Origin of the sequence: Azospirillum sp. A29, assembly GCF_042604625.1 — a bacterium.
In the GTDB taxonomy this organism is placed as follows: domain Bacteria; phylum Pseudomonadota; class Alphaproteobacteria; order Azospirillales; family Azospirillaceae; genus Azospirillum; species Azospirillum palustre.
The window spans coordinates 228,448-284,043 of sequence record NZ_CP170462.1; the positions used below are offsets into that span (position 1 = coordinate 228,448).

The following is a 55,596-nucleotide window of genomic DNA, read 5'->3' on the forward strand; positions in this document are numbered from 1 at the left end:
GCGCTTCTTCTTGGACGCTCTCCATTTTGCGAGTGGTTTAATCGTTTTCGCAAAACGGGCTGACGCTGATCAGCGTCCGGCCTATCGCTGGTGGATGCTTCATCCTTGTTCCGCGGCGCTGGGTGGTCGAACGATCCCTTGGGTGGTTCGGACGGTGGCGACAGTTCTCCATGGGTTACGAGGAACGCACCGGCGTCGCCAAGGTCATGGTCACACTCGCCCATATCGGGATCATGATGCACCGCCTCGTTCACCTTAACCGAAGGCGCCTGCGGTCACCTGACTTTTGCACGGGCTGTGAGTTGCGGCGCTCTTGCGTCCACCGGGTGGGTGCAAAGCTCCGCTGAGATGACACCCTCTAGCAGAAGACCATGAGTGGTTCCAGGATCCCAGAGGATGGCTTGATAGCGAGGTGATGAAAGACGCGGAAAACATGCGTCTTTCAGCGGCGCGCAGGAGGTTTGCGATAGGCGATAACTGGAGGCTGAAAACTCTGTGGCGTTTCGCCGCTTCCGCCTCGTTCTTCGTCCGCGTGAGACCCCCATGAAACTGCTACGCACGTCTTGGCTCGCCCAGCCGATCGCGGCCATAGTCGTATCCGCGCTGGTGACCGTGCAGACTGGCGCGATTGCCCTGGCCGCGGATCCTATAGCCACCGGTGCCGCCGCAGGCCGGGCAGTAGGTGGTTCCATCCCGAACGTGAATGACCTCTTTTCAGCCCAACCGGACGGTCAGGTCACCCTGTGGCCCAACTCCTCGAAGCCGCTCTCGCTCTCCTCGGGCGATATGTTTCCTGGTTCAAACGGCCAGAACGCCGACAGCACCCAAGCGCTCTACGGTAACGACAGCGCCATGATCAATGCTGGCACGGACGCTCACAAGCGCTTGAAGACTGAGGGCAGCCGCACTGGTGACGCCTACCGGACCTTGGTGGGATCGTCCAATGTGACGAGGCCGAACCTCGACAATGATCCACTCTGGGCTAAGTCCGATTTCACCTGGAATAACCTACCGGCTGATTTCGCCGACTGCTCTACAAACACGACCTTTAGCAAGGGGTCGTATTCAGTCCACGTGCCCGACTACAAGACCTGTGAGAGGGTCCAGGACCAGAGTCAGAAGTGCACCATCATCCACGAGTACCGTGCTGGTGTTCTTGAGCACACAGGCGGCCCGGCTAACCTATCCAGCTGTGGCCCTGGCTGTGTGGACATGTGGATCGGGACAATTGGTGACAACTACTGGACGGGAAGTTGTACGATTTACCAAGAGTCTATTGAGGTTGATGTATTTAATCCTGAGGCGGTGACTAGCGCCACGCTAGTACACGCTAAGTGGGACGACTATATGCAGGTCTACCTCAGGAATACTAAGGTGTGGCAAGGACCAGATTGGCGCTTCGCTCCGGAAACGGAAGGACCGTGCGAATTGGCCACAGAGTGGGAGGCCTCGCCCAATGTCGATGTAACATCGTTCTTCAAAGTCGCTGGAAAGTTAGAGCTTCGCACTCGCGTGTCCGTGGGCGTGAAAGGTGAGGGATATGCTAGAATTCGCATCCAGTATGATCCCACCAAAATTCTTGCGAAGAGCGAATACTATCCGCCTGAATGTAAGAAGTCGCTTCAGGGAGTGTCCGATGGCTTTTGTGTGGGCACGGTGACATGCACTGATATGCCTATGACTGATTCATCTGGGTGTGCGACAGTAAATGGGATACGCCTGTGCCCAAGCGATTTTACGAACTCCCCTATGCCCGCCGGCACCTCTCCGCTGTGCCGCCGTGCCTCGGTAGACGCTCAGTGCAACTTCTATAAAGGCCAGATGGACTGCTGGACCGATGCGCAGGGCCAGAAGCAGTGTCCAAAAACCAACGGAGAAAACCTAGCTTCTTGCGCGGCTTATGAGTCGAACCCGTCGTGTGGCTTCATTAAGTCCAGCTGTGTTGAAGGGGCGCTGGGTGCCTCTGGAACCTGCTATGTGCACGAGGAGCAATGGGATTGCGGCAACTCGGCGACAGTGCCCACAGTGACCCGCAATACGACGACGAGCTGCCCCGGCCCCATCCGGTGCATGGGCACGGATTGCGTAAACCCCCAAGCGGACTTGAGCAACGACTTTGCCCGTGCCGCGGCCACCCTATCGGCTGCGCGCTTTATGGCCATGGATGCCGAGTGCAAAGAGGACACCATTGAGGAGAATCGCACCTGTACGGTATTCAAAGGGAAAGCTCAAACGTGTAAGAAGGCTGTAGGTGGCATTGTTGACTGCTGCGCCTCAACATCGACAGTCTCGCTCGGCGATTACATTTCGTTGATCCTAGCGGTTGGCAAGCTGGACAGCGCGGTGTCCGCCCTGGACAAAAGCAACGCCCTACGTGGAGCCTACGAGACACTAACCGGGCCAATTGATAGCGCCTGGACTGAGATCAACAAGCCCTTCGTTCAGGGCTGGGAGAACATATGGGGCGGCACGGAAAGCGTCGCATCGGACGCTGCGTCGAAGACGCTCATCGGCTCCATCCAACAAACCTTGTTAAACAAGGTCGGCGACTGGACTGCTCAGGTGTTCGGCGACGCGGCAGCCAACAGCCTCTTTTCGGTGGCAGAAACTGGAGGGTCGGCGTTCGTTGGTGGCACTGCCCAGGGTCCTTTGCAGTTGGGCGGCGGCCAAGCGATTATCGGGTCGGTGCTCGGCTGGATCATGATTGCCTATACCGTCTACCAGATCGTGATGATCCTGATTCAGATTATCTGGGCATGCGAGAAGGAAGAGTTCGAGCTTAATGCGCAGAAGCAACTTAAGAACTGCCACCAGGTTGGCAGCTACTGCAACAGCAAGGTGCTGGGCGTCTGCATCGAGAAGAGGGAATCTTACTGCTGCTTCAACTCGCCGCTATCCAGGATCATTCAGGAGCAGGCGCGACCCCAGCTCGGCCTGTCCTGGGGCACTCCCAAGGAGCCGGACTGCCGTGGGATCACGACTGACGAAATTCAGCGCATTGACTGGTCGCAGATCAACCTTGACGAGTGGTTGGGGTTGCTGGCCCAAACCGGACATCTTCCCTCGGAATCGAGTGTGAACATTGACAACCTCACTGGTGCCGGTAGCAACTTCAATGTCGGCACTCGGATGAACACCACCAAGCGGGCACAGGAACGGGTTGGTGGCATCGACGTGGACAAGGCGCGCAAAGACGCAACGACCGAACTGAAAGCCAAGCCCTTGCCTGGAAACTAACCTGCTGGCGAGACCGCACAAATGTGTGATCCGCCACACTGCGGGGCGCAGGCTTAGCGACCCCGCCCGAAGGGGGCGGCCAGCGCCTTAGATCGGTAACGCTGCGCCTTGGTGACGTTGACCCCGCACAGCGCGTTGCCGTGGTAGCGCAAGATGATAGAGGCCGTTGGGGATGGTAAGCAATTCCCGACGGCGCGGCGGCTGACGGAGGGGTGCCCAGTAGCCCGGAAGCAAGGGCGCAAGCCTGCGCGCTTTGCTGCGCGGACATTCGTCGGGCGGTCCCTTTGCCTGCGCACGGCCGCAGGTGCTGGCCAAGCTAGCCAGCACCGTAGAAGGCTGCCTCAATGTGCGTTGTGGTGAACCGCGTCGTCTGAGCGACTACATGGCGCCCTCACGCGGCGCGGATACCTGTCAGGAAGCGCTCCACTTCGTTCTTCATCATGTCTGATTGGCGGGCCAGCTCACCTGCAGCCCCCAGAACCTGCGTGGCGGCCGAACCGGTCTGGGTTGCCCCGCGGCTGACCTCGGTGATGTTGACCGTGACGACCTCGGTGCCGCGCGCAGCCTCCTGGACATTCCGGGCGATCTCACCGGTTGCCGCACCCTGTTCCTCAATGGCTGAGGCGATCGAGGTGGCGATCTCATTGATACTGCCGATCGTGGTGCCGATGCCGGTGATCGCAGTGGCAGCCTCGTTGGTCGCCTGTTGCATCGACGCGATCTGGCTGGCGATCTCGTCGGTCGCCCTGGCCGTCTGGTTGGCGAGGTTCTTCACCTCACTCGCCACCACAGCGAAGCCCTTGCCCGCTTCGCCGGCGCGCGCGGCCTCGATGGTGGCGTTCAGGGCCAGCAGATTGGTCTGGCTGGCGATGTCGGTGATGAGCTTCACCACGTCGCCGATGCGCTGGGCGGCATCCACCAGGCCGCGGACGCGGTCGTTCGTTGCCTGTGCCTCGTCCACAGCATGGCCGGCGATGTCGGTGGAGCGACTGACTTGCGCGCTGATCTCACGGATCGAGGCCGACAGCTCGTCGGTGGCCGACGCCACGGTCTGAACGTTGACCGAGGCTTGCTCGGCAGCCGCAGCCGTGCTGGCGGCTTGGCGGTTGGTCATCTCGGCCGTGTGCGACATGCTCTGGGCCGTGGCGTCCAGCTCGCCAGCCGCGGCACTGACCGTGCGCAGGATGCCGGACATGCTGTTGTCGAAGCCTGCGATCAGCTGCTCTACCGCAGCGGCGCGCTGTTCCTTGGCCTTGCGCTCGGCTTCTTCGGCCGCAGCCATCCGCTCACGTTCGAGGGCGTTCTGCTTGAAGATCGCGACCGCTCGCGCCATCCCGCCGATTTCGTCTCCCCGCTCTGCACCGGCGACGTCGACGGTCAGGTCGCCGCGGGCCAGGCGGGACATCGTGTCCGTGATGGTGGCGATGGGATGGGCGATGCCCGCGCGCGAGATCACCACACTCGCGCCGACGGCAGCGCCAATGCCACCGATGCCCACGACAAGCATCAGCGTCAGCATGCGGGCGCTGTAGGCATCCAGTTCGTCGGTGTCGCGCTGGATAGTGGCCATATTCCGCTGCGAGCTTTGTTCGAGTTCCTCACCAAGAGCCTTCCGGTTGGCCCGTGAAGCGTCGCTGCCGCCGTATTTCTCCGCCTCGGCCGGGCCGACCTCCACCCCCAGACGCGCAGCCTCGTTGCGGGTCTGAATGAACTCGGTGATGTCCTTCTCCAGCCCCTGGAAGGTGGTGAAGCGGTCGGGTGGCACCAGGGTCTTCCAGTCCGCCGTCCGCTGCGCCATCAGCGCGGTGCTGTCCTTGACCGCCTTGGCGAACATGCGCGCTTCGTCCTTGGACTCCGCGGCATATATCCCACGACTGTCCATCACCACTTTGTAGACGAGACCATTCACCTGTTCGCTGATCAGAGCCCGCTTGGAGAGGTTTTGGATTTCGTCAACACGAGCATCGTAGGTCTTCATCCCGACGATGCCGAGCGTGCCGAGGATGGCGGCGGTTAGAGCCAGCACACCCACCACTGCGGCGATCTTGGTGCTGATGCGGAAGCGCGCGAGAAGGGAGCTCATCATGGAGTCCACCAAACGTTGATATATTTGCACGTTACATACGGCGATATGCGTCGGGTAGCTTTGATTTATCTCAAATACAGTCTAAGCTGCGTTGCTTAGTGTGCGAGTGGCAATATCATTACGTCTGCTGAAGTTTAATCTGCCAATTTGTTGGACGGATTAGTGGCAGATGAGGTCCTGCGCAGGCAGCTTGTTACCCGCTGGAGCGAGGTGCCCTGTTGCAGAAAACGCCGCTGCGGCGGACAGAGTTCGCGTGCCAGGCGGTAGGCGTCGCGGTGAGACGCCGACACCGAAGGCGGTCTCAATTCCGTAGAAGCTCCGAGCAAGACTTCTAACTGTCCAGACGACTGGCCGCCATACCGCAACGGTATGGACGATGGCCGAATGTCCGAGCGGCCCAGGGTGCCATACAGAGAATTTAGCAACAAACTTAGATCTTCGGTACCGCTCGTTCGTAACTGCCGAATGCGGGGCGGCAGACCAACGTTCTTGCCAAAATAACAGATATCTGTTATCGGTCGTTAAGAGATATCTATTAATGCCTTTTAGGATATCTCATCAACTGGATGAAAGAGATATCGCCTTGACGAAATCAGAGATATCCCCGAAAAGGCGGGGCATGGCCCGCCCCAAGAAGTACGTCGAGGACATGGTTGCCCGTTTCGCCGAAGGGACCTTCGAGCGGATCAAAAGCGTCCTCGCGAAAGATGAGGATCGCGCCGACTTCGTGCGGGATGCTGTCGAAAAGGAACTGCGGCGCCGCGAGCGAAAGGGCCCCACGCGCACACCCGGTGCGGCGGACGTTTAGCCGTCCACTGCCCTTTATCCTGCTGGTGGGACGAACGCCGGCTAGTGATTGAGCCTGCGCGAGCGGTGGGCGTCCTTGGTCCTTAGGAGACACCGCTCATCCCGCTATACCCGACCAGCCTGCTGGGGAGCCGCGCCCACAAACCAGAAAGGCGTGGCCCGAAGACCACGCCTTCCCAAGGTGCATCATAAAAAGTGTGTTCCCCAACACACTGCCCTACGAGAGGGCTCGGCCACCTTATTGTGGCTCTACTGTACGTGCAAGACCCAACTGCCTTAAAGAAGCACGTCTACTAGGTTTTTCCGCTTGCGATCCAAGCCGGACGCTGGGCCTGAACATGAGCTAGCGCTCTGTCTCCGTCGTGTCACGAAAAGAGGAAGCCAATCAGTTGGCCCCCTCTTTTCCGGTCGTCATACGGGCAGGAAGCGATCACTCGGCCGGAGCGGCCGCGATCTTTGCGCCTGAGACCACGCCGGCGCCAGTCGGGTCCGTCGCGGCCACCGCTGCCAAGGCGACGGCCACCGGAGCGGGTCCCGATGCCACATCGTCTTCGGGTTGAGGGGCAGGTGCTTGGCCCTTGGAGGCGCGCTTGGTCTTGTCGCCACCCGCGTCGTTATCCGACACCGTAGCCGTCTCCGTCTCGCCGACGACCTTGTTCACCTCCTCGCCCTTATTCTTGCGAACGGCCGCGGCGCGAGCGCGGCGTTCAAGAGCGATGACGTTATTGCCGAGGCGTACCAGGCGACGCTGCCACTCCCACGTTGCCGTGGCTTTCTGCTTGCCATCCATCAGGCCGGCGAACCATAGGCCGTCCACCACCCGGATGAGCTTGTCGTAGCCTTCGAGGAGCAGCACGAAGCGCATTGCCTGCGGCGAGCTGACCTCGAGGGGCTTGGAGATCGGCTTCGAGTACTCGGGCTCGAAATCGACCATATTCGATGACCGGACCTGTTCAAGCTGAGCGAGGGTAGCCCGGAGCGCTTCCTCCTCAACCTTCAGATGGTTGTTGATGATCTCGGAGACCGCTTCGGCTTCCTTGGAATCGCCGATGATGCGCAGCACGACCTCGGTGATGTACATCGAAGACATCGTGGTCGCGAGGATCCGGGATTCCACCTGCTGCGCCTGATGGGTCTTCAGCGCGAGCGTCTTGTGCAGGACCGGCGTCGAGTAATCGGCGTGTGTTCGGGGCGCGCGGGTGGACGAGCGGCCCTTCCCCGGCTGCCGGCTGGTACCGGCGGAACGCTGAGAGGCCTTAGCGTTTTGGGCGTCCTTCGAATTCCGGGCCGGGCGGGATTGGGGCGACGCAACCGACTGTGCCGGCTGCTGGTCGGCGTTTTCCATAGTGATGAATACTCCGGGGAGTGGTGGACCTGTGCTCCACAGCCTAATCAACCAGAGGGCTATTCCGCGCCTTTGAAAGACGCGCAAAATCGGCGTCTTTCTGCCCTATCGCCGCCGGTGTCGGCACGGTACATTGGCTCCACTTAGCGCCGCTTGCTTGATGCAGCGATGCCAAAGTGTCCGGCTTCAGCTGGGGACCTAGTTGGGGTCCTAAAACAACCAGCATGTAGCTCGCCGGTTTGCCGCCGAGCGTGTTCCCACCAAGAGGGAGGCTTCTCCCTCCCCGCGTGGGGTCGGGACGCGCCTCCTTTATCCTCATGGAATGAGGGCGCATCATGTCCCTGAACCTCTGTGCTTTTGAGGACGTCCAGTCCTCCGAGCTCAAACTAAGCTTGGCAGCCGACGTCTACGCCGGCTACCGCGCAGGTCGATATCCTTGGCGCACTGCCCACTCCGCTCTTCGGCGGCTGGCAGTCCCTTCCGATGCGATCAACACGGGGCTGCACACGGAGACCGTTCATCCGGTCCCAGCGGTGATCCGCCCTTATCTCGAAGCCTGACCTTCCCCAACCAGCACGGACAAGACTCCACCCTGGGCAGGGGAGGAGTTCCGTGCATCGCAACCTGAATAGGATGAGGTGCATCATGAACATCTGGCATTTCAATGGTCGTTTGGGCCGCGACGCCGAGCTGCGCACCACGCAGGGCGGCGAAAAAGTCCTCAGCTTTGCCGTCGCCAATGATATCGGCTACGGAGAGAACAAGACGACACAGTGGGTCGACTGCTCGATCTGGGGGACGCGCGCTGAAAAACTCGCCAGCCTCCTCAAGAAGGGCAGGGAAGTGTCCATTGCCGGCGAAGTCACGCTTCGTGAATTCGAGCGTCGCGACGGCAGCAAGGACAAGGCCCTCACAGTTCGCGTGAGCGAACTCGATCTGCACGGCGGTCAGAGCCAGGGTCGGGAATCCGACAACGGCGCTGGCAACGGTCGTAGCAACGGCTCAACCAATGGCGGGCGTCCCGCCGGCGAGCCCGGTCACCAGGGTGGTTCCGATCGCCAGGGTGCCGCCGGTCGTCCAGGTGGATCCGACCGCAAAAGTAGCCAGGATCGTTCTCGATCCCAGAGCTCGGCAAACCGCAGCCAAGGCAGTGCCGCTGGTGATGATGGATGGGATCAAATCCCGTTCTAATTTCGCTCGCGGTTCTGAGTTAAAGGGCGCGGCTTAGCGTCCCCAAGGGGAATGCCGTGTCCTCCGATTTGGAGGTCGTTATGCGGGTTCTCCCGAACATCGTCTTCGGCATCATCGTGGCCGCTATGGCTGGGGTGACTGTCCACCAAAGCCTGTATGCGATCATCAAGACCGTCGAACAGGCAGAGATGACGATGACCGTGCGGCTCAGCGACAACCGCTGATCTGCTTTACTCCTTCCCACTGGGGCGCACTTGCTCGTCCCAACGTGGGGCGTGGAGTGTGCCTCTGCAGCATTGCGCTAGGAGGCGCAAAACCATGACCGAGATCATCAAACCCGTCCTGAAGGCTTTCGTGCTCGCCATGATCGCGCTCTACGCGATCTACCTTGTCGCAGGCTTCCTGTTTGCGCTGGGGGAGGCGGACACACTCCGAAAGGCACAGGAAAACCTGCTGCTCAGGACCAAATGCGATGCCGAAGCGATGGGCGTCGGCTACGTGGCTCGCAAACCGGGGGAACCCGATCCGTGCGAGCCGTTTCGCCCGAAGCCGGCCGCTGAGGCTCCGTCTTCGTCCAACTAGGACAACGACGTCTCGCGCTGACCTGAACTGACCGTCACAACCCCATAGGGGGCGCTGCTCGCCCTCAGAGGGAAGTGGCGCCTTCTCATTCAATTGAGAGGGACAGATAGATGGGCGAAGTCATTTCGCTGCAACCCCGGATCGCGTACCCGGTGGAAGCAAAGAGCTACGGGGTCAATGAGCAGACCTGGCGGGTACTGGTGGAATCCACCTTCCCGTCCGCCAAGAGCGCTGAGGGCATCTTGCTCGCGGTGGCCTACTGCCAAGCCCGCAAGCTCGACATCATGAAGCGCCCCGTGTCAATCGTGCCCATGTGGAGCTCCGCACTGGGGAAGTCCGTGGAGACGGTTTGGCCGGGCATCAACGAGGTGCAGACCACGGCCGCCCGAACGGGCGAGTTCGCCGGTGTCGACGCCCCGATCTATGGGCCGGAGATCACGGAGACGTTCACCGGCCAGGTGAACGATGAGGACGGTCCACGTGGCTCGAAGAAGACCGAGACGGTCACCCTCAAGTTCCCCGAATGGTGCCAGGTCACCGTGTACCGCCTCGTCAGCGGTGTCCGGTGCCCGTTCACCGCGAAGATCTTCTGGTTGGAGACCTACTCTCGGAAACGCTCTCGAAGCGCTCTCCCCACAGATATGTGGGTGAAGCGGCCAAAGGGCCAACTCGCCAAATGCGCTAAAGCCGATGCGCTGCGCGCCGCCTTCCCTGAGGAATGCGGCGGCTACAGTGCGGAGGAGATGGATGGCAAGGTGATCGAGGCCGACGAGGCTGACATCCCACGCCGCTCCAAGCGTGGCGTGCCGCAGTCCGCGACCGTCATGGACATCGACCCGAAAACGGGGGAGGTCCTTAACGGTCCGCCGGCTCCGGACCCGAAGCCCGATCTGTTTCAGGTCGGCGCCGAGGTGAAGGAGCTGATCGGAAAGCTGGTGCGCCGTGCGCTTCCCAATGGTGCCTGGGAAACGGCCGTCGGGTATGCCGCAGAGCGGCTGCAGGACAACGACTTGGCTTACGCCAAATATGTCCTGCGGCATGCCGAGCGCTCCCAGTCCGTGTCAGACAAGGTGCGAGCTTCCACGATGGAGCTGATCCAGCGTGCCGGTGCCGCCGGCGCCTGGACGGGAGCGAAGGACTACCTGTCCAAGCTCCGCAACGACGGAAAGCTGAGCGACCTCGACTTCGAGTACGCTCAGACCGAAGTCGAGCTGGCCCAGGCGGAAGCGGCCGCTACTGCCGCCGCCATGAAGCAGGCCGGGTAGGCCTTGTCCACGTCCATTCCTGTTCCGGGGCGCGCGAGCACCCAGCGCGGGAAGCATGACACCCTGACCGGGGCCTACCCTGGAGGAGAGCAGCATGTTCAGCAATATCAGAAAGTCCGAGGCTATGAAGGACCGGGCGTTGGGGCATAAAGCCACGACGCATGTCTTCACCTTCGAGGACATCACCGCGATGGCCACCACGGCGTTGCGATCGGCCGGCGTGACCGCGATCCGTTCGCTGCTGGACGAGCATTTCGCTCGCTACTCGCCCCTGTCCCGAAACCGGGGCATGGGGACAGACTGGCAAGCGTAATTCACGACGAAAACCCCGCTGGGGCGCACGACGCTCCGACCGGGGAGACGTGCGCCTCCGCCCTTGCAGAGGTGCATCATGAAGATCGTCAACCTTCGCCAGGGCTCGGCCGAATGGCTGGCATGGCGCGATCAAGGCGTGTCGGCTTCCGACATCGCTGTGGTCCTCGGCAGTAGCCCCTACAAGACGCCTTGGCGCTTGTGGGCGGAGAAGGCAGGCAAGGTCCCTCCGGAGGACTTGAGCGGCAACATGTTCGTCGCTCATGGCAAGCGGTGCGAGCCCGTTGTTCGCGCGTGGTTCGAGGCGAAGCATGACACCATGCTTTTTCCCGCCTGCGCCGAAGCGGACCATCCTTTCATCCGCGCCAGCTTCGACGGCCTGACCGATGACGGAATCCCCGTCGAACTCAAGGCCCCGTCGGACTCGGTGTTCGATGAGGTGGTGGCGCTCCGCGAGGACGCGACTGCGTTTCGCCTCTATTCCTGCCAGGTGCAGGCTCAGATCTTCGTGTCCGGCATGGACCACGGCTATCTGGTGTTTGGTCGCGTGATCGAGAAGGAAGATGGCAGCCTCGTCGTTGACGAAGCTGTCGAATTCCGTGTCGACCGGGACGAGGCATTTATCGCCGACATGCTCCAGAAGGCCGAAGCCTTCATGGAAGCGGTGAAAAGCCGCAAGGAGCCGAAGAAGGACCCAGCCCGCGACAGCTACTCCCCAACGTCCGACGAGGAAAAGCAGGAGTGGGAAGCTGCTGCGGCGGAGTACCGCGATGCTGGTGCGAAGATCGATGCCCTCAAGGCCGAGATCGCGGCGCTGACCCTGAAGCAGGACACCGCTAAGGAGCGGCTGATCAAGCAGATGGGGCAGTTCGCCCAAGCTGAAGCATCGGGCATCCTCATCACCCGCTACATCTCTAAAGGACGGGTCGATTACACGGCCCTCCTGGAGCATCACAAGGTTGCCGTCAGCGACGCTGATCTGGACAAGTTCCGCGGCGCCTCCTCGGAGAGCGTCAAGGTAAGTGTCAAGAAGGTGAAGCCGGCGGAAACCCAAAGCGTGAGTCCGGTCGTAGCCGTGGCCGCGTAATTCGCAACTCAAGTTCATCCCCACCTGGGGCGCAGACATGCTCCCCTCCGGGGCATGGTGCGCCCCGACTTCCCCAAGAAAAGGTGCATCATGCTCAAGAACTTCAGTGTTCGCGACACGTTCGATCAGCCGATGGCTCCGCCGCAGTTTACGGTCGAGGGCTTTGCCGACGATACGAACCCTCTCATCCCGAAGCGTGACGATCTCTACGTGTTCGATCGCATCAAGCTGCGGGACATTCTTGCCTTTGCTGCCGATCCTATGGGAGATGCCATGTGGATCGGTGGCCCGTACGGAGCTGGCAAGACGTCCATCGTCACCCAGACGCTCTCGCGCCTGAACTGGCCGACCATGTGCTTTTCCTGGCATAAGCGTCGCGAGTTCGCCGATCTCGTTGGTCATCAGGCCATCGTCGGCGGGCAGACGAAATTTGTTCACGGGCCGCTACCCGTCTGCATGACCCACGGCTACGCTCTCGTCATCAACGAGGCGGACCGCGGCGATGCCGGCGAGCTGGTCGGTCTCAACGATATCTTGGAAGGATCGCCACTGGTGATCCCCGAGACCAACGAGGTGATCCATGCCCACCCAAAGTTCCGGCTGTTCGTCACGGCGAACAGCATGGGGTCGGGTGATGCCTCGGGCCTTTACGCCACCAGCATCCAGGTTCTCGATCCCGCCTTTCTGGATCGCTTCCGCTTCATCAGCGTGGGCTATCTGGAGCCGGACATCGAGGAATCGATCTTGGAGCGCGTGGCGCCGAAGGTGCCGCAGGCTATCCGGGAAAACATGATCAAGGTCGCCAACGACATCCGTCGCCTGTTCCTGGGCGGCGAGGACGGTGGCTCCGAGCTTTCCCTCACCATGTCCACTCGCTCTCTCGTGCGGTGGGCACGGCTGACGGTCGCCTTCAAGGGGGCTCCCAACGCGGTCGGCTTTGCTCTCGAGCGAGCCTTCAGCAACCGGGCGGAACCTGAGCAGCGGCAGGCGATCCACCAGATCGCAGCCGATGTCTTCGGTGATCTCTGGGAGGCTAATTGATGGCGGGCGAGCGCTGGCTGTTGGCGCGGTATAACCGCTCCGACGGCACCTCCAAGGATTGGGCTGTTGCCGTGATCGGCGGAGACTTGTTCGTGCGCTTCGGCAAGACCGGACAGGCCATGCAGAAAAAGCCCATCGCCAAGTCGTCCTGGAAATCCAGCGGCGCGGCGGCGGAGGGTCGTCGGCGACTGTGGGAGCAGACTGAACAGGGTTATGAGATCCTGGGCACTTGCACCTTCGGCGCCGACGGTAAGGCCACCGATCTGCAAAGCAACCCGGCTGCGGAAATCCCCGCGGCTGAGGAGGTTACGTCGAGGCCGGCCACCATGAAGGACGCCGACATCTTCTTCGAAATCACCGCTGTCTCCTGGCAGCGGCTTTTTGAGGTGATGGAGGTGGCCGTGGGCAGGCTCTCCGATCACTATGAATGCCGGTGGAGCACCCGTGAGGGTATCCCGACCGGGGTTCCGGTGATTGAGGGCTGGACGCCGGCATTCGACGGCCACACCGGCATCGGGAGGGTGCGGCACGCGGGCTCGCTGCGGCGGGCCAACGGCGTCGGCGCCCTCCTGTTTCTCCTGACCATGCGTTTGGTCGCGTCTGCGGACGTGACGGTCAACGTGGTCAAGGCGGACGGTGGCACCATCGACAAGGACCTGCGCAAGGAGGCGGCTCTGCTCGCCACCTTCGAATCCTCTGTCGACCTCATCACGCCGGCTGCCGAAGATGCCGGGCTGATCCCGAAACGGATCAAGCTCTCACAAATCGACACCGGCCAAGCCGACTATTGGTTCTGAGCGGGCTTACAGCCCGCTCTGCCACCCAGAACATCCTTCCCCAATGGGGCGCGGTTCACTTCGCCCCCAGGGGAGGAGTGGGTTCGCGCCTCGTTTCACAACGAGGCTGCATCATGAAGACCCTTGATAAAGTTGACATTCTCTCGCTGGGTGTGACGATCTGGACCGGACGCAAGAAGCTCCGGGCCGAAGATTTGAACCTCGGCGTGGGTGGTGAACTGCCTTCTGAAGACGTTGCCAGTCTGGGCTCCAAAAAAGTCATGGACCCTGATCGGCTCAACGTCTTCCACAAGCTGAAGAAGCAGATGGAACGCCTCTTGGAGAGCGTTGGCATCCGCTTCCTAAGCGGCTACGCGATCCCACGCGAGAAGACCGAAGCGGTCACCGAAGCTCTGGACAAGATCGTTCGGGAGTTTCTCGGCGAGAAGAGCACCTTCCTGGCCGAATACGACAAGGAGGTGGAAGAGTGGGTCGCCAAACATCCCAACTTCGAGGACGCGCTTCGCCGGGCCATAGAGCCCGCCTCGGCGGTCAGTCATCGACTTTGGGCCGATTACAGCACCTTCCGGATCTCGCCGGCCGACAAGAGCGGCTCGCTGGACCGCGAGGTTGCGCGCATGGGCAATCAGCTTTTGGCTGAGGTCGCACAGGAGGCCAACGAACTCTACGAGAAGTCGGTGGCTTCCCGGACGGAGAAGAGCCTGTCACGGCGTATCGCAGGGCCGCTCAAGCGGATGCGCGATAAGCTCGACGGACTTTCTTTTCTGGATGGCGCTGTGGCTCCAATGGTGGCTGGCATTGACGAGTTGATCGCCAGCTTTCCGGAGAAAGGCAACATCGAGAACGGTGTCTACCACGAGGTTGTCGCGAAGATCCTGATCCTGTCGGACCCCGACAAAATCCGGTCCTACGCGGCGAGCCGCCCGGCGACGGGTGGCTTCGGCGACCTCTTTGCATCTGTCGAGGATGGGGACATCGTCGATCCTGATGCCGCCTTCCCGGAAGAGGAAGATGCGGACGAGCCAGAGGCTGTCGTCCACGTCACGCCCGCGCAAGTCGAGGTAACGATGGCTGAAGGGCCGTCAGACCTCTCCATCTTCGACGGCTTGTTCGGTGATGGTGATGACGCCGCCTCTCCTGCCACGGATGGCGTGGTGGTCGAGGAGTCCAACTCCGACACTGCGACGCCAGCACAGGCAGAGGAGGCGGGGCAGGTTACACCCGTCGCCGCTGAGGCTGTCCCGACCGCACCGGTTGAGGCAGTCACGGAGACGGTTGAACTCGCGCAGGAAGCCGACCAGGAGCCGGTAGAGCAGGATGCCCGCCCGGGTGCCGAGCCGGCATCCCTGGGGGCAGAAGCTGCGCCGGCGGCTAGTGCAACTCCGGAGGAACCGGAGACCGCGCCCAAGGCGGAGCCGGCTGCTGTTGAGGCGGCGGTCGAAGCTGCGGTGGACGACACCGACGATCTGGACGAGGCGGATGATGACGGGGAACTCCCAGACATGATCCCGCCGAAGGCCGCGCCGGTCGAGGCCGTCGACTGCTTCTACTTCTAAGCAACCCAAGGCGGGGGAGTATTTCTCCCCCGCCAAGGGGGGCTCCTTCGCCCCCCAGGCGAAAGGCAAGGAAATGATGGTCAATCAGACCACGCAAGGGACAAGCCAAGCTGGCAAACCGGCCAGGACGTCCCGCAAGGCTCGTACGCTCTATGACTCGCTGCCCATTGTGGCAGCGGCGCTGGGCAAGAAATTCGGGGTACAGGTCATCGTCTCTGGCAACGAGATGATGACCGACGGGAACCGCGTCTACGTGCCGGCGTTCGACCCCGACGAGCCGGACCTGTGCGATCTCGCCTACGGCGTCATCGCGCATGAAGCCGGTGGGCACATCCAGTTCACGGATTGGAATGTCGTTCATCGCGCGTACTACCAGCCGCTCCGTCGGGAGCTGCTGAATATCATTGAGGATGTCCGGATCGAGGCGGCGCTCGCCGTCGACTATCCGGGGACCCGCAGGACTATTGCCAAGGTGATCGACTATATGATCCGCCGCGGCGAAATGAGGGCCGTCAACGAGAAGGAGCATCCGGCTGATATCCTGTCCGGCTACTGCCTGCTACGCCTGCGAAGTGATGTTCTTGGCCAGAAGGCCTTGGAGTCTTTCGCGGACGAAAGCGAGGCCGTAGCGGCACAGACCTTCCCGGCCGGTGCCATGGTCAGGCTTCACGCGTTGCTTTCTGAGGTAAAAAACCTCGAGAGCACTGCGGATGCTCTCGATCTCGTAGACCTCATCCTCACCATGCTCAAGCAAGAGGAGGATAAGGCTCGCCAGCCCCCTCCGCAGCCGCCGCAACAACAGCAGCAGCAGGACCAGCAGAACCAGAGCGTCCCGCAACAGCAGGGCGGGTCCGGGTCTGACAACGAGCAGGACGCCCAAGGCGATGATGACGGTAGCGATGCCGACGATGCCACGGGCGGTTCTGGCAAGTCCAAGGGCGGCACGTCCGAGGATGATGACGCAACCGACGACGCCGGCAGCGATGCCGACGGCGACGGTGGCGGCGATGATGAAGGGCAGGGCGACAGTGCGAAGCCTGGAGCTTCTTCTGACAACGCCGACGACGGCCAATCCGGTGACGGAGAAGGCGACGATGGTGGCGATAGCTCGGGGTCCGGCTCGGACACCGATGACGACGCCGACGGCGACCAATCCGGTGACGGAGAGGGCGACGATGGTGGCGATAGCTCGGGGTCCGGCTCGGACACCGATGACGACGCCGACGGCGACCAATCCGGTGACGGAGAGGGCGACGATGGTGGCGATAGCTCAGGACCCAATTCGGCCGGCAGTGATGCCGGCGATGCGGGCGGCTCTGGCTCCGATCAGGGTGGAGATTACGATCCCAACGGCGCCGACGCGATTGCGAAGGCTCTGTCGGCCTCGGCCGACGACGTGGGGTCGAAAGACCTCTTCCAAAAGGCGGCCAAGGACCTGTCCAACAGCGCCGCCAAAGCACCTGTGCAGAGCCGGGTTCCGGCCATGGCTCAGCCGCAGGAGGTGCAGGCCAACCCGCTCATCGGACAGGGGATCGTTTCTCGCGTCCGTGGCACGAGCGGTCGGGTACGTGCCCAACTGCTGGGTCTGGTGCAAGCCAGCCAACGGGAGGACGAGATCACCCGCCGGCGCGGCCGTGCGGTGAACGGCCGAAAGATCACCCGGATCTTGACGGGTGACACGCGGGTCTTCACGCAGCGCACGGACACCCGTGCCCCCAACGCCGCGATCCACATCCTCGTGGACCGCTCCGGTTCCATGGCGGCGCAAGCCGCCCATGTCAACGGAGGGGCCAGTCGGAACCGGCTGGACGTGGCGATCGACAGCGCGGTTGCCCTCGCGACGGCTCTCGAAGCCATCCCGGGCGTCAACTCCGCGATCACAGCCTTTCCGGCAAGCCGGAGCGACTATGATCAAGATCACCAGCGCGCCATTGGCGTTCTGCCTCTTCTGAAGCATGGACAGAAGGTGCGTCAGGTGGTCGGCAATTTCGCGGTGGCCCCGGCCGGCGGCACCCCTCTGGGGGAAGCCATGTGGTATGCCGCCGCGCAGCTGGTCAACACGACCAAGGAGGAGCGTAAGCTGCTCCTCATCGTGACCGACGGCGAGCCCAACAACTCAGACCAAGTCATCGACATGGTTCGGCGTTGCCAGGCCTCGGGCATCGAGGTGATCGGCATCGGCATCCAGATCGACCGTGTTCGGCAACTATTCCCGACCGCGGTCGTCATCCAGGACCTCACCGAGCTGAGAAGTGCGCTGTTCGAGATCACGCGCAAGGCTCTCACGGCGGCTGCTGCATAGCAGCCTCGCCCTTTGACCAGCAACCCCGAGGGGGAGCAACGCTCCCCAACGGGGGCGATCTCCCCCTCTCTTCAAAGAACGAGAGGTGCATCATGGAGATCATCGAGAAGATGTTGATCTCCGCTGTGGCCTTCGTCTGCGTCACGGTCTTGCGGCTCTTCTTCAAGGAGTTCCGCGACCACAAAGACCCGACGAGGGCCCTGGAGGAGGTCTTCCGCAGGCTGTTCCAGCGGCGGAACAATGATGTGGTCCCGCAGCCGCCGACCGAACCCCATTTGGATCGGCGTGCAAAACGGGGCCGACTGGTTACGGTGTTTGGAGAGGCGGCGTTCGACGCCACCCACCAACTCGGTGCCTGGTCGGTCTACGCGCGGGACAATACCAAGACGATCCAGAAGCGGGGCGTCTGGGACAAGCACATCCACACGCGTGACCACGCTTCGGTCGAGGCCCTGGCCCTGGGCATCCACCTGACGGTGGACGAGTTCGACCTGAAGCGCGGTGACATGATCGTGGCGCAGTCCGCAAGCGAGCACGCGGTCGACGTCCTGTCTGGACACAAGACCCTGCGCGACAACCGCAAAGATGAAGCCGCCACACTGGCGGGCGTGAAGGCCATGCTGATCGGAAGGGGCGTTTCCCTGACCGCCAAGCATGTCCACGACCCCGGAGGCGACATCACCAAGCGGTTCCGCGCCAGCACGCTGGCAGAGCACCACGCGCAGCGCGCACTCACCGCCCACCTCGCCGAACGCGAGCGCGGCGAGAGCAACGCCAAGCGGGCCTAAGCACGGGACACACCCGAGCCGCAGCCTGACAATCTGACCCCGAGGGGAGCCGCTCCCCTCAGGGACGGCCTCCCTCTTCGATCCCAGGAGGATGGAAGCCATGAAGATATCGACCCAGGCCGTAGTTCCGGCCGAGCAGCTCGCGACGCCCGCCTATGGCCATCTGGCCCCGGTGGACCTGACCGGTCCGGTGGACGAGGTGTGGACACAGCGCGAGACCGACGTTTCGAAGATGGGCTTCCAGGAGTACGTGGAAGCCGTGGATGGGGCGATGCTCAGGCACTGGCGGGTCGACACGTTCGATGCCCAAGTGGACCCGGACGCCTTGTCCGACGCGCTTGACCAAGGAGTATCCCCGACGGAGTTCGCGCTTCGTTGGGGCTCTGCAAACGCGGTCAGCGGCCACTGACCATCGACCGGCGCTTCGGCGCCGGCCTTCAATCAACCCGAACCCCGGCGGGGAGCCCTCTCCCCGCTAGGGGAAGGGCGTCTCCCTGCCCCAACAGGTGCATTATGGAGAGGCGAGCAACACGAGTAACCGTCTTTGCCGACGCCAGCTTCTGTGGGAAGCGGCTGCGGGCAGGCTGGGCGGTGTGGGTACGATCGGGACGGAGGGTCTTCCGCTACAGCGGTCACGGACCCGCCGGCGATTCCTGCGAGGCTGAGCTGACGGCTCTGGGCAACGGTGTCATCGCCGCCGTCCATGACCTGAGGCTCTGTCGCGGCGACATCGTAACGGTGCAGTCGGACAACCAACACGCTCTCGGTGTGCTTGGCGGTTCGCAACGGGTTCGTGAGGACCGCACCGCCGATCAGGAAATTCACGGCGAGGTCATGGAGGTGGTCCGCAAGAGCGGCATCACGCTCCGTGCGGAGTTCGTGAAGGGCCACCAAGGGGACGTTGACGTTCGGGCAGCGATCCAGGGGTGGTGTGACGCGACCGCCCGTGCCGCTTTGTCAGCAGCGGTGGTCGAGGAACTGCTTGTCCAGCAGGGTCAACCCTGCTTGGCCTAGCGGGTCCTTGGGAAAACGAGAGGGGGGATGCTCTGTGGCATCCCCCTTTTCTATTTCCGCTCCAGGCGCTTCGACAGGGGCACGCGCTTCAGCGTCAAAAGACTCAGGAGAATGTCGTCATTTGCCTCTATCGCTCCGCCTTGACCCTGGCTATTATGGGTGCACTTATCGCTTCCTGCTTGATGCGGATGCGTGAGTTCCAGCACCGCTGGCGAGCTAGTTGGGCTCGATAAATAAGCAGCACTCAAGCCGCCCCTTGCTGGTCGGCACTCGCGCCGGGCCTGATGGCCCCGGCAGATTCCCCGCAGGGAGCACAGCCTCCCACAGGGGGACGTCTGCTTCCTCCGCCTTCGGCAGAGAGGTTCTCATGCGCAATTTGATCCTACTGGTCGCCGCCGCGGCGACGCTTGTGGGCTGCACTCCGGCCATCGTCCTCATGACGCCAGCCGTGCCGCCCTCTGTCAAAGGCATGGTCACCGTGCCTTCCAAGCTGTAAGCCGCCAGGGGCCAGTAGTCGCAACGACCACCCTCCCCGGGGAAAGTTCCCCGGACACGGGATTTCTCCCCCCTGGCTTTCACACCGAAACCAGTTTTGGAGACTCCCATGAGCAAGTGGTTTTATGAAATCCTGGATGACCAGGAGAATCGTCTGTCCCTAACGGAAGTGCTGAACAGCGAGGCTCCGCGCCTTTTGTTGGTCCGGCGCTTCGACAAGGGAAGCGTCATATCCAGCCGGATCGTCACGTACTTCGATGTGAAGGATTATCCGGAAGCTGGTCTGCGCAATGTCGAGTGCTTCCATCTATGTGTCCGCGTCATGGGCCATGATGGTGCGATTCAGACGGCCCAGAGCCTTCTGACCATTCTTACAACCCTTCGCGAAACGTCCGTCACGGATCCGGCGAGCGCGCTCGCAACCCTCCGCGAAGGAGACGTCAAAACGATCCTGTCAGCGTCGCAAATTCGGCTTCGGTCTTCCCGGATCGCCGTGGCCGCCTGACAGCCATTCATCGATCCCATGGGGAGTAAATCTCCCCGTCGGGAGACGCCTCCCCTCGAACGTGAGGAGGACAGACATGGAACCTGTCACGACGCAAGTCCGCTGGCTGGCGAGCGGCACGCTCGCCCATCTTACCAGCCAATCGCAGTACGAACAGATCGACACGATCCGCTGCGCTTTCATTCGCTTTGTCGATGAGGCCGAACAGTGGGCAGCCGGAACCTTCGAGAGGTGGCCGGATGCCTGGGCAGCTTTCGTGAACAGTACGTCCTACCCGCGTCTGCAGTAGGCGTGCCTGACAACATCCAACCCACCCGGGGAGACTGACCCCGGATGGGAGCAGGTCTCTCCGAATCACCGCAAGGAGAGACGCCATGCTGACCAACGAGCGTGCGCCACCTGTGGCGCCGACCGACTGGCTGCTCGACACCGCCTGGACCGATCAGGACCTCGTCGCACTTTGCGAGACGATCCTGCTCGAAACGATGGCGGCGGCTGTGGATGGTCGCAGCGGTCAACGCACTCGGGCCGAAGCCTGGGAGTGGATCGACAGCGACGGCGAGAAGCCCTTTGGCTTCCGCATTTGCGCGAAGGCGCTGGGTGCTGACCCGGATGAACTCCGGGCGATGTTCCATGAACAGGCGACCAGGCTCGGCCTGATCGCTTCCCATAACTGAAAGAACCCCGGCGGGGATGCTCTGCTCCCCGCCAGGGGGAAGGTGCGTCTTTGCCGAGTGTCGTAGGAGAACAATCGTGAGCACGCTGAAAGCTGATGACGTCCGGAACGCTGCGCAAAAGCACGGTTGGATGGACATTCACGAGCGACTGATCGGCAACAAGCTGGACGGCCGGATCTTTCAGAAGGCGCCAGGAAGAGGGCGGTCCGTCTGCCCGATCCACGGCACGAGCAAGAGCAACGGCAGGGGTGACGGTTTCCGGTTCTTCAAGGACGCCGAAACCTCGGGCGGTGGCGTATGCAACACCTGCGGCAAGTTTGCGGACGGTTTCCGGTTGCTGATGGCGATCGAAGGCTGGACATTTCCGCAGACGCTGGAGGAGGTCGCGAAAGTCGTCGGTCTTGACGTGGGCAGCGGTCGTGTCCGCAAGGACGCTCCGCCGCCTCGTGTCCGGCCGAAGGTCGAGGCCAAGCCCGCGAACGACACCTTCATCCGCAACCTGTTGCGGCGGGCGTGGGGGGAGGCTGTTCCGGTGACCGATCCATTGGCGGCGCCATTGATGCGCTACCTAATGCGGCGCAAGCTTTCCATCGAACCCATTGCAGGTCTGAAGAACTTCCGCTTCCATCCGTCGCTCGACTACGTCGACGATGACGGCGTGGTGGTCGGTCAGTTCCCAGCTCTGCTGATGGGCGTGTCGGACGCCCTTGGGCGGCCCGCCACCATCCACCGGACCTATCTCACCGAGAACGGCGAGAAGGCTCCGGTGGAGGAACCGAAGAAGGTCTTTCCGCTGCCGAACGACCGCTCTCTGGTCATGCCTGTCGAGCATCCGCGCTTTGACGGCATGATGGTGGACGGTGGTGGCTTCATCCGCATGGGTGAGCCGCAAGCCGGCGTGCTAGGTGTTGCCGAGGGCTTTGAAACGGCCCTTGCCGTGCATCTGGCGACCGGCATGACGGTGTGGCCGTGCGTCTGTGCCGACCTTATGGAGCGGTTCATCCCGCCTGAAGGTGTGGAGCAGATAGTGGTCTGGGGCGACCTGGATCGCAGCGGCCGTGGCCGTGAGGCCGCGCAACGGCTCAAGGCGAGCGCATGGGACATGGGTCGGAAGGCCCTGGTTTTCATGCCGTCGTTGTCGATCCCTGACGATGCGAAGGGAGTCGATTGGCACGATGTCTGGGTCATGCACGGTCAGGCTGGCTTCCCTCGGTTCCGCACGGAACAGCGGGCGGTCATGCCGATGGCTGTCGGGGACACGGGACCGCGGTACGTGGATCGGGATGAGGGAAACCTCAAACCGACCTACGTCCAGGGGCCATGTCCAACAGCGCAGAGCGATGGCGTTCGCGGCCTCGTCGCGGAACCGTCGATGCGATCGGCGGCACCGCGGACCGGGCTCCTGGGGCGGCTGCGCAGCTTCGTCAAGTTTTGACGGTGCGGCAGCATGATCCTAGACGTCAGCTTGGTCCGCATCAGGCCGGCGGCGGGGGGATGCATATCCCTTTACCCCGCCAGCCGGCTTCGAAGGCTCATCGGAGGATCACCTGGTGCTGGTGCGCCAGTGGTTCGAAGGTGCGTCTTCCCTGCACTGGTAGCGCATGGTGTTGGTGGCGCGGTTTGCCGCGTCCCCACCACCGGCGTTCTCCGGCTTACTCTTCGGCCGTGATGCCAAAACCCGAGAGCCCGTCAGTCGTCCGGTCCGGACGTCGGACGGGCTTTTTTCGTTTTCGCCTTATGACCTCGCACCTAACTCCCGGCGTCAGAGAAACCGCCCGCTGATGAGAGCGTCCACGCGATCTTGGACGGGGGGATGGGTGGCGAACAACTTCCCGGCCAGACCCGCGAACAAGATCGTGTCCTTGATCCCGAAACCAGCCAAGGCGGGGGAGTGTAGAGGGTTGGTCACGATGCGCTTGCCCGACCCGTCGTCGGCTATCTTTGCGAGGGCCGCCGCCATACTGTGCGGTGATGTGAGGGCCGCGCCGGCAGCGTCCGCGTGGAACTCGCGCCAGCGGTCGAGTTGGGCAATCAGCGCGCGGCACGCGAGCAGGACGATCCACGCCAACTGCGGAAGGAAGAGGGCGACCGCGCACGCTATGGCAAGGTCTCGTTGTCCTTGCCAGATGCCGTACAGCAACCCGGCGCTCAACAGCAGCAGCAGGGCAGGCGAGGCGCGGAGCAAGCTGTGGGCGAAGGCCAAAGGCGATATCAGGAACGTCGCGATGCTGTCCTGGACCGCCAGTGCGAGCGTCTTCACAAACGAGTCTCCGTGGGCGACGTGCCCGACCTCGTGCCCCAGGACTGCCGCCAGCTCGTCAACTGATAACCGATTAACCGTGCCGACGTTAACGGCAATGAGATAGCTGCCGCGCCGGCCGATAGCAAACGCGTTAATGTCGTCGCTGGGCACGACGCCTACCATGGGCGCGGCCCGGAGGCCCGCTCGTTCGGCCATGCTCCTGACCAAGTGGTAAAGCGCCACCTCGGCCGGAGAAACGTTCTTGTTCCGCTCGACCATACGCAAGGAGATGACCTTGGCTCCCAGCGCTTTCGCGGCGCGCTGGCGCGCGAAGAGGAGGCAGCGCAGAAAGCGCTGGCACCAGCCAGCGAAGGGTAGGCCAATGAGCACCAACGCGACCCATGCAAAGGGTGTAGCGGCGCCCTCTTCCACGATGATGCAGGCGCTGTTGACCGTCACCCAGCCGAAGGGAGCCGCGGCGACGGTTGTGAGCGCAAGCAGGGCAACAGCTGTTGCGGTCGATCGGGTCCGACCAGGGATCCGGGGGGGCATAATCACTCCGTGGGAAGTGTCGCAGAGCTGCGGCAACTGCGCCGATCCTAGAGCGTCGGCTGGTTCTACCGCGCCGCTGAAAGACGTAGAAATCCGTCGCCTTTCCCCGGCGCGAAGCGGCTGCGCGTCCCGGTAGGATGCCGGCAACACGCACTGGAGTTTACCCCGATGGTCAACATGATCCTGCGAACCTTCTTGTTCGCCTTCTTCCTGCAGGTCGTGCGTTCACCGTTGGCTATGATGGTGATCGGTGTCGGTGTCGGCATGTACTTCGAACACACGCGGCCGGGCACGACTGCCGTTGCACTTCACTGGGCCACCGGCGAGTTAGGCGGGGCTCTTGATGCCGTGAACCCGTTGGCCGGCTGGCTGGGCACCGCGCCGCAGCCCGTGCAAGCGTCGGGATGGGACACCGGAGCTTACAAGCTGCGCTGAAATGCGAACGGCCGGGGATGTGCCCCCCGGCCGTTCGTCATGTCTCAGCTCTGCCCGCGTCACGGGGGCAGCATGGCCTTGTCGTAGCGGGCTTGGTCCCGTTGGGACGCCGGATAGAACCGCTTTCGGCAGAGGTCGATCACCTCCTTAACCGGCATCGGCTCGCAGACACAGGCAGGCGGGTCGTTGGTGGCCGCCATGTACGCGAGATATGACGCGAGTTTGCCCACGACCTTGTTGTTGAGGTACTTGGCCGGCAGGGCATCTTGAACGATCTGACCGGCGATAGGTGCGAAGTAGGGATTATCAGCAAATGGCGAGTTGGTCACCTCTTCGTAGAAGATGCACTCTTGCCCGCTGTAGCGAGACCGCACCTCCGCCGTCAGCGGCGACATCGCGACAGAAAACTCGGCGGTGCTGACGCTACTGGCAAGCACCCGGAGGATGATGGTTAGGTCGCCCTTTTCAACGGCCACCGCCTGCGTCGCCGCCTCCGTGCTCTTCCATGAGTTCTGCTGGGGCGCCGCGCTGGCGGAGCCCGCAGCCGCCATCAGCAACAAGCCGATGGCGAGCGTGCGGAGGTGAGGCATTTAGCTCAGCTCTTCTTGCGGGCCTGATCGATCATCGCCTGCATCTGGGATGTCGGAGCGTACCCCGGCATGGTCGCGCCGCCGTCCAGATAGAAGAACGGGGTGCCCTGGATTCCCAGGCTCTGGCCGAGATTGAAGTCGTTGGTAACCAGCGAAGCGACCTTCTCCGAGGTCATGTCCTTCCGCAGCTGTTCCACGTCCAACCCAATGTCCGGGCGGGCAGCCAGTTGCAGGATGCTCTGTTCGCTGATCTCCGTCAGCTTGTAGAGTTCCCGGTGGAAAGCCTCGTGCTTGCCCTGCAGCGCCGCTGCACGGGCTGCCTGAGCGGCGAGCCGCGAGGTCGGAGACAGGATGGGCAGTTCGCGATAGACCACCTGGAGGTCCGGGTTGTTGGCAAGAAGCTCGTCGATGACCGGCTGCGCCTTCTTGCAGTAAGTGCAGTTGTAGTCTGCGAACATCACCAGCCGCACCTTGGCACCGGTCACGGCGCCGGCCTTGATTGCGTCCTTTTCGAACAGGTCAGAAGCGCGCGCCGCGAAGTTCTCGGACTTCGGAGCACGGGCCTGCTGCTGCTCGGCTAGGTGCTTGTTGACGCTCTCGAACACGTACCCGGCATTATCCTTCATCCACTGGCGCAGATACTCGTCGAGCTGCTTCGCGTCGAGCGCGGTGCTCGCTGCGACCGCTGCCGGCGGGGTGATCGTGGCAGCGTCTGCGGCTTTGCGCAGGAGCTGCGCCGTATTCTCGGGCATGACGTCGCTGTGGTCTCTGACCTGAGTGGTTTTCCGCAGCTGCTCATTCTCGATGGTGAGCTTCGTATTCTGCTGGGTAAGGCGCTCAACGCGGTTCATCAGAGCGTCGATGATGCCGTCAACGTCCGCTGCAGACGCAGGAGCGGTGACGGAGAGTGCCAGAAGGACGGGCAGGGTCAGTAGGGGGCGCTTCACTCTTCATCTCCGGGTAGTCACGCGACCAGAAGACTAGCGCCATCAGGCAATTCGGCGCGCCGCCGAAAGACAGCGAAAACCGTCGCCTTTCTCTGTAGAGAAACGGCCTTTGAAGCTGCTACGCGGTTCAGTTGGAATTGCCTCGGGAGCTCACGAGATGACACGCACGTTTGCGGTCGCGGCCGTCGCCCTGCTCGCCACCCTTCATATCGCGGAGGCGGCAGGCACGGCTCCTCTGGACGGTTCTCTGTCGAGCCGGTGCGACCAGGAGAGGGGAAGGGGCATTCAGGATTATGCGTCCGATCCCGCGGCCTCTCTCGTAGTCGAAGTGACGCTGTTCGACAGTGCCAACCGCGTGATCGAACAGGTGCCATTCATTACGCAGCCGAACGCGGAAGTGTCTGCACACTCCGTCGAAAGGCGGAGCTTTGCGCTGGCGGGAAGGGATGGCGCTCCGCTGGCGGTGGTCTGCACCGGGCATGTCACGGCGGTGCGGGTAACGCCCCATACCTCACATGACGCCTCTGTCGAATTGGTGGTTGAGGCTGCATCGCTTCGGCGATCCGACTTGGCGGCGGAACAACGGAAACTGAGCAAGGCGCCGGAGCCGGACCAGGTCCGCGTCGAAGAAACGCTGCGCATGCATGAGGGGGAGCGGGTGGAGCTCAAAGTCGGTGGCAGTGGACCGGTGCGGCGGGTTGCCGTAGCCTTCGGCCGCACCCGTTGATGCCTCCTGATAGTACTGCACACGAACGGGCACGAAGTCAGGTCGTGTGACCTGCTGTGCGGCCGCGAGGTGGGTACTGGCCAGCTCCGACCAGTTTTCAGGTCTGCGGCCCGTTACGGCGTGGATCTGTGGATGAAGAGCAAGGTCCGGCGGTCGGCCGAACATGGTGCTCTTTGTTCGGAGTCGGGATCACTCAGCCGCAACGGCGACATTGCCGGATGGTGCGGTGGCTTTCTCGGATCGTTCTCGCCGGAGCAGCTTCCGCGCGCGCTGCGCGATTGCCCCTTCGGTCCGATGCGGAAGAAAGCACCTTATCTCTTCCAGGGTGGCGCTCTTCCACATCCTGAGGACGAGCATGTCCTCAGCATTCCTCCAGACGTTTTTGGCGTCGCGGCCGGCCACCGAGGTGGCCATGGTGCTTCTGGGGCGGCCAAGACCGGCCAAGCGGGCAGCCCGACGAATCTGCGGCAGCGACTTTCCAGGAAGTCGGCGCATGATGTCCCTGATGCTCACATCTGGTGACGGATAGCTGTCGAGCAACACCAGAAACTCGCCGGTAGACCACCCAGTCGGCAAATCGAGAGAGGTGATGGGAGTGTTGGGTTCACCAGGCTCTGCTTGAGCCAGACAGAGTTCTTCCGCGCGATCGGCGATTGCGATCTGATTGCTCCCGATAGGCACGGCGACGACGTCTGTAAGGCAGGCGCCGGCGGACATCCTTTCCTGCAGCCCACGATCCTCGTCAGGCCGCCACCGCCGAACCGGATTAGCCTGGCGACGAAGCTTCATGCGTCGCGCCTCGGATCGAATGCCGTTCCAACTCCGCTTGGGCAGCAGGACCTGGAGTTGGGTTCGCTCCATAGTCGGGTAATGCTTGCGGATGATTTCTCGTTCTTCGTCAGTTATGTGGCCCATGGCATGCCAGCGTGTGGTTCGTCGTCAAGCGTCACTATAGCGGCTATGGACTGCCCTTCGCGCCGGAGAAAGGCACTGAAAATAACCCCATTTTGGGCCCTCAACAGCGAGCCGAAAAGCGATAAAAATCATCGTCATTTGGCACTAGCGGAACCAAACTCGCTACCGTTATAATCAAGCCACTTTGATTCGTTTGCTTGTAGCAACGACTCTAGTCGGCTTCCATGCATGTTGCTGGAAGCTAGTTGATCTAAAAAGTGCTAGTTGGGCACTATAAATAACCAGCATCCATGTTCTGGAACTCGCCAGAACACATGCATGAAGCGCTCCGCCTTAGGACGTCGCTTCAGCAGATATCGAGGCGCTCCTCTTGAGCGCTTGTCGATGAACATCCCCATCCGGGACCACGCTTCCCGGAAGGGGCGTGGTTTATCTTCCATCATCGTAGTGGAGAGAACCATGACTGTTCTTTTGTCCAACGTCACCAGCAACCTTGAGAACGCTGAGCTGAACGCCCGCTTTGCGGCGGATTGGCAGCGTTACAAGGCTGGCGATGCGAATGTCTGCTTCGTCACCACGAGCGACGAGGACGGCGACATCGCCTACTGGCTGGTGCTGCGAGAACCCTCCGAGATCCTCGTCTACTCGATGGATCTGGATGAGACGATCGAAGCGATCGCCTGGTCGCTCAGCTGCTTCGGCAGCGAGGCGGCAATGCTTGAGCAGTATCCCATGCTCAAGCGGTAAGGACCATCTGTGCGCCCGTGAACCCGGCGCAGTTGGTTGAGCGGCGTGGCCACGCAACGCCAAAAATGGTGCTGCGTGGCGCGTCGTTTCCGCACGACCGCTCGGCCGGCGTTTGTTCGCCGCCGCCTCAGCTTCGGCCCTCTTGGGGGCGCATCACGCGCATCGCGATTTAGCGGGCGTGTAGCAACGAAGGACCCAACCCCAACCGGGGGCGCGCCTGTGCCCCGTGTTGGGCCGTGGTGCGCCTCACTTCTGAAAAGGTGCATCATGGACAATCAAATCACCCTCTCCCCGATCCCCGGCACGTCGGAGTATTTCGCGGCTCGCAAGGTAGCCTTCGCCCTCATTCGTGAGGTCGAGATCGCCAAGCAAACCGCCGAACGGGCTCCGACCTACGTCGCTGGGTGCTGGGACGAGGACAACGAAGACTTTGAGCCGGTCGAGAACACCAAGCCTTGGGATCACCTGGACAAGGTGCAGACGATGGCCAAAGCAGACCGGCTTGTGGTCGAGACCCTCAAGGCACAGAACCGCCTTGATCTCCTGGGTATGTCCCGTTGGGAAGCCGAGGCGATCATTCACGGCGCGCCCGCTGATATCCTGGCCGAGACAACGGTGCTCGTTGCTTGGCAAGGGCTTACCTACCATCAGCCCTGCGCATACGCTCAGCGGTTCGATATCGAACTCGCCCGGCCGCCGCGCAGCGACTGCTATGTCCTGACGAAGACGATCCACTATTCAGGGGTCCGTCCCGGTTTGCTGGGACGCTGGAAGGAAACCACTACCAGCGCTTTCACCGACCGAAATGAGGCTGACAGCGGCTACTGCCATGCCGTCTCGGAAGCCCAATCCTTCGCTCAACAGGTTCGCGGTCGCTACAACCGCGCCGCCTGACCACGCCGGCGTCTCCCGGCGCCATTCATCAGCTCTCCTCCTGGGGCACACGTTGCCCCTCGGGCATGGTGTGCCTCGTCGTCTAACCTAGACGCCAATAGGTGCATCATGACTGACCAGCAGCTGAAATACGTTCCAGCAGATATCCTGCAACGCGTGACCACGGTCCTGCGGGAGCAAGCAGACCGTCCAAGCGCGGGCTTCACCTACAGTGGACCCGGCGCCAAACGGACCGACTTGGAGACGTTGGAAGCGATCCTCGCCAACAACACTCCCCGCCGGCTGGCCATCGTGCTTGACGGCGGCCTTGTCCAGGCCGTCGTCGGTGAGAACCTCCCAGGCAATCTCGGGGTGGCGATCATCGACTACGACACCGAGGGCGCAGACGACGTCGATCTGGCGCGCATCCGCCAATCCGACGGGTCCGATGCCGAGGCAATCGTGACGCTTTCGGCCATCGACCCCCCTGGCATCGACCTCAATAGCGTGTTCAGCAGCGTGACCTGATCGGCACGCTCTCCCGAGCTCGCAACCACAGCCGGCTCCGGCCGGTCGCCACAGCTACATTCCCCAGTCGGGGCGCGCTTCGCCCCAACAAGGGGAGTGGTGCGCCTCACCCACAGACAAGGTGCATCATGAAAAAGCTGACCAAGTTCATCGGGCTGACCGCACAGTTCCTCTACGAAGTGTCGGATGGCAAGCTCTTCAGCAAGCCGCCGGCGCCTGTCGTTGTGACGGAGCGCACGGTCTACACGGGTGAGACCCTCCAGCTCAAACGGCAAGCTTCGCTCGCCGGCGGGTACTACCGGGTCTTTCTCAAGCCGACCACCGAAGGCGTCCGCCAGTGGTTCAGTCCTCGTCTGAACCGTGAGGATGCCGTTGCGACTTTCTCGCGCATGGCGCGGCGGCTCGCCTGAACGTCAATCCGCGCCGTCCGGCTCCTCCTGGGGGTCGGGCGGCGTCATCCCCAAGCGGGGCACATGATGCCCCATACGGGGAGCGTGTGCCCCAACCACGAGATCGCACATGCAACAGCAGTCCATCACACTGCATAAGGTCATCGGGCCGTTCTTCGACATCTTCAACTGCCTGCTGCCAGCGTGGCACGTCGTCATCGAGGTTCTCTCAACGGGCGAAGTGTTCCACTTCGTGGTCTATGGGGAATCCCGAGACGACGCATGGGACGCAATAGATGGTGCTCTCGGCGCCGGGAAGGCGTTGAACGATGGCCGGAAGATATCAACGGCCGACCGGGCCATTTGGATCAATGCACTCCCGCCGGGGCGGACCCGTCCGCAAGGCACCGAGCGTGTCGTCATCGTGTACGGCGTCACGCCCTACGATGGGGAGTTTCGTTGGTTCGTGACCGTCACCGCTGAGAGTCTGTCTTGAAAGATTATTTCCGTGCGAGGCGCCGGAGCATGAGACGGATCATGGCGATGCGGATGAAGGCGACGGAGGTTCGGAGATAGTATTCGTAATGGCGTACGAGACGGCGGCAGCGTGTGAGCCATGACAGCGTTCGCTCAACCAGCCACCGCTTCGGGAGCACGACGAAGCCCTTGGCCTGATCGGAGCGCTTGACGATCTCCAACCGCCAGTCGCCGGCCTCCTTCACCTTGGCGGCGGCGACCTCCCCCTGATAGCCACCGTCGGCGAAGATCACTCGGATGAAAGGGAACTGCGCGCGGGTTGCCTTGTCCAGGACCAGAGCGGTGCCGTCGCGGTCCTGGATGTCGGCACGATGCACGGCGACGTTCAGGAGCAGTCCGAGCGTGTCGACGAGGATGTGGTACTTGACGCCTTTGATCTTCTTGCCCGCGTCGTAGCCGACCGGGTCCGCCGCAGGCCCCCCTTTTCCGCCGCGCGGACGCTTTGGCTGTCCAGCACGGCGGCGGTCGGGCTGGGCTCGCGGCCTTCCTGCGCGCGGACCCGCTGGTAGAGGTCATGGTGGATGCGCTCCAGCGTTCCCTCCCAGGCCCACAGGTGCAGATAGCCATGCACCGTGCTGCGCGGCGGCAGGTCCTTGGGCAGGTGACGCCATTGGCAGCCCGTCTCCAAAACGTACAGCACTCCGTTCAGTACCGCCCGAAGATCGACGCTGCGGTGCCGCCCACCGCGCCGAGCCGGTGGGATCAGCGGCTCGACGACCCGCCACTCCTCATCGCTCAGGTCGCTCGGGTAGCGCAGCCCGCTGCGGTCATGCCGCTCCCGTTTTTCCGCCGTCCACATCCTTGCCTCCCTCTTGGAGGCTCCCTTGAATCACAACCGATTCATTCGATTCAACTTCTTCTCGGACAGGCTCTGAGGGAGGCAAACCTCGCTCCATTAAGGAACGGTGGCCGCGGTCATACTTAACTGCGGCGACGGCGCTCCGGGAAGCCAAACTGAAGGCGGAAGAGCAAGCGGCGCTGTATGGAGCCGGCTGGCAGGTGACCGTCACAGGCCCGAGCGTACTCGCGGCGGCTGCTACGTAAAAGGGGGAAGGATGATGCAGAGTGTCACCATTCAGACCCTCGACGACGACGGCAACATCATCAGCGAGGAGACGTCGGGTGTGGTTCGGATCACCGACACCAGCCAGTTCCAGGACATGCTCAACCTCATGCAGACGGGGTTGAGTTTTGAGGAGGCCGCGGCGCGGATCGAGGCCGCCTGAGGTCGCCCATACCATCGCCCCGGATCGGGAGGCGCTGCCTTCGAATCCGCGGGTGTTAACCCGCTGTGGTCTCGGTGTTCTGCATGGACTCCGAGACCACAGCACTCTTTCGTTTGTTCATCCCGGCCGGTCGATAGGAAGTGCGGGGCATGCCTATCCAGGCAAAGACGACGCACAGCCGCTGCTGCGCCCCATGCGTGTCCAGCTTTATCGAACTGCGCACGCCCGAGAAAGACATCGATTTCCCGCGCCTTTCGGCGGCGCGAAGGAGGGGCCTGGAAAGGTAGCTTTGCGGACATGACGATACGCTCCGCCCTCATCAGCACCACTGCCGCCTTGCTCGCTGGCTCGATGGCTTTTTCTGCGTCGGCCCAGCAGCAGGCACAGTCCGCGGGCTTCTTCGGCGATCGGGAGCGCGGCTGGTTCTGGTATGAGGTCCAGCCGGAGCCCGACGAGGAACCGCCGCCCCCGAAAAAGGAAGAGCCCGCACTGCCGCCAGCGGCGGCGACCCCACCACCACCACCTCCTCCTCCTCCGCCTCCGCAGCCCCTGGAGCAGCCAAAGGTCCCGGAACCGCCCGCCTTCGGCTCGGCCGCTTGGCTACGGGAGAACCTTCCCAAGTACCGGGACCGTGCGCTGGATGACCCCAGCGCCGAGAACGTGCGCGCCTACTACGTCATTCAGCGGCTCGCCATGGACAAGGCTTCGGCTTTCACGGATATGGCTCAGCGCGTTGTCGTGGGCGATCCGCTGTTGGATGAGACAGGCCGTCGTCCGACCGCGACCTTTGCCGCGAACGAGATGAACGCCGTGGCTGGGGAGGCCACCGACGCGGAGCTGAAGGAGATCGCGCAGCAGGCCGGCATTTGGTTCTTCTACCGGGGCGATTGCGTCTACTGCGACAAGCAGGCGCCGGTCCTCGAGATGCTGGAACGCGCCTATGGCTTCCACATCACGCCGATCAGCCTTGATGGAAAACCCCTGCCTGGTGGACAGTTTCCGAACTTCCGGGCGGATACTGGGCAGGCTGCAAAGCTGGGCGTGGAGCGCACGCCGACCCTGGTCCTGGTCCGCCCGCCGGAAGGCGTTCAGACCATCGCCCGCGGTGTCCTATCGCTGCACGAGCTGCGGCGGCGCATCCTCACCGGCGCCCTCAACGCAGGCTGGATCGACCAGAAAGCGTTCAACAAGACCCGTGCCGTCGACAACGGGCCAATGCTGCCCGCGAAGATCGATATGCCTCCTGAGATCGCCGCCGACCCCGCTCAACTCGTCAACCACCTTCGTTCCATGGTGAGGCAATGATCAAGATCGCCCGCAAGATAGTCGCTGCGGTAACAATAGGCGCGTGCCTCACCGTCACGGCGACGCCGGTACAGCTGCAGGCCGCCGGTCTGCATAGCCAGATGGACTCGCTGTTCGGCGCCATGAGCAACACGACTGCTCCTGGCGTTTGGGAGACGCAGCGGCGCGGCGTTTTCGCCGGCGGGCAGTTTACTGCCAAAAACCGGATCATGAACGAGAACTTGATTTCGTTCGTACCGCCGAGCTTTGAAGCAGGCTGCGGAGGAATCGATCTGTTCGGCGGCTCGTTCAGCTTCATCAACGCCGACCAATTCGTGCAGCTGATGCGCGGCATTGCCGCAAACGCCGCCGGCTACGCATTCCAACTTGCGCTGGGTTCTATGTGTCAGGACTGCGCGGCGATCATTGAGCAGATCCAGAAGAAGATCCAGGAACTCAACCAGTTCTTTGGCAACAGTTGCCAATTGGCGCAGGGTATCGTCAATGACACCTTGGGCGCGGCGCTGAAGAAGCAGGAAACCGAGGCGTCAAAGATCAGCTTCAAGAAGGGCATTGGTGACATCTTCGAATCCTGGACGGCATCTGGCGGCAAGGGCCCGCCCCAGCAAGCCGCGGAAAACGCACCGGATGACTTTGCCCAGAAGGTTAAGGGCAACATCGTCTGGCGGGCACTCAAGAAGCATGCCGTTAGCGCATGGTTCACGGGCGGAGACGAGGACATGCTCGAGGCCATGATGAACATCGCCGGTACGGTTATCGTGGGCGATCTGGAAGATGCTGGAGACGGTAAGAAGGCACCGCGATACACTCCCGTCACTGGGTCGAAGATCAGCTTTAAAGATATCATGGAAGGAACTAATGGAGTTCCGATAAAGATCATGCGCTGCGACACTAAGGCGGCAGATGGGTGTCTAAATCTGTCATCGCAGCCCGTCGTGCTCAAGGGCTTCCGTAAAATGATTTCTGAGAAGATGCTTGAAGGAAGCGGGGGAACGCCGGGACTGGTTTATCGTATTGCCAGCAATCAAGGCTCTCTAACCGAAGCGGATAGGGCGTTTCTGTCACCCCAACGCTACCACCTTGCCAGCATGATTTTCAGGCTAGCAAAGCAGGGACAAGCAGGCGCTGTCGCCTTGGCAGAGCAAGCAATTCCACATCTCGCATATGAGATGGCTGCTCTCATGATTGAAGATATGATCAAGGCGGTAGATGCCGCAGCAACAACTTCCGATGAACCACACGCCAAGCAGCTGAGCGAAATTCTAAAAAACTCAAAGGAATCATTTAGAAACGAGCAAAGACTTATGCGGGGGCAGATCGGTGATCCAACCGACGTCTATCGAAACTATCTCGTGATTTTAGATATTACTCGGAAGGTGCGTTACGCAGCGACCGGGAATTTCGGCAGGGAATAGAAAAATGTGGAATATCAACAGCATCGGAGATAGCGGGTTCCTTGCAGAGATCCTGAACAGCATTGCGATGATTGTGGGGACGGGTGAGTTTTATGCTGTCGCCCAAATTGGCCTTTTGCTTGGAGCGCTACTCGTGAGTTTCCAGGCAATTGGTGGTGGTGCAAGGGTGATAGAGTGGCAAAAAATATTTCTGGGCTGGGTGGTCTTCTCGCTGCTCTTTGGTCCATCTACCACCGTCACAATCACGGATTCGTACAAAGGTGAAGTGCGGCCGGTGGCAAATGTTCCAATTGGTGTCGCCGCAGTCGGTTCCACGATCTCCGAAATCGGTTACCAACTCACCGTCCTTTTCGAGCAAGGATTCTCTGCACCAGCGATGACTGGGCATGGCTATGGCCACGCCATGGAAGTCCTAAAAAAAATCCGGGTTACGACCGGCGAACCTTCCATGCTCGGACCAGCCAATAAACTTAACGGCGGCAACTCAGATTTTGTTCGGTCGTGGACGAATTACGTTAGTTACTGCACCACTATTGGTCTTGGGTCGGAAACAGTCAGCGTGAGAGACATCTACGACTCACGCGATATCGTGAACGCGCTGAAGTTTGACTCAAGAGTCTGGACTGTGGACCTCTGGATTGATGCGAGCAGTCCAAAAACATATGACTGCACTGATGCCCATGTGGTCTTGGCAGCGGCAACTAGGGACTTCACGCAGAAGTATATGCGAATGGTTCTCCCAGGCATTCTCAACGTGTTGGAGCATGACGTGCCTGGGACTATTGGGAACGCGCTTCTTGCGATTGGTATTGACGCTATTTCGGCCGAGCAGTACGTCACGCTTTCCGTCCTCCAGCCTATTTTTGAGAATGGAGCGGTAATGCGCTCGGAGGAGGATCGGGCTTTCACCTACGCAAAGTTCATAGAGGACGCAAAGAACCAGCGGGCAGTATCGTGGATGGGCGAAGCATCAATGTTCAGAAGTATTGTGCGGCCCATGTTGACATTTCTCGAAGGTTTTACATATGCCGTGACACCGATAATGGGCTTCTTGGTCGTGATTGGGCCTTTTGGCATCACAGTTGCCGGAAAATACCTTCTCACATTGCTCTGGATCCAACTTTGGATGCCGGTGCTGGCAATCGTCAATTTGTATATGCACATGAGTTTGGCGGGGAGGATGGCGGCACTCGACGGTGCTGGTTACTACATTGACTCGATGAGTGGCCTTCTCGTCGCTGACGGCGCGCTTCAGAAGTGGATCTCAACTGGGGAGATGCTGGCGTCATCGGTCCCAGCGTTGACGCTTATGCTTGTTTATGGTGGGTCAGTCGCTGCGACGCATCTCGCCGGCCGCCTCCAGGGGGGTGACTTCCTCAAAGAGGATAAGGTGGCTCGCGACACGTTCAATGCCGCGCCCAAATACCAGGTGGCACCGTCCTATACTGTTGATCCGAGTCGCGTCACGATGGCCAGCGGGGCTGACCAGATGTTGACGTCCTTCAACGTCGGCTCGCTGGCGCAGAGTGCGGAGTCGTCGACCAAGAGTGTCGCCGACGCTAAGACGCAAACATTCGCCAGGAACCTTGCATCGACAGTCGGCACCCAAGCTGTCGAGCAATATCAGCATGGGCACAGCGAATTGTTCAAGTCGGGATCCGCATTTCAGGGTAGCAAGAGCTACGAATTGGTCTCGAGCAGCATGAGGGGTGTGACTGATAAGTATGCTCGGGGGGATGAGTCCAGAACCCAACTCATTAATGCCGCCGCATTTGAGTATGGCGTCACCGGTGAATTCAGTCCGAAAATATTGAAGGCCCTGGGGAAGGCATTTGGTGGCGGGGTAGGCGCTGCTGGTGGTGCCAAGGCAACTGACCAAATGAGCGGGACAGCTGGTCAGTCAGCTGCTGCGCAGATCGAAGCGGCGATCAAACTCCAATACGGCCGTAATGATAAGCTCAGCGGTGCGCTGACTGAAACTGCATTGCGCGAGGCTGCTGATACGACTCAGAACGGCTTCACCCACAGCCTTTCGGAAGGCCACCAGAAGACGCTGAGCGAAAGTGCCCAACAGGCTCTAAGCGCCCAGGAAGCGTACCAGAAGGCAGACAGCCTTGCTCGGTCCTTCGGAACCAGCCAGACGCTCTCCGCGGGCCAAGCAGTCAATTCGATTAATCAGCAACATGGTGGAAGAGAGCGGCTTGAAGCCGAATTGGAGCGTCGGAACCTGACAGGCGCACGTGACGCACTGGTCCGTATGGACGAGCGGACGGGGGGAGCAATCACAAAGGCCTTTGGCAACAGAGAAGACGCTATCACTTACGCGGGCCTAATGACCTTGAACAATCAGAACAAGATGCCCGGAGGCTCCGCAAGTTCCACCGCCGAAGCGGCCGACAGGAAAGCCGCGCTGCTTGGGTTGCTCTCGGGCGCAACAAATCACAATAGCGGTCCCATGGGTGATCCATCCCGTAACGCGCATCTTGAAGGAACCGCTGCAGGAATACCGGAGCCGCGGGCGGAAGTTGAACGGGTGGTTGGGAGTAAGCCCGTCCCTGCCTTTGGTCAGGTGAAGGACCGGGTCGGGCAAAAGACGCCCGAGCAGATTGATCAGGAAGGTGCCTCTGGAGGAAGGCCGCAGCCGCGAACGGAACCTCAAGGTACCGATGGCGCCAACCCCAGCCCCGTTATTAGCCAGACTAACAGCGGTGGCGCCCCCGGTATGCCTACGAGGGCTGACCTCGAAAAGCGATATAACCAAACCCAGGATCGGCATAAAAAAGAAGCGAACGAGCGTGAGCTTAATAAAGGTGTCGATGGTGTCTATGAAAGGACCAAGGAGCGGGTGCACGATAATTTGGCGCCTGCAATTGAACGCTTTAACAAGTCCCTGGTTAGAGACGTATACTCAATAACCCAGCACGATCCTGGTCGAATGACCGGCTTCGACGTGGAACCCAGATCGACGCAGGCTCCGCCAGCCAACAGCACACCTGCGGCACCGAGCAGCGCTCCTCCCTTGATGCAAGGGAACGGGCACCCTCCAACAGACGACGCCAAGGCGGCTCCTGTGCCGACACAGGCTTTGCCGTCCACTAGCGCACCTGCGGCACCGAGCAGCGCTCCTCCTTTGATGCAAGGGGGCGGGTACCTCCCAACAGATGACGTTGAGGCGGCTGCCCCGCCAAAGCAACCGTCGACTGGAGCCGGTGGAAGTAGGCCACCAGGAGCTTTGGCTCAAGGGCGTGGAAAATAACCGGCGTTGGTCGTCGGGTTTCTGACTAGTGCTAATCACAGTGCCCGGCGTCGAACACCGACGGCCGGGCGCTTCTAATCTCCGCGTACAACAATTCGCGACGGTTTACGTTGGAAGGCGGGTCGAAATCCGACGTAGACGGAGCCGAAGCATCGATATTTTGTGTAGGAGCTATTGCATTTAGGGGGAGAGCAGGTACGATTGTCGTATGGTGACGGTGTGAGTTCGTCGCTGTACAGATTGGACAATGGCTATGTTGGATTTCCTCTCCGGCCTCCGGCCCCTCGAACTCCTCCTCCTGGGTCATTTCTCGCTTCTGTTCCTCGGCTTTGGCGTCAGTGCGTTGAAGTTGCTTTCGCGCCGCTCCTCGTCGCACGGTCGTCCATTTGCAGTGGCTGCGGAGGAGAGACCTCGGCGAACTGAGTTGCCGTACATAAACGTGGCCTCCGCTTTGCCGACGGAGAACTATGGCTGTCAGGTCAACGGCATCAATCTCAGCCGCAGCCTTCTCGACTAATCCGCCTTTAGCTGTCCCAGCCGACCACGCCCGGATCCTTAGGAGCCGGGCATTTCTTTTTGGTGAGTGGTATGAGGATGGGCCGCCGACACGATGATCAAGGCGCTGAAGTCGTGCGCTTGACCTCACAGTGGATCGTCGGCTTACGCAATGCCCGGCCGGCCTCGTCGCTTCAAACCGGCCGAGTGCTCGGCAGGCGCGATAGGTGATCTGGGCAGTCCCCCACGCATCTCGCCTTCCGACGTGGACAACCGCGGACGATGGTCCTATCTCGGTTGGGGCCAAACGTCCGTAGCCGGCCAGCTGGCAAAGGCGTTGGGGATGATCGGAGTGACTGCCAGGAGCATGCCAGAGCACCTGTACAGCACTTGCGTCATGAGCCCTGCCTGTGACGTGTGAGGCCGTGCACCGCCAGAGTACCGCTAGTGACCTTCGCCATGCCTCTCAAGTGAAAGATGGAAATCGTGCGGCTGGGATGAAGCGTGACCTCACCATCATCACTAGGACAGCAGTCGTGGCCGGTACGGTGCTTCGACCAGGGCTAGGTGACTCCCCCCATGACCGCTATGCGCGGAAATGCCCTCGATGAAGTTAACGACATATTAAGCAACGCGGAAGCGGATCGCCCAAGAGTATTGCCGTTAACCATCCTCGCGTGAGGACCTATCAATAGAAGTTCGAGAAGCTGCGGTTACTGGGCGCTCATCCATGTCGATAGTTTGCCGAATGCGCCATCAGCAACACGGAAGCCGTGGCCCATTTTGACGCAGGCGATTTGGCATGCCTGCTCAATGTCGTGATCCGACACAGGAAATTGCCTCGAAATTCGATTTATTACTTGAATGCCTTCAAAAGTTGCGTGATAACGCAATCGTTCGAGGTATCACGCGCATCTAAAAGGCGTAGGCACACGATGTTGCCGGTTGAACATCACGATTTGGCGCCAGGGAAGCCGGCGTCGTCGCAGAGAAAGCGGCGCCTGATGGGCGCCGGCTTAGCTATCGCCGCGGTCATGATGGCCGCAGTGAGCTCACCGGCTGCCGCTTTCAGTCTTTCTGGCACTGCCTGGGAAGCTGCAGCAGCAGAGGAGGGGATTGATCCCTACCTGCTGTTCTCTGTGGCGCTGGTTGAAAGCGCCAAGCATGAGAACCGCTTCGCCCGTCCCTGGCCTTGGGCGCTCAACGGCCCAAAGGGCAATTTCTATGGTGACGATCGTCGCGAAGCCGAGCGTCACCTTCGGAGCCTACCGTCAGCCGAGCTGAAACGTACAGCCATCGGCATGATGCAGGTTTATGTCGGCGCCCACGGAAAGCGCGTTACGGACCCAGCCGACCTTCTGGACCCGAAGCTCAATTTGCGTATGGGAGCGACCATCCTGCGCGAGAGCATTGCATCAAAGCCTGGTGACCTTGCGCTTGGCATCGGACGATACAACGCATGGCAGAACGAATCCGCGGCGCGAGCCTACGGACAGCGTGTGCTCGCCGTTCATCAGCGCCTCAAACAACTGACCGGAAGCGGCCTTTCCGTGTCCTCGCTCTGGAACGATTGAACCATGACCAACAAGTTTGCTGAGGACTTTCGTGATCTGAACCGGCACATGCTGCTTCTGCTCCAGCGTGTTGCGCGAGAAGACCTGGGTGAGGCGACTGCCCGTTTTGGCGTCACGCGCGCCTTTGCGGAAGACATTCGAGACGTGAGCATCAGCAAACTTCAGGAAATGGCGTCGGGATCGCTGTTCCTTTTTCAGCCGCGTTCAATGATGCCCGACGTTCTTGAAAATGGTGCGGCGCCGGCAAAGCACATCGCGCTCCTGCGCTCCGTTTCCGTGCGTCAAGCTTGAGGGCCGCCGCTCATGAACCGCTTATCTCAACATGCTCAAATGGCCCTGGCGATCAAGCTGATGGTGTTTGGCGTCCGGACGTCGATCGTCCAGCTTCACACGGGCATCTCCGCACCGATTCTGCGAGCTCTTTACCGTGAGATCAACAACGGCGAAGCTCCCGTATCAGGCCAGATGTCCGAGTCAGACGGTGTGGTTGGCACCCGCCACGACGTGATCGAAGCCAGCCTGTTCTTGAACCTGTACGTCCACGTCGGCACCGAAACGGTCTTTCGGACAATCAACATCGACGCTCTGATCCGTGCCTATAGTCTGTTTCTAGAGTTTCGTGCTGAGGCGGGATTGGCCTCCGCCCCGAAGATCGGACCCACAGAGGCGTGGATCCTGGTCCGTGATCTCCGCATCCGCGATCTCTCGCTGCGCTCGTGTGAGTGCGGCTGCACCTACGCTGTGGTTCATAAGCATCGCCTGCTACCTCGGTGTCCGGCGTGCGGGACCGACAATGAGCCGGCCATACATACCTCGGAAAGCGCAACCCGGATCGGGCGGTCGACCGCCAGTGTCTCGTCTGCGCGCGTTTGCTTTTCCGACGAAGCCGACAGGTCCTCGAAACCCCTCAACGTTAGGTCGGTCTCCACAAGCGCCAACCCATCCTGATAGTCCACCGGAGCGGACAGGGGGGCACATGGGCTACGGGAACTCGGGCAGGAACTGTAACGATCAACAATGGTCGACGCTCCCGTCTTGTGCCACACGCCCGCAGATTTAAACCCCGTTTCCAGAACTGCCAGCCTGTGGCTGCTATCCCTTTATCCGGGCGCTGATCGCGGCGTGTGGGATGACGACAGCAACTGGGTCTTCGAGGCGACCGATCGACTGCGCCTGGACGGCCATGATGCCGATCTGCGCGGCGCCGATATTGCCCCGCTTTACCGATCGGACCTGCGCCTCATCGGGACCAAGGCAACTCGCGTAGATGATTGCCGCCTGTCATCCTGTTTCGCGCCGTTCATGAAGGCTAACCGGTGGATTTGCCTCGGCCAAAGGCGTTGGCAGCAGGACGGCGGCGACTGGATGCGCTTCACCACGGCCGAGCATTGGCAGGAGGGCGCGTAGGATGCCGTCCACGCCCCCGGCACTCTCGCCTGGCTCGCGGGGCGCTTTCGGCAGCCATCCACCGATCTAGGGTGCGATACCATGGTCGGCAGCCTGGCGCACGGTGCTTCCGATTGAACACTCGTGACGGCCGCGGTCCAAGGCTGTTGGATTGAACGTCACCCTGTAGTTCGCGACCGCTCGACGACAGAGGGAGGAGTGCCATGCCATTGCCGCGGGCAGAGAAGGACCGTCGACGCGAGCAGGTCAAGGCGCGCCGACGGGAGACCTTCGACCGAATCCTCGCCGCTCTGGAAGTCCTGCAGGCCGCCGGCGTGCCGGGTCGCCTTGTATGGCCCATAGACGACGACCGACCTATCCAGCTGCTTGTGAATGCTCAGGACATGCCGGCTCGTGCCCTTGCCGCCAGAGTGGCCCGGCGGTCCTTGGGCGATGCACATCATACGATAGCCTACACCGGAGATCTCGGCACTGAAGCGCTTGAGGCAATGATGGCGACCTCCCTACCACTGGAGGCCCTGTACCGCCATTTGGGCTGATGGCATGGGCGTAACCTTCTGCGGCGCTCAGGAGCGTTTTAAAACGCCAGTTGTTGCTAGCGATGCTTCCTGCTGCCCATTGTTGCAGTCGTCAACCTGACCGCCGATCAGCAGGAAGGCGAGCGGCCGATCGCGCGGTTCGTTAAGGGCGTGGATTTTGGTGGTTGATCCGTCATGGGGACGTCCGATGGCCTGGGCTCGCTCCCCCCCTTTGCCGCTACTCGCCGAACGATGTGCACGCACGGCCGTGGAACCGATCATCACCTGGGCGGGTGGGCCACCGGCCGCCAAGGCATGCAGGGCGTCCTCCCGCATGCCATGGCCGCCCAACAGACGGAGCGGTTGTAGAGCGTCTTGCGGGGCCCCTTTACCGGTGGAACACCCGCCCAGCGCCCAACCGACTTCAGCACACGGAGGAGTCCGCTGATCACACCACGATCATCCATGCGTGGCTTGCCGAGGGTATCACGCGGAAGGTGCGGCTCAAGCCGCCCAAGCTGCTCCACCGTCACCCAGAACTGACCGTCGCTCAGCTCAAAGCCCTCTTCTAGGGCGTTGAACCACAACGCTCCCATCCAGAAGAGGCCCTTTATGGGTCGAGATCCTATGCTGGGAGGACACCCGACGAGGCATGAACTTCTCCTTAGGCGTCCTGAGCGCTCTCACCGCTGGCCGCTGGACGAAACAGCCTGCCCGGCGCCGGTGCGAAACCGCGTCGTAATTCAATGGCTGCAGTAATTGACCCCGCTTCCTCTCATCAGGCGCTTTCCAAGCTCTTCAGAGCCTTGCGCCTCAGGCGTCCCAGCTTCGGGTCTGGTGTCGCTGTCGATACCGCGATCGGCATCGGGGCGGCAGGAACCGCCGCACCCACTAGGCCCGCGTTGATCTCGCGTCTGCGATAAAGCCCCTGCATTGCAAGACCACGGATAAACTCAGCGCGGTCTCTGGACGGCAGACGCTCTAGCTCCTCGCTTAGCTCGGCGCAGGCGCGTGTGATGACCAGGACGACTCTCATTGGACAGCTGCGCTCCAGAAGCCGCGGACGTTCGCCAGGACCGGATCTTGGGGCAGCACGACCCGGCTCTTGGGGAAGAGGTCGCGGGCCGCCGCTTCATAGGCCAGGGCACCGCCGCCGACGATCAGCACGATGTCTACCGCGCGATCGTTGGCGCGGAGCTGCTGCTTCATTTCCTTCAGGGCCTCGACTGCAACACGCTGTGCCGCTTTATCCATGTACTGCGCCAGCTCGACCGGGGTGCCGAACACCGGGACCGAGGTCTTGCCCTGACGTACCGCCTGCTCCAGCCGATCCATGCCGGCGCTGCCTCCATGGTCCTCCTGGATGAGGCCGTTTGCCGTCTCGATCAGAACCGACATCGCCCGCTTGGAGGTGCCGCTGCTGGCCTTGCGGATCTCGCCCTCCTCGATGGCGATCCAATCCACCGAGAAGAAGCCGGGATCGATCACCATGATCCGTGACTCTTCAAGCTCCGCGGCGTCCTCGACCGTGTTCAGCAGGTCCAGGTAAGCGCCGAAGGGCTGAGGAACGACCAGCGTGTTCTTCACTGTGATCGTCCGGCCGGCGGTGACCTGATGCTCGCCGGTCAGGCGGTCTGAAAGGCGTGCCCGGAGATCCTTGTCGAGAAACTGGGAGACCGGCAGGCCGGTAATAAGCTGGTCCACCGTGTCGTGCTCGCCCATGAGGAGGGCAGCGTGGAACAGTGCGCGGTAGGCATCGGAGGCGGGGTAGTCGGCGTGCAACTCGCGAACCGAGGTCTCAAGCCGAGCCTGATCCACACCTGCAGCCCACTTTTCACCGTTGACGTTCACGACAAGAGCGTCGGTGTCACCGTCTGCCTTTCCCATCCGCAATGGGAGGTCTGACAGGCGGCCAGCGCCGGCGGGCAACACCCGTGTGACGGCAGGCTTGGCCAGTACGTTGTCCGACACCTTTCCGAAGGCGAGTTTGAGGTTCGAATACCCAATGTCGAGCCCGATGGCGAACATGGCGGCACATTCCCGGAAGTTGCTCTGGCGGTTCACTGCAGGAACCTATGAGCCATGCTAGCAACTTCGAAGCGCTCGGCGCGCCGCCGAAAGACGACGGAAATCGACGTCTTTCTCGGGTGCTGGGTGCAAGGAGTCTCTGGCGGTGCTCTGGCGGTACACTGGCGGCAGCCGAGGGTAAAGCTGCCGCTATCATTCCTCCCGGCCGGCTGTTTGGCGGTGGCAATCGGAGGAGCACGCGGCGCTGAAGGGCAGGGCGGAGTGTTCCAAAGTCACGCGAAGCGATGCAAGTACAGAAGTCCATTGGCATTGGAGTGGCATCGGTGCCAATCGTCATTGGCACCGATGCCGTAGAAATTGGAGAATCTAGCGAGAAGGCAGGCGAACCTGCAGGTTGAGCAGATGTTGCCATTGGCACCGGTACCCATACCGGTGCCAATCATTATTGGCACTGCTCCACCCGCAATGGTGAGAAATAGGGTCAATGGACTTTGCATTGGCACCGGCACCTACGTTGGTGCCAACCATCATTGGCACTGACTCCCTACCATTTAAGGTTTGATGGAGTGACCTCGCCCATTGGCACCGGTACCCACACCGGTGCCAATTTCTATTGGCACTGATCCGTCTTGCAATGGTCAGAAGCTGGGGCAATAATCACTCCATTGGCACCGGTACCCATGCCGGTGCCAATCAATATTGGCACTGATGCCCCACCAGTTTGCGTCTAGTAGGGCGATTTCGCCCATTGGCACGGGGGGGTGAGGCGGTGCCAATGGTTAGATATTGGCACCGACCCCCTGAGGAAAAATGACCCTTGAAGATGAGATCAAAGCACTGCGGGAGCGGACCGGAGCGAACTTTGCGGACCTATTGAGGGCTCTCTTGCAGTCCGAGGGAGATGTGGTGGAAGCCGAAGCTCGGGCATTAGCCACGCGCTTCTACATGGAATGTGAGCGTGTCCGCGCGGTAGAGCCGCCATCCCAACACAATCGTTACTTGGCACGCGTGGAGCGCCGCGCAGTGGCGGCCACGATCCGGTGGGTGAAAGTCACGTTCTTCGGAGGAAAGACGAACCGCCGACGGCTGGACGAGAACGTGCCGCGGGGCAAGGCAGCGCAATACCCGATGGCTTCTTTTCCTGATGCGCCGGTTTGGGAAAAGGCCCTCATCAGTGGACTGGAACAGGATTTCGGCCCTCTGCGATCACGCGGCAGCATGCTGGCGAAGTTGGCCCTACTCGGAGCGAACTACCATCGGGTTGAGGACGAAGCGCGACAGCGGCGGGCTGCATGGGAGGCCGCACTCCCGGAGCTCTGAGCGGCGCGAGGCAAGGACTTGCGTTTCCGGAAAAATCTGTAGGCTGAAGACAGAGGGTGAGCGGACGGCCGCGCGCCCCCTGGACAGGCAACGCACACCTTAGGAGGCAGGCATGCTGGACGCAGAGTTGGAGCTTTATGGCGATCTGTTCGTCGCGTGCCGCTTCCACGAGGTGGGCCTGACCTTCGAAGAGTTCCTTCGGCACCCGATGAAGGCGATTTCGTCGTTGGAGAATGGCCCTGCGGTGCAGCGGTGGGGACGACTGCGGGCGGTGTCCGCGACAAAGCTGGCCAAGAGTGCCTGCGGCGGTCCTCCTCCTGCCCTCACCAATGAGGCGCGCCGTCAGGCCGGCATCGCTGAACACGAACGCTTCGACGCCGAGGTTCGCCGCTTCCTCACAGCAGGCTAACGCCCCCTGGATAGGCCCCCCCTGGAAAGGACAGCCGCTATGGAACGTCTTGAGATTGGCAAGATACGAAACCGGGTGCGGGAGCGTGAGGAAGCGGACCGCCTTCTCTGGCTCCGCCGTGAGAACATGCCGGCGGAGTTAGCCCGTGGTCGTCTGGTCCTGTCGGAGGAGGAGGTCCGCACCAACCTGCCAGTGCCCCTCCTCGGACGACCCGATCAGGTGTTCCTGTCGGACGCGGGACTTTTGGTGCCTGTGGACACGAAGACGCGGCGGCTGCCACGGGTGTTCCTCTCGGACATTGTGCAGCTGTCGGTCTACGGGACCATCCTGAACTTCACGACAGACCCAAGGTTCGTCGGCCGGGATGTGGCCGCTCACGGTTACGTCCGGATGCCGACGCTCTATGGCGTCGCCTGGGCGCGTGTGGCACTGTTGAAGCCGGCAGCGGTAGTCGAGCTCTGGGCTGATCACTGGCGCCGCACTGAGGCCCAAGCGACGCAGGCGGCATGATGCCGAAAGGCGGGGAGGGGCCAAACACGGCCCTTGGCTTCAGTCGATGGGTGCTGGGGTAGGAGGAGTGTGTGATAGGCTTGTTCGACCACTCCCCACGTATTCGACGCGTGGTTCAGAAAACAATGCTGGTTATCGGTGTGCTTGGCCTTTGCGGCTTCGGCCTGCGGATCGCGCAGCAGTCAGGCGTCGTTACGGTCTCTCTGGACACCGATCAGAAGATCGCAGACTGCGCGCTATTAGGGCTGGCCTTCGACGCGGGACAGGTGACCGCTATCGAGTTTGTGACAGCCGGCTGCTCTCAGGCACGGTTGAGGGAGCTGCTGGTGCGTCGCGTTCAAGGCAACCAACGGACGGCACTGCACGGCCCCTCCTGAGTGAGCGCTGCGGCGCACATCTTGTTCGGTCGGTCGCACCGGCAACCGTTCTCGCAGATATCTCCTTGTCCGGTCTGAGTGGCTTGTGCTTAATGACCTTGGCTGCTTTGGCGCCTAAGGATTTGCAAGGATTTTACCCGGCTGTAACGATTCCCCGCTCGCCGATTTCAGGCTCCGGGTGTATGGTTGCGGCCAGACGCTCATATTTGCGAATTCTAGACTAGGCAGCAACCATGGGCAGCGCGCGGGCGCATCGGGGCAACCTATTGTGACTAAAGACGACGACATGCTCAAGGAGTTCCGGAAAGCGACCGGCGGTGATGCCTCTGAGGGCGTCAAGGAGATACTCGACCTGGTGAAGATGGACTGGCCAGGAGCGGCGAAGGCGATGGAGCGATTGGGAAAGTTTCTGGGCGACACCGTGACAGTCCCGGGCCCCGAGGGTCAGAAGCCGCTGGCCTTTGCCGTCTACGAAAAGGCGCTGGCCGCCTATCAGGAGGCGATGGGTCAGGAAGACCCGGTCCGGTTGGCCGCCCTCATTGAGACGCTGCTGACCGAGGCGGCCGACGGGCTCACGAAGGTGGAGATCGTCGACGCCGTGGGCCGGGTCTGGAACCCGGCTGACGGCAAATCGGTGTCCGAGTGGAACAAGGACCACAACAAGATCGAGGTGCGCGAGGGCTCACAGCCGATGTCGAAGGAGGACCTGTACGACATCCTGATGACCGTGACGACCGATGGCACGACGCGCCAGATCATCGCCGAAGCCAAGACCTACTACCCCGAGGGCACAGTGCCGAATCCGTTCCCAAAACCGACGACCTCGCTGCACTGAGTGCAGCTCACCAGGATGCCATCCTTGGCCGGAGCCTTTAGGTTTCCGGCCTTTTCTGTGCCTGGACGTTGGTTCGTGCCAGCGCGCAGCTTGCGGGTCCGTTGAGGTAATTGAGTCACCCACGCGCCGCGGAGCCAGGACCTTGATCAGGGGCTAATGAGCAGCCCACCCAGCCGCGGCCCATCGGGCCCTCATCGACCGGTGCTCGCTTGCACGGTATTGTGGGGAGGCGCGGTGGAGGGGACCGTGTTTGTCTACGTGGTAGGGCACTCGGCGGCCGGGCCTGCTAAGGTCGGCCACAGCGTCGATCCAGCGATCCGGTGCGCCGACCTACAGACGGGAAATCCCGAGAGATTGGCGGTGCTGTTCCAGGTGGAGTGCGGAGAGAGGCGGCTGTCCATGTGGCCCTATCAGACCATGCGACGGACCTGACCCGGTTCACGGAGTGGTTCCGCGTCTCCGCCGCAGAGGCCGAACGTGTGATCCTAGAGCAATGGGAGGAGGTGAAAGCCGATCCGCCCGACATGGTCGACGAGGTTGACCTCCGCACGGCGCCGGCCCCAGGCTGCGATCGGAGCCCTCCCAGCGCCATTCCCTTCTACGAGTGGCTCCTCTGGCGACTGTCCTACCGGGACTTGGCCGACGATCTCCTGTCTAATCGTGGTCGCCCCCAGCGCGGGCGTTCCTACCGGGTGCTCCGTGATCGTATGGCGGCGGCTGGTGCCCCCTGCAAGCGATCCTCATGCTGCGTCACGCCTGGATGGAACACGTCGCCTCCAGGAGGCTCACTGGCGAGGAAGTGGCGCACATCCCCCCTGGGAGTGTCGGGCTGCGGGTGGTGAACGAGCGCGGGGTTGGGCCTCTGCTTCGTCATGCTGCGGAGGGTGAGTTCGCCGGCGCCGTGCTCACGCGGGCACGCTGGGAGACAGCTGGGGAGCTCCAGGCGGCTCGCGATGTGCGGGACCGCGGTCTTGCCGCGTGGCTTCCTTCGGTGATTGCGTGACCGTGCTCTTGGCAGTCGGTGGCGGCACCTGCATCGTGTCCGGCGTCCATCTTGAACGCTGGCGCTGGCTCCATTAGAGTGAGTGCACTTCTGATGCCCCGTGCATCACAGTGGGCCGTCTGCATGACGCGGCGGCTCGTCGAGCGGCGAGGTTCGCCTGGTCGCTCGATCCGGCGCTGAGCTGGCAGGACAAGCTTTGGTCCTGGCCCATCTGGGCGAAGCAGCCTTGGTCTTCGGGCCTCGTTGTGGTTTCGGGCTTGGTCCCTGCCACACCAAACCGCAGGGTTCGGCCCTGCGGATACGTCCTGCCCGGCGGACTGCAGCCGAGCGCGACACCCTCATCTTGCTCAGACCAAACCCGCTGGGGAAGGCCTCCTTCCCCTCAGGGGTGGTGTGTCTTCTGCCAGCGTTTTCACGACAGGAGTTCACATCATGGCTGATCCCAAGACCTACACCGCCGAGTGCAGCGCCTCGAGCGAGTACTCAACCATTCCTGCGGTGGTTGTTTTCAGCATCGACGAAGCCAAGGCCCGCGAGATCATCAGGTTGGCCGGCTTGGTCAAGGAGCACGATCTGCTCCGCGTGAAGAAGTTCGATTACGATGCCGTTTGGCTCAACACCGAACCCGCGCCGTCTGACGAGGACGCCGAGGACTGCGATGAAGAGCCCAGCGAGATCGACGACGACGACGTCTCCACCGAGTGCGACTGCCTCAATGTGTCGGAAGACAGTTTCTGGTTCAGCTGCATCCTGAAGCACACGGACACGGAAGTCTGTGGTGCCCATCAGTCGGTCCGGGAACTGGCAGAGCACTTCGGCCTGGAGTTCGGGCCGCGATCTCAGCCCAGCCGGGTTGAGGACCTTTGGCAAAACCATACGATGGTGGCCGGCTTCGTCAACAGGTACTGCTGTGGGCCAACCCCGGCAGGCATCGTGTTGACCGCCAGCAAAGCGCTGATCATCGCCTCCGAGGACCGCCGGACGTTCTACCGGGTGTCCGAGGTAAACGGCGGCGTTTGCGCCACCAAGACCTTTGACCTGATCAACCTCGCCGATCCCGAAGCGGAGAGCGACTTGGTCGGGACTTACAGCGGGGACAATGCGGCCATTCTTGCGTTCTCGGCCGTCTGCCGACTGCAAGGCTGGACTGCAGTTCTCTGATCTCAACCACCCTACCTGGGGAGGCATGCCTCCCCGCAGTGGATGTGTGCCTCCCCAGTAGCTTATAAGGAGGCAATCCATGACGAACCTCGTTCTTGTCGCCAGCAGCGATGTGCAAGTCGGCGATTTCGTCGACCTCGAAGGGGACCCCTATGCGGATCCTCGCCACAACCACCCGGCCTTCGACTGCCTCTACATGGAGGTGGTGGAGGTCGAGCGTGAAACGGATACCTGCGTCGCCATTGGCTTCGAAGGGTTCGACATTGTCGGGTTCCCGCCCGATCATGTGCTGAAGGTGCTCCGGCCGGCGACTTCCGCCAGCAGCAATAACCCTACCCCATAACGCTGGGGCGGAGCTGCTGGCAAAGGCCGTGTCCGTGGTCAAGCAGAACACCCACGTTTACAGATGATCCATCTGACATCGAACAACACCAACCTAAACCCATGAAGAGCGCCCCCGTAAGGGGGCGTGTCTTCTCCGTCCCTGTCTGACGATGGTGGGAGGGGCGCCACCGGCCGCCCTAACCGCCGGCGTCGCGTTCGGACGACACACCCGCACTTCGTCGCTCGTGACCGGAGCACCAGAGAAAAGCGACGAATTTCATCGTCTTTTGGAGGCGCGCCCGAAAAGCCGCCCAAGCTATGGTCTCTCCAACCTGCGCCGGACCTTGGTTCTTGGACTGCGCACATCCTGGAGAAATGGCATGAACGGTATCCCCGGACTTGAGGCCCAGCTCGAAGAGAATACGTCCCAGCGTACCCCTTGCATCCTCGTCCTGGATGCCTCCTCCTCTATGGACGGCAAACGCATTCAATCGCTGAACGACGGACTGATGGCGTTTGAGGAAGCCTTGAAGGCGGACCCGGTGGCACGGAATCGTGTTGCCGTCAGCATCGTCTGCATCGGCCGCGACAACCTGGCCCAGGTGATGACGCCCTGGACCGACGCCATGCACTTCCATGCCCCAACCATTTACGCGAACGGTTCGACCCCGCTCGGAGCTGGCGCCCGCCTGGCGCTCTCCGAGTTGGAGAGTTACAAAGCCAGTCTCCGGAACATGGGCATTCCGTACACCCGCCCGTGGGTGCTGATCGTGTCGGATGGCGAACCGACTGATGCGGATTGGGAGGATGCTGCGGAGGAGATGCGAACGGCGGCGGTCGACAAGAAAGCCATCGTGTTCCCTCTAGCCGTCGAGGGCGCCAGCACGGAGAAGCTCGCTGCCTTCAACGCGCCAGGAAAAGGGGTGCTGCGGCTGCACGGGCTCGCCTTCCGCGAACTGTTCGTCTGGCTTTCGGCGAGCGTCAGCAGTGCGAGCCAAGCCGCTGCGGGCACCAAGATGCAGATCGAGGCTCCCCGCATGATCACCATCGAGACCTGACCGGAATGACCAGCGCTGCACGAGCCCATCGCGTCTCCGGAGCGGATATAGCGCCTTGGCGCGTTGTTGGTGCCTCCGTGGTCGGGCCGTCGCATGTCCGCGCCGAACTCCCGAACCAAGACGCCTACGCTTTCGACGTCGTGGATGGCGCGCTAATCGTTGTGGTCTGCGATGGTGCTGGCAGCGCGGCCTCAGCCGAAGTGGGGGCTGGTCTCATGGTGCGAGCCCTGCTGGATAACCTGCGCGCGGTGAGCAGTACCGCCAGCGTGCCGCTGGTAGTCTCGGCGACCGCTGCCGTGCGCGACGCGCGGCAGTGCCTGGAGGAAGCAGCGGTTCGGGCTGGTCTCCCCCTTTCGGACTATCACACAACAGTCGTTGCGGCCGTCCTGCTCCCTCAGGGCGATGGATTCGTGCTCCATATCGGAGATGGTGCAGCAGTTGCCAGTGTCAGCCTCGCTGAGGACGGCGCGGCGAGCTGGGAGGGCGCGTCCGTATCGGCGCCGGAAAACGGTGAATACGCAAACGAGACGTTCTTCGTTACCCAGAGCTGCTGGGCAGACCATCTGCGCATAACCCCGCTGAGGGGCGTGACCAGCATCCTGCTCATGACCGACGGTGCGGCCGGCTTCGCCCTTCACGCAGACGGAAGCCCGAAAGCTGGCTTCTGTGAAGCGGTGGATCGGCACCTTCGCCGCGTCAACCATGCTGACGGAGCAAAGGCGCTGGCGGCGTCCCTGGCCTCGGAAAAGGCGACGCACAACCCGGACGACAAGACGCTGGTCTGGGCACGGAGGTACTGATGCAGCTGTTTCTCCACGACGGATCAGGCGCTCAGCGAAAGCCGATCACGGTGGAGTCGGGCCAGATTGGCGCCGGCGGCGCCGGAAGCGTCCGCCGCGTCGTCGGCGATGACCGTCATGTGGTCAAGCTCTACCACAAACCCGACGACGGTCTCGCTGGCAAAGTCGCGGCAATGCTCGCGGCGCCACCGCAGCAGGCCGTCGTCCAGCACAACGGCACCGATGTGGTGGAACTGGCGTGGCCCAACGCTCTGGTCAGGGACGGCTCCGGGCGGTTCCTTGGCTACCGCATGCGCCGCGTCGACCTGTCGAGCGCAACAACACTCGAAGAAATCCTCACTCGCGCAGCACGCAGCCAGGCCGGCCATCGCGACGACCTTGGCTTCCGCCTTTTCGTGGCGCGCAACCTTGCATCAGTTGCTGCCGACGTGCATGCCGCCGGCCACAGCATCATCGATCTGAAGCCGCCCAACGTGCTGGTATACCGAGATAGCGGGTTCATCGGCTTGATCGACTGCGACGGGTTCTCGATCCGCAGCCGTGCCGATGTCTACCCCGCTGAGATGTTCACCATCGAATATCTCGCGCCGGAAGGACACTCATCGACTCCCGGACGGCTCGGTATAGAACAGGACGCCTTCGCTTTCGCGGTCATCGCGTTCCAGCTCCTGAACGAGGGCATCCACCCGTTCCAGGGCAGGCCGGGCCCCGCAGCGCGTGAGAGCGATCCAACCGACATTGCTGGAGCCATCGTCGCAGGGATCTACCCGTATCGGAACGACCGTCCCGAGCCAAGGAAGGTGCCCACCGTCCAGAGCATACACCGAGGGTTTCCGCCGGCGCTTCAAGCGGCCTTCGACCGAGCCTTCACCAAGCGGCCAGCCGACCGGCCCAACATGGTCGAATGGCGAGATTTGCTCGATGCGCTCACCGGCCAGGTGAAGACGTGCTCCACGAACCCAGAGCATCAATTCATCGGCGACAGCTGCGCTTATTGCGCGCGGGAACAGGAACGCGCTGCGGAGAAGTCACGGCAACGCGCTGCGCCTCCTCCGCCGCTTACCAAGCCGTCGACGCCGCGGCGCGCCCAACCTGCTGCCCAGCCTCAACCGGCATCTGTCTTCGGGGCGCCGCGTGGCGGGAATGCTCGGACGCGTTCGTGGACGAATACCGGACCATTCGTCGTGGTGCACAACACGGCATCGCCAGCTGCAGGGGGACCCCGCGCCTCACTGATCCCAGGAGCCATTGCCGCCGGTGTGCTTGTCATTCTTGGGCTTGGTTATTTTCTGGTTTCTGGGTCGGATTCCTCCCCCTCAAGCGACACTCATGTTCGGCGCACCCGGCAGGTCATGACGGCGGCCGGCGGCGCTACCGTCCGTTCACTCGACGGTAGCGAGGAGTTGGCCAAGCTGGCCGGCGGCAAGCTTGTCCCGCTCGCCGACGGACAGTTCTGCGGCCTTCCTGCGGACAAGCCGGTGGGCATCCGTCTCTCCGATGGGCGTGTGGGTCTGGTTTCGCTTACCTCCCTGTCCTCACGTGACCATCAACGGCTGACCGATTATTGCCTCGATCGTCCGGGCGGTACGCCGGGCACGCCGACAAACGTGCAATCCGTCGATGCTCCCACGAATGGCGATGCTCCGACCAAACCTGCACAGAGCCGACGCCGCGGATTGCAGGTTATGGTCGTGCTCGGAGGATCTCCGGTCTTTGAAGCGGATCGTCAGACCGTGATTGCGCGCCTTCCAGGGGATACCCTGGTGGACTTGGCCGGTAACAAGGCCTGCGGCTACGGCTGGGCCGCCAAGGTGCGGCTGGCTGACGGGCGGGAAGGCTATCTCCCCTATGACGCAATGTCCTCCAGAGACAGATCACGCCTACCGGCCTGCTCCTGACGTGGATCAGGTTGCCGCCTGGGCCTGCCGCACGGCCCCGGTGATGTCGATGGCGCCTCGCAAGGCCAACCCGTCGGCGTAGCGGACACAGCGGTTCTTGCTGGCTGCGGCCAGTTCGCAGATCCGATCGTGCGGGCAAATGTAGGCGCCGACTACGGAGAACGTCTGGTCGAAGACTAGGTGGACGAAATGGTCGAAATGTCCGGCCTTCACCACGGGAACTCGAGCGCGGTCCTCGCGCCGGCCGTCGAGCGGGTAGCGACGTGAGCGCACCTCGATCCGCCCGTAGACCTCATGGTGGAGGTCGTAGCCCTTGTTGACCCCGTTGGCCAGCTTGCGTGCCCCTAGGGCCTGGGCGACGAGCTGGGCGGCATACTGGCCCTGGTCTTTCACACCAAAGTGTTCCCAGAGCTGCTGCTCAACGGCGGCGAGCTGGCGGAAGAGGGCAGACATGCGGGGGGTGTTCGTCGTCTCCATGACGGCGTTGCTCCTTGTCGGGATTGAACGGTGAGGAACGTGCGGCGCGTTAGGGCCGCTTGAAGCGGAAGCGGCGGTGCGCCACGGTGATGATCCGGCCGTGGTCATCGACGACGGCGTAGCAGGCGAGCGCCTTGGCGCAGCGGCGGAGCGCCTGTGAGCCCAGATCACGGCATAGGCGCTGGCGCGCGGGCTTGTCGAAGAAGAGAACGTCGCCGCCGCGCCGGCGCATCTCAGAGCCATACTCCCAGAGTACCTCCACCACATCAGGCGGAATCGCTCGCTGCTGGGACCGGTCAGAAGCGTGCTTGGACAAATCGAAGGCCACGGTCCCCTCCACCGTCAGCGTCCAAGCCGAACGACGGAGGCGGCCAAGGCATCAGGATCGAGGCCGAGCAGGACCGCCAGCTTTCGTGCCTTCGCTTCCTCCTTGGTGGGGCCGTGCTTGATCCAGCCGTCTACCTCGCCAACCATCCAGCCGAGACGCTTGGCGAGGTAGTTGGTCGGGCCGATGTTCGACCAGCCGAGAATGCCGAGGACCATACCGAGGTGGTGGCGGTCTACCGGGTTGGCGACAGCCTTCTGGAACGCGCCCGGGTCAAGCGGGACCGGCCGGAACATGCGCCGGCCGATCAGCCAACCGAACGCTTCGAAGCCATCGACTAGAACGAGGCGCTTCATGCCGAAAGGGTGGGGAAGAGACCGCAGGGGCGTGCGGCCTGCCGGACCCACCTTGTTCCTCACAGAGCGCTCGTCCATCTGCGCGATCGCAGCGATCTCGTCAACGATCAGTGTCCAATCTGCCCGATACTCCTCGCCGATGTTCCCCTCAGCGATTGAACGGGCCATGAGGGCTAGGGCGCGGCGCGCCGAGCCCGCGCTATGCAAGCGATCCAAACGCTTCTTGATCCGGGGCAGATTGACCGACTCGCCGGGGAACTGGCTGGGGAGGGCTCCTATGAGACCTTCGAGCGTTAGCAAGTCGTCGTGGATCGCGCCCAACTTGATGCCCAGCTTGGGTTCGAAGCAGACGCGGTAGAGACGCTCCATCGCTTGGGCAGCTTCCAGAGACGTGAGATCAACCGTCTCGGGATCGACGTGTTCTAGGTAGGTCAGCCCCTGTGGTGCGCCGACCAGTTGCTTAGCGAGATCAGTGCGGCCGATCAGGTGGAACAGATCGCCCATGGCCAAAACAGCGGTGGCGAGGTCATAGCGTAGCTCTGACAGCGTCAGCACGCTGTCCATGTTCTTGCTGTAGCTCGGATCGTTCATGGCCATCCTCGTTGAGAGAGTTCGGCGGGGTGGTGCCTGCCCAAAGTGGGGTGACGCCATAGATACCGTGGCGTTTGTGAAGCGGCAAAGCGGGTTGGAGGCCAGACCGGCCGCTCCGGGTCAAGGCGGGCGCTGACGCGCCCCCGCCTACGGCGGCTGCGGCCTTGACCCGCGCCGTCCGGCCCGGCGATGGCTTGGCATGGGTCGGTCGGGGCGACCGACCGCTGGGGCTCAGGCGGTCGTCTCCTGAGGTGGTGAGGGCGACCAGGTGCGCCGCTGTTTGGCGACAGTCCAGACGGCGACCATCAGCTTGCGCATCGCGGCGATCAGCGCGACCTTGCCCGGCTTCCCGCGGGCAC

Annotated in this window: 58 protein-coding genes and 1 pseudogene (1 of these 59 only partly in view); 46 read left to right on the forward strand and 13 right to left on the reverse strand. The window is 61.9% G+C overall.

Going from position 1 to position 55,596, the window contains the following annotated elements; genetic code table 11:
- Positions 1-543: 543 nt before the first annotated feature.
- Entirely contained in the window at positions 544-3,237 is a 2,694-nt protein-coding gene (traN, locus tag ABNQ38_RS08380) for a conjugal transfer mating pair stabilization protein TraN (RefSeq protein WP_377806667.1), read from the forward strand.
- 391 nt (positions 3,238-3,628) lie between these two features.
- Here traN and ABNQ38_RS08385 read toward each other — a convergent pair whose 3' ends face one another.
- Positions 3,629-5,323: a methyl-accepting chemotaxis protein gene (locus ABNQ38_RS08385; RefSeq protein ID WP_377806668.1), complete on the reverse strand. Its 1,695-nt coding sequence runs from the start codon at positions 5,321-5,323 to the stop codon at positions 3,629-3,631.
- Positions 5,324-5,942: 619 nt separating this feature from the next.
- Here ABNQ38_RS08385 and ABNQ38_RS08390 point away from each other — a divergent pair.
- Positions 5,943-6,131, forward strand: a complete 189-nt coding sequence (locus ABNQ38_RS08390) for a hypothetical protein (protein WP_377806669.1) — start codon at positions 5,943-5,945, stop codon at positions 6,129-6,131.
- Positions 6,132-6,560: 429 nt separating this feature from the next.
- Here ABNQ38_RS08390 and ABNQ38_RS08395 read toward each other — a convergent pair whose 3' ends face one another.
- Positions 6,561-7,475 carry a hypothetical protein gene (locus ABNQ38_RS08395; RefSeq protein ID WP_377806670.1) on the reverse strand — a complete coding sequence of 305 codons (915 nt, stop codon included), beginning with the start codon at positions 7,473-7,475 and terminating at the stop codon, positions 6,561-6,563.
- A gap of 645 nt (positions 7,476-8,120) precedes the next feature.
- Between ABNQ38_RS08395 and ABNQ38_RS08400 the strand changes: the two genes are divergently transcribed.
- From ABNQ38_RS08400 to ABNQ38_RS08485, 18 genes are all read left to right on the forward strand, one after another.
- Positions 8,121-8,666: a single-stranded DNA-binding protein gene (locus ABNQ38_RS08400; protein WP_377806671.1), complete on the forward strand. Its 546-nt coding sequence runs from the start codon at positions 8,121-8,123 to the stop codon at positions 8,664-8,666.
- Positions 8,667-8,746: 80 nt separating this feature from the next.
- Positions 8,747-8,890, forward strand: a complete 144-nt coding sequence (locus tag ABNQ38_RS08405; protein ID WP_377806672.1) for a hypothetical protein — start codon at positions 8,747-8,749, stop codon at positions 8,888-8,890.
- 94 nt (positions 8,891-8,984) lie between these two features.
- On the forward strand, positions 8,985-9,248 hold the full coding sequence (locus ABNQ38_RS08410; RefSeq protein ID WP_149226255.1) for a hypothetical protein: 264 nt from the start codon (positions 8,985-8,987) through the stop codon (positions 9,246-9,248).
- A gap of 110 nt (positions 9,249-9,358) precedes the next feature.
- Positions 9,359-10,513: a phage recombination protein Bet gene (gene bet, locus ABNQ38_RS08415; protein ID WP_377806673.1), complete on the forward strand. Its 1,155-nt coding sequence runs from the start codon at positions 9,359-9,361 to the stop codon at positions 10,511-10,513.
- Between the two features lie 94 nt (positions 10,514-10,607).
- Positions 10,608-10,826, forward strand: a complete 219-nt coding sequence (locus ABNQ38_RS08420) for a hypothetical protein (RefSeq protein ID WP_377806674.1) — start codon at positions 10,608-10,610, stop codon at positions 10,824-10,826.
- Between the two features lie 78 nt (positions 10,827-10,904).
- Positions 10,905-11,912 carry a YqaJ viral recombinase family protein gene (locus ABNQ38_RS08425; RefSeq protein WP_377806675.1) on the forward strand — a complete coding sequence of 336 codons (1,008 nt, stop codon included), beginning with the start codon at positions 10,905-10,907 and terminating at the stop codon, positions 11,910-11,912.
- 90 nt (positions 11,913-12,002) lie between these two features.
- Complete coding sequence (locus tag ABNQ38_RS08430; RefSeq protein WP_377806676.1) at positions 12,003-12,953, forward strand: CbbQ/NirQ/NorQ C-terminal domain-containing protein; 951 nt, start codon at positions 12,003-12,005, stop codon at positions 12,951-12,953.
- The gene (locus ABNQ38_RS08435; protein WP_377806677.1) at positions 12,953-13,750 is read left to right on the forward strand and encodes a hypothetical protein; all 798 of its coding nucleotides are present in this window, start codon (positions 12,953-12,955) and stop codon (positions 13,748-13,750) included. Before ABNQ38_RS08430 ends, ABNQ38_RS08435 begins: the two co-directional genes overlap by 1 nt.
- Before the next feature lie 113 nt (positions 13,751-13,863).
- Entirely contained in the window at positions 13,864-15,306 is a 1,443-nt protein-coding gene (locus ABNQ38_RS08440; protein WP_377806678.1) for a DUF3150 domain-containing protein, read from the forward strand.
- Between the two features lie 73 nt (positions 15,307-15,379).
- Positions 15,380-17,608 (forward strand): VWA domain-containing protein, encoded by a 2,229-nt coding sequence (locus tag ABNQ38_RS08445; RefSeq protein WP_377806679.1) that lies wholly within the window; start codon positions 15,380-15,382, stop codon positions 17,606-17,608.
- Between the two features lie 92 nt (positions 17,609-17,700).
- On the forward strand, positions 17,701-18,396 hold the full coding sequence (locus ABNQ38_RS08450; RefSeq protein WP_377806680.1) for a hypothetical protein: 696 nt from the start codon (positions 17,701-17,703) through the stop codon (positions 18,394-18,396).
- A gap of 100 nt (positions 18,397-18,496) precedes the next feature.
- Positions 18,497-18,805 carry a hypothetical protein gene (locus ABNQ38_RS08455; RefSeq protein ID WP_149226273.1) on the forward strand — a complete coding sequence of 103 codons (309 nt, stop codon included), beginning with the start codon at positions 18,497-18,499 and terminating at the stop codon, positions 18,803-18,805.
- A 104-nt stretch (positions 18,806-18,909) separates the two neighbouring features.
- Positions 18,910-19,410 (forward strand): ribonuclease HI, encoded by a 501-nt coding sequence (locus tag ABNQ38_RS08460; RefSeq protein WP_377806682.1) that lies wholly within the window; start codon positions 18,910-18,912, stop codon positions 19,408-19,410.
- A gap of 367 nt (positions 19,411-19,777) precedes the next feature.
- Complete coding sequence (locus ABNQ38_RS08465; protein ID WP_377806683.1) at positions 19,778-19,906, forward strand: hypothetical protein; 129 nt, start codon at positions 19,778-19,780, stop codon at positions 19,904-19,906.
- A 108-nt stretch (positions 19,907-20,014) separates the two neighbouring features.
- Positions 20,015-20,410, forward strand: coding sequence for a hypothetical protein (locus ABNQ38_RS08470; RefSeq protein ID WP_377806684.1), 396 nt, complete (start codon positions 20,015-20,017; stop codon positions 20,408-20,410).
- 76 nt (positions 20,411-20,486) lie between these two features.
- Positions 20,487-20,699 carry a hypothetical protein gene (locus tag ABNQ38_RS08475; RefSeq protein WP_377806685.1) on the forward strand — a complete coding sequence of 71 codons (213 nt, stop codon included), beginning with the start codon at positions 20,487-20,489 and terminating at the stop codon, positions 20,697-20,699.
- An 85-nt stretch (positions 20,700-20,784) separates the two neighbouring features.
- Positions 20,785-21,087 (forward strand): hypothetical protein, encoded by a 303-nt coding sequence (locus tag ABNQ38_RS08480; protein ID WP_377806686.1) that lies wholly within the window; start codon positions 20,785-20,787, stop codon positions 21,085-21,087.
- A 76-nt stretch (positions 21,088-21,163) separates the two neighbouring features.
- A complete protein-coding gene (locus ABNQ38_RS08485; RefSeq protein WP_377806687.1) occupies positions 21,164-22,522 on the forward strand; it encodes a toprim domain-containing protein in 1,359 nt (452 codons plus the stop codon).
- Between the two features lie 327 nt (positions 22,523-22,849).
- Here ABNQ38_RS08485 and ABNQ38_RS08490 read toward each other — a convergent pair whose 3' ends face one another.
- A complete protein-coding gene (locus ABNQ38_RS08490) occupies positions 22,850-23,881 on the reverse strand; it encodes a M48 family metalloprotease (RefSeq protein WP_377806689.1) in 1,032 nt (343 codons plus the stop codon).
- A 168-nt stretch (positions 23,882-24,049) separates the two neighbouring features.
- Here ABNQ38_RS08490 and ABNQ38_RS08495 point away from each other — a divergent pair, with 168 nt between their 5' ends.
- On the forward strand, positions 24,050-24,316 hold the full coding sequence (locus ABNQ38_RS08495; protein ID WP_377806690.1) for a hypothetical protein: 267 nt from the start codon (positions 24,050-24,052) through the stop codon (positions 24,314-24,316).
- Between the two features lie 59 nt (positions 24,317-24,375).
- Here the strand turns inward: ABNQ38_RS08495 and ABNQ38_RS08500 are convergent, their stop codons facing one another.
- The gene (locus ABNQ38_RS08500; RefSeq protein ID WP_377806691.1) at positions 24,376-24,906 is read right to left on the reverse strand and encodes a hypothetical protein; all 531 of its coding nucleotides are present in this window, start codon (positions 24,904-24,906) and stop codon (positions 24,376-24,378) included.
- A gap of 5 nt (positions 24,907-24,911) precedes the next feature.
- Positions 24,912-25,853 (reverse strand): DsbA family protein, encoded by a 942-nt coding sequence (locus ABNQ38_RS08505; RefSeq protein ID WP_377806692.1) that lies wholly within the window; start codon positions 25,851-25,853, stop codon positions 24,912-24,914.
- A gap of 157 nt (positions 25,854-26,010) precedes the next feature.
- On the opposite strand from ABNQ38_RS08505, the gene ABNQ38_RS08510 reads away from it, so the two are divergent.
- Positions 26,011-26,580: a hypothetical protein gene (locus ABNQ38_RS08510; protein WP_377806693.1), complete on the forward strand. Its 570-nt coding sequence runs from the start codon at positions 26,011-26,013 to the stop codon at positions 26,578-26,580.
- Positions 26,581-26,769: 189 nt separating this feature from the next.
- On the opposite strand, the gene ABNQ38_RS08515 is transcribed toward ABNQ38_RS08510, so the two are convergent.
- Positions 26,770-27,369, reverse strand: a complete 600-nt coding sequence (locus ABNQ38_RS08515) for a hypothetical protein (RefSeq protein ID WP_377806694.1) — start codon at positions 27,367-27,369, stop codon at positions 26,770-26,772.
- 585 nt (positions 27,370-27,954) lie between these two features.
- Here ABNQ38_RS08515 and ABNQ38_RS08520 point away from each other — a divergent pair.
- The 5 genes from ABNQ38_RS08520 (at position 27,955) to ABNQ38_RS08540 (ending at position 30,528) form a co-directional block, all read left to right on the forward strand.
- Positions 27,955-28,242: a hypothetical protein gene (locus ABNQ38_RS08520; RefSeq protein WP_377806695.1), complete on the forward strand. Its 288-nt coding sequence runs from the start codon at positions 27,955-27,957 to the stop codon at positions 28,240-28,242.
- Positions 28,243-28,509: 267 nt separating this feature from the next.
- On the forward strand, positions 28,510-29,136 hold the full coding sequence (locus tag ABNQ38_RS08525) for a hypothetical protein (protein WP_377806696.1): 627 nt from the start codon (positions 28,510-28,512) through the stop codon (positions 29,134-29,136).
- A 108-nt stretch (positions 29,137-29,244) separates the two neighbouring features.
- Positions 29,245-29,643, forward strand: coding sequence for a hypothetical protein (locus ABNQ38_RS08530; RefSeq protein ID WP_377806697.1), 399 nt, complete (start codon positions 29,245-29,247; stop codon positions 29,641-29,643).
- A 128-nt stretch (positions 29,644-29,771) separates the two neighbouring features.
- Entirely contained in the window at positions 29,772-30,053 is a 282-nt protein-coding gene (locus ABNQ38_RS08535) for a hypothetical protein (RefSeq protein WP_377806698.1), read from the forward strand.
- Positions 30,054-30,162: 109 nt separating this feature from the next.
- Entirely contained in the window at positions 30,163-30,528 is a 366-nt protein-coding gene (locus ABNQ38_RS08540; RefSeq protein ID WP_377806699.1) for a hypothetical protein, read from the forward strand.
- A gap of 4 nt (positions 30,529-30,532) precedes the next feature.
- On the opposite strand, the gene ABNQ38_RS08545 is transcribed toward ABNQ38_RS08540, so the two are convergent.
- A protein-coding gene (locus tag ABNQ38_RS08545) for an IS5 family transposase (protein WP_377806700.1) occupies positions 30,533-31,368 on the reverse strand; the annotation gives its coding sequence in 2 pieces (ribosomal slippage) (positions 30,533-30,969 and positions 30,969-31,368; 837 coding nt in all).
- Between the two features lie 256 nt (positions 31,369-31,624).
- Here ABNQ38_RS08545 and ABNQ38_RS08550 point away from each other — a divergent pair.
- The 9 genes from ABNQ38_RS08550 (at position 31,625) to ABNQ38_RS08590 (ending at position 41,247) form a co-directional block, all read left to right on the forward strand.
- Entirely contained in the window at positions 31,625-31,795 is a 171-nt protein-coding gene (locus ABNQ38_RS08550) for a hypothetical protein (protein ID WP_377806701.1), read from the forward strand.
- 297 nt (positions 31,796-32,092) lie between these two features.
- A complete protein-coding gene (gene traF / locus ABNQ38_RS08555) occupies positions 32,093-33,100 on the forward strand; it encodes a conjugal transfer protein TraF (RefSeq protein ID WP_377806702.1) in 1,008 nt (335 codons plus the stop codon).
- Positions 33,097-34,515, forward strand: coding sequence for a conjugal transfer protein TraH (locus ABNQ38_RS08560; protein WP_377806703.1), 1,419 nt, complete (start codon positions 33,097-33,099; stop codon positions 34,513-34,515). The genes traF and ABNQ38_RS08560 overlap by 4 nt, the downstream gene beginning before the upstream one ends.
- Before the next feature lie 4 nt (positions 34,516-34,519).
- A complete protein-coding gene (locus ABNQ38_RS08565; protein ID WP_377806704.1) occupies positions 34,520-37,771 on the forward strand; it encodes a conjugal transfer protein TraG N-terminal domain-containing protein in 3,252 nt (1,083 codons plus the stop codon).
- 253 nt (positions 37,772-38,024) lie between these two features.
- Positions 38,025-38,288, forward strand: coding sequence for a hypothetical protein (locus tag ABNQ38_RS08570; protein WP_377806705.1), 264 nt, complete (start codon positions 38,025-38,027; stop codon positions 38,286-38,288).
- 751 nt (positions 38,289-39,039) lie between these two features.
- Positions 39,040-39,840 (forward strand): transglycosylase SLT domain-containing protein, encoded by an 801-nt coding sequence (locus tag ABNQ38_RS08575; protein WP_377806706.1) that lies wholly within the window; start codon positions 39,040-39,042, stop codon positions 39,838-39,840.
- Positions 39,841-39,843: 3 nt separating this feature from the next.
- Entirely contained in the window at positions 39,844-40,131 is a 288-nt protein-coding gene (locus ABNQ38_RS08580) for a flagellar transcriptional regulator FlhD (RefSeq protein WP_377806707.1), read from the forward strand.
- Positions 40,132-40,170: 39 nt separating this feature from the next.
- Positions 40,171-40,788 (forward strand): FlhC family transcriptional regulator, encoded by a 618-nt coding sequence (locus ABNQ38_RS08585; protein ID WP_377806709.1) that lies wholly within the window; start codon positions 40,171-40,173, stop codon positions 40,786-40,788.
- Positions 40,789-40,857: 69 nt separating this feature from the next.
- Positions 40,858-41,247 carry a hypothetical protein gene (locus tag ABNQ38_RS08590; protein ID WP_377806710.1) on the forward strand — a complete coding sequence of 130 codons (390 nt, stop codon included), beginning with the start codon at positions 40,858-40,860 and terminating at the stop codon, positions 41,245-41,247.
- Positions 41,248-41,861: 614 nt separating this feature from the next.
- Here ABNQ38_RS08590 and ABNQ38_RS08595 read toward each other — a convergent pair.
- Positions 41,862-42,319: pseudogene (locus ABNQ38_RS08595) on the reverse strand (transposase); the annotation flags it as partial.
- A 478-nt stretch (positions 42,320-42,797) separates the two neighbouring features.
- Positions 42,798-43,793, reverse strand: a complete 996-nt coding sequence (locus ABNQ38_RS08600; RefSeq protein WP_377806711.1) for a plasmid stability protein StbA — start codon at positions 43,791-43,793, stop codon at positions 42,798-42,800.
- 810 nt (positions 43,794-44,603) lie between these two features.
- Here ABNQ38_RS08600 and mobI point away from each other — a divergent pair.
- The 10 genes from mobI to ABNQ38_RS08650 all read left to right on the forward strand — a co-directional run bounded on the left by mobI (position 44,604) and on the right by ABNQ38_RS08650 (position 53,488).
- The gene (gene mobI / locus ABNQ38_RS08605) at positions 44,604-45,113 is read left to right on the forward strand and encodes a conjugative transfer protein MobI(A/C) (RefSeq protein ID WP_377806712.1); all 510 of its coding nucleotides are present in this window, start codon (positions 44,604-44,606) and stop codon (positions 45,111-45,113) included.
- 112 nt (positions 45,114-45,225) lie between these two features.
- Positions 45,226-45,522 carry a hypothetical protein gene (locus ABNQ38_RS08610; protein WP_377806713.1) on the forward strand — a complete coding sequence of 99 codons (297 nt, stop codon included), beginning with the start codon at positions 45,226-45,228 and terminating at the stop codon, positions 45,520-45,522.
- Positions 45,523-45,561: 39 nt separating this feature from the next.
- On the forward strand, positions 45,562-46,032 hold the full coding sequence (locus ABNQ38_RS08615; protein ID WP_377806714.1) for a hypothetical protein: 471 nt from the start codon (positions 45,562-45,564) through the stop codon (positions 46,030-46,032).
- An 80-nt stretch (positions 46,033-46,112) separates the two neighbouring features.
- A complete protein-coding gene (locus ABNQ38_RS08620) occupies positions 46,113-46,409 on the forward strand; it encodes a hypothetical protein (RefSeq protein ID WP_377806715.1) in 297 nt (98 codons plus the stop codon).
- A gap of 286 nt (positions 46,410-46,695) precedes the next feature.
- Positions 46,696-47,244 (forward strand): hypothetical protein, encoded by a 549-nt coding sequence (locus tag ABNQ38_RS08625; RefSeq protein ID WP_377806716.1) that lies wholly within the window; start codon positions 46,696-46,698, stop codon positions 47,242-47,244.
- A 1,435-nt stretch (positions 47,245-48,679) separates the two neighbouring features.
- The gene (locus ABNQ38_RS08630) at positions 48,680-49,408 is read left to right on the forward strand and encodes a hypothetical protein (protein ID WP_377806717.1); all 729 of its coding nucleotides are present in this window, start codon (positions 48,680-48,682) and stop codon (positions 49,406-49,408) included.
- A gap of 79 nt (positions 49,409-49,487) precedes the next feature.
- Positions 49,488-49,751 carry a hypothetical protein gene (locus ABNQ38_RS08635; protein ID WP_377806718.1) on the forward strand — a complete coding sequence of 88 codons (264 nt, stop codon included), beginning with the start codon at positions 49,488-49,490 and terminating at the stop codon, positions 49,749-49,751.
- 361 nt (positions 49,752-50,112) lie between these two features.
- Complete coding sequence (locus tag ABNQ38_RS08640; RefSeq protein WP_377806719.1) at positions 50,113-50,790, forward strand: VWA domain-containing protein; 678 nt, start codon at positions 50,113-50,115, stop codon at positions 50,788-50,790.
- A 5-nt stretch (positions 50,791-50,795) separates the two neighbouring features.
- Positions 50,796-51,590, forward strand: a complete 795-nt coding sequence (locus ABNQ38_RS08645; protein WP_377806720.1) for a PP2C family serine/threonine-protein phosphatase — start codon at positions 50,796-50,798, stop codon at positions 51,588-51,590.
- On the forward strand, positions 51,590-53,488 hold the full coding sequence (locus ABNQ38_RS08650; RefSeq protein ID WP_377806721.1) for a hypothetical protein: 1,899 nt from the start codon (positions 51,590-51,592) through the stop codon (positions 53,486-53,488). The genes ABNQ38_RS08645 and ABNQ38_RS08650 overlap by 1 nt, the downstream gene beginning before the upstream one ends.
- 6 nt (positions 53,489-53,494) lie before the next feature.
- Here ABNQ38_RS08650 and ABNQ38_RS08655 read toward each other — a convergent pair whose 3' ends face one another.
- The 4 genes from ABNQ38_RS08655 to ABNQ38_RS08670 all read right to left on the reverse strand — a co-directional run.
- Complete coding sequence (locus ABNQ38_RS08655; protein WP_377806722.1) at positions 53,495-53,965, reverse strand: hypothetical protein; 471 nt, start codon at positions 53,963-53,965, stop codon at positions 53,495-53,497.
- A gap of 49 nt (positions 53,966-54,014) precedes the next feature.
- Positions 54,015-54,293: a hypothetical protein gene (locus tag ABNQ38_RS08660; protein ID WP_377806723.1), complete on the reverse strand. Its 279-nt coding sequence runs from the start codon at positions 54,291-54,293 to the stop codon at positions 54,015-54,017.
- Positions 54,294-54,307: 14 nt separating this feature from the next.
- A complete protein-coding gene (locus ABNQ38_RS08665) occupies positions 54,308-55,237 on the reverse strand; it encodes a hypothetical protein (protein ID WP_377806724.1) in 930 nt (309 codons plus the stop codon).
- 231 nt (positions 55,238-55,468) lie between these two features.
- A protein-coding gene (locus ABNQ38_RS08670) for an IS110 family transposase (RefSeq protein WP_377806524.1) crosses the window boundary here: on the reverse strand, positions 55,469-55,596 show its 3' portion. Its footprint extends 1,057 nt past the window's final position; 128 of the gene's 1,185 nt are visible here — the last part of the coding sequence; the start codon falls outside the window, past its right edge; its stop codon occupies positions 55,469-55,471.

Coding starts and splice junctions, on each gene's coding strand:
- traN (WP_377806667.1), top strand. CDS start 544: ATGAAACTGCTACGCACGTCTTGGCTCGCCCAGCCGATCGCGGCCATA.
- ABNQ38_RS08385 (WP_377806668.1), bottom strand. CDS start 5,323: ATGATGAGCTCCCTTCTCGCGCGCTTCCGCATCAGCACCAAGATCGCC.
- ABNQ38_RS08390 (WP_377806669.1), top strand. CDS start 5,943: ATGGCCCGCCCCAAGAAGTACGTCGAGGACATGGTTGCCCGTTTCGCC.
- ABNQ38_RS08395 (WP_377806670.1), bottom strand. CDS start 7,475: ATGGAAAACGCCGACCAGCAGCCGGCACAGTCGGTTGCGTCGCCCCAA.
- ABNQ38_RS08400 (WP_377806671.1), top strand. CDS start 8,121: ATGAACATCTGGCATTTCAATGGTCGTTTGGGCCGCGACGCCGAGCTG.
- ABNQ38_RS08405 (WP_377806672.1), top strand. CDS start 8,747: ATGCGGGTTCTCCCGAACATCGTCTTCGGCATCATCGTGGCCGCTATG.
- ABNQ38_RS08410 (WP_149226255.1), top strand. CDS start 8,985: ATGACCGAGATCATCAAACCCGTCCTGAAGGCTTTCGTGCTCGCCATG.
- bet (WP_377806673.1), top strand. CDS start 9,359: ATGGGCGAAGTCATTTCGCTGCAACCCCGGATCGCGTACCCGGTGGAA.
- ABNQ38_RS08420 (WP_377806674.1), top strand. CDS start 10,608: ATGTTCAGCAATATCAGAAAGTCCGAGGCTATGAAGGACCGGGCGTTG.
- ABNQ38_RS08425 (WP_377806675.1), top strand. CDS start 10,905: ATGAAGATCGTCAACCTTCGCCAGGGCTCGGCCGAATGGCTGGCATGG.
- ABNQ38_RS08430 (WP_377806676.1), top strand. CDS start 12,003: ATGCTCAAGAACTTCAGTGTTCGCGACACGTTCGATCAGCCGATGGCT.
- ABNQ38_RS08435 (WP_377806677.1), top strand. CDS start 12,953: ATGGCGGGCGAGCGCTGGCTGTTGGCGCGGTATAACCGCTCCGACGGC.
- ABNQ38_RS08440 (WP_377806678.1), top strand. CDS start 13,864: ATGAAGACCCTTGATAAAGTTGACATTCTCTCGCTGGGTGTGACGATC.
- ABNQ38_RS08445 (WP_377806679.1), top strand. CDS start 15,380: ATGATGGTCAATCAGACCACGCAAGGGACAAGCCAAGCTGGCAAACCG.
- ABNQ38_RS08450 (WP_377806680.1), top strand. CDS start 17,701: ATGGAGATCATCGAGAAGATGTTGATCTCCGCTGTGGCCTTCGTCTGC.
- ABNQ38_RS08455 (WP_149226273.1), top strand. CDS start 18,497: ATGAAGATATCGACCCAGGCCGTAGTTCCGGCCGAGCAGCTCGCGACG.
- ABNQ38_RS08460 (WP_377806682.1), top strand. CDS start 18,910: ATGGAGAGGCGAGCAACACGAGTAACCGTCTTTGCCGACGCCAGCTTC.
- ABNQ38_RS08465 (WP_377806683.1), top strand. CDS start 19,778: ATGCGCAATTTGATCCTACTGGTCGCCGCCGCGGCGACGCTTGTGGGC.
- ABNQ38_RS08470 (WP_377806684.1), top strand. CDS start 20,015: ATGAGCAAGTGGTTTTATGAAATCCTGGATGACCAGGAGAATCGTCTG.
- ABNQ38_RS08475 (WP_377806685.1), top strand. CDS start 20,487: ATGGAACCTGTCACGACGCAAGTCCGCTGGCTGGCGAGCGGCACGCTC.
- ABNQ38_RS08480 (WP_377806686.1), top strand. CDS start 20,785: ATGCTGACCAACGAGCGTGCGCCACCTGTGGCGCCGACCGACTGGCTG.
- ABNQ38_RS08490 (WP_377806689.1), bottom strand. CDS start 23,881: ATGCCCCCCCGGATCCCTGGTCGGACCCGATCGACCGCAACAGCTGTT.
- ABNQ38_RS08495 (WP_377806690.1), top strand. CDS start 24,050: ATGGTCAACATGATCCTGCGAACCTTCTTGTTCGCCTTCTTCCTGCAG.
- ABNQ38_RS08500 (WP_377806691.1), bottom strand. CDS start 24,906: ATGCCTCACCTCCGCACGCTCGCCATCGGCTTGTTGCTGATGGCGGCT.
- ABNQ38_RS08510 (WP_377806693.1), top strand. CDS start 26,011: ATGACACGCACGTTTGCGGTCGCGGCCGTCGCCCTGCTCGCCACCCTT.
- ABNQ38_RS08515 (WP_377806694.1), bottom strand. CDS start 27,369: ATGAAGCTTCGTCGCCAGGCTAATCCGGTTCGGCGGTGGCGGCCTGAC.
- ABNQ38_RS08520 (WP_377806695.1), top strand. CDS start 27,955: ATGACTGTTCTTTTGTCCAACGTCACCAGCAACCTTGAGAACGCTGAG.
- ABNQ38_RS08525 (WP_377806696.1), top strand. CDS start 28,510: ATGGACAATCAAATCACCCTCTCCCCGATCCCCGGCACGTCGGAGTAT.
- ABNQ38_RS08530 (WP_377806697.1), top strand. CDS start 29,245: ATGACTGACCAGCAGCTGAAATACGTTCCAGCAGATATCCTGCAACGC.
- ABNQ38_RS08535 (WP_377806698.1), top strand. CDS start 29,772: ATGAAAAAGCTGACCAAGTTCATCGGGCTGACCGCACAGTTCCTCTAC.
- ABNQ38_RS08540 (WP_377806699.1), top strand. CDS start 30,163: ATGCAACAGCAGTCCATCACACTGCATAAGGTCATCGGGCCGTTCTTC.
- ABNQ38_RS08550 (WP_377806701.1), top strand. CDS start 31,625: ATGATGCAGAGTGTCACCATTCAGACCCTCGACGACGACGGCAACATC.
- traF (WP_377806702.1), top strand. CDS start 32,093: ATGACGATACGCTCCGCCCTCATCAGCACCACTGCCGCCTTGCTCGCT.
- ABNQ38_RS08560 (WP_377806703.1), top strand. CDS start 33,097: ATGATCAAGATCGCCCGCAAGATAGTCGCTGCGGTAACAATAGGCGCG.
- ABNQ38_RS08565 (WP_377806704.1), top strand. CDS start 34,520: ATGTGGAATATCAACAGCATCGGAGATAGCGGGTTCCTTGCAGAGATC.
- ABNQ38_RS08570 (WP_377806705.1), top strand. CDS start 38,025: ATGTTGGATTTCCTCTCCGGCCTCCGGCCCCTCGAACTCCTCCTCCTG.
- ABNQ38_RS08580 (WP_377806707.1), top strand. CDS start 39,844: ATGACCAACAAGTTTGCTGAGGACTTTCGTGATCTGAACCGGCACATG.
- ABNQ38_RS08585 (WP_377806709.1), top strand. CDS start 40,171: ATGGCCCTGGCGATCAAGCTGATGGTGTTTGGCGTCCGGACGTCGATC.
- ABNQ38_RS08590 (WP_377806710.1), top strand. CDS start 40,858: ATGGTCGACGCTCCCGTCTTGTGCCACACGCCCGCAGATTTAAACCCC.
- ABNQ38_RS08600 (WP_377806711.1), bottom strand. CDS start 43,793: ATGTTCGCCATCGGGCTCGACATTGGGTATTCGAACCTCAAACTCGCC.
- mobI (WP_377806712.1), top strand. CDS start 44,604: ATGACCCTTGAAGATGAGATCAAAGCACTGCGGGAGCGGACCGGAGCG.
- ABNQ38_RS08610 (WP_377806713.1), top strand. CDS start 45,226: ATGCTGGACGCAGAGTTGGAGCTTTATGGCGATCTGTTCGTCGCGTGC.
- ABNQ38_RS08615 (WP_377806714.1), top strand. CDS start 45,562: ATGGAACGTCTTGAGATTGGCAAGATACGAAACCGGGTGCGGGAGCGT.
- ABNQ38_RS08625 (WP_377806716.1), top strand. CDS start 46,696: ATGCTCAAGGAGTTCCGGAAAGCGACCGGCGGTGATGCCTCTGAGGGC.
- ABNQ38_RS08630 (WP_377806717.1), top strand. CDS start 48,680: ATGGCTGATCCCAAGACCTACACCGCCGAGTGCAGCGCCTCGAGCGAG.
- ABNQ38_RS08635 (WP_377806718.1), top strand. CDS start 49,488: ATGACGAACCTCGTTCTTGTCGCCAGCAGCGATGTGCAAGTCGGCGAT.
- ABNQ38_RS08640 (WP_377806719.1), top strand. CDS start 50,113: ATGAACGGTATCCCCGGACTTGAGGCCCAGCTCGAAGAGAATACGTCC.
- ABNQ38_RS08645 (WP_377806720.1), top strand. CDS start 50,796: ATGACCAGCGCTGCACGAGCCCATCGCGTCTCCGGAGCGGATATAGCG.
- ABNQ38_RS08650 (WP_377806721.1), top strand. CDS start 51,590: ATGCAGCTGTTTCTCCACGACGGATCAGGCGCTCAGCGAAAGCCGATC.
- ABNQ38_RS08655 (WP_377806722.1), bottom strand. CDS start 53,965: ATGGAGACGACGAACACCCCCCGCATGTCTGCCCTCTTCCGCCAGCTC.
- ABNQ38_RS08665 (WP_377806724.1), bottom strand. CDS start 55,237: ATGAACGATCCGAGCTACAGCAAGAACATGGACAGCGTGCTGACGCTG.